Here is a 51,609-nt window from a genome sequence, read left to right as displayed (position 1 = left end):
TTGTGGCGTGCATGGGACACCTCTTGGGTGGACACCAGAGGCGTCCCGTTCCTCACGGGAGTCAGTTGCTACTGAACTCTAGAGGACTTTGCGACACGACCAATAAATTGGGCCTCCCAGATACGATTCTCCCACGCTCTTGCTGTCTCGTCAGTCTCGCTTTCCTGACGGGATTGCTTGTACTCTTGACGGGTCTGGAGTGTCAAATCAACCTCCTGTTTAAAGGTAAGTCCACGAATCACCTCGATACGGGCCATCGTCCGGTCAACAATCAAGTCAAGCTCGCTCTGATTGAGGCCGTCATTTGGCTCGACAGAGAGATCCTGCTCGTAGCCAATTCCATCTATCTCACCGACCCCGGCTTCAAGCTGTTTCGGCTCATCCGTGGGGAGAATAGAGCCAGTACACCCTGCAAGCGTCACAGCGAGAACGATGACTATCAGGGCACGACGCATATCCGGAGTTTGGTGTCGACAACTAAAAGGGCACAACTTTTCTGTGCGTGACACACCAACAGTGACTCACCGATGAACTTCGACCCGGACCGGACGGCAGTCGTCATCGTCGACATGCAAAACGGATTCTGTCACCCTGATGGAAGCCTCTATGCGCCACCAAGCGAGAACGCAATCGAGCCGTGCAAAGAACTCGTCGACAGAGCACGGGATGCCGGAAGCCACGTCGTTTTTACAAGAGATGTCCATCCGCCCGACCAGTTCGAGGACGCTTACTACTACGACGAATTCGACCGCTGGGGGGAACACGTTGTTGAGGAGTCTTGGGAGGCACAGTTAGTCGAAGAACTCTCGCCTGCCAAAGAAGACCTCGTTGTTGTCAAACACACGTACAATGCTTTCTATCAGACGCAACTCGATGGCTGGTTAGATGCTCATGGTATCGACGACCTCGTGTTCGCAGGCACGCTCGCGAACGTCTGTGTTCTTCACACCGCAAGTGCAGCGGGATTCCGTGACTACCGGCCGGTCGTTGTCGATGATGCGCTCGGGTATCTCGAAGCAGATGACCAAAAATACGCCGTCGAACACGCCGACTGGCTCTTTGGCGAGCGCAAAACATTGACCGAGGTTCAGTTCGAGTAGCGTTACCCTTGGCTCGGTGGTCGTGTGTTTGTCTCCTTACAGAAGAATCATTCTGGAGAGGTTTATGGACGCCCCGTGTTACCAGTTAGTTGTATGAGCGAATCCGGAGTAACTGACAACCTGCTTGAAGAGCTTGCGACCCTCCCGACGCTAGCACATCCGACAGCATCTCCTAGCGGCGACGAGGTTGCATTCTACTACGACATTACCGGACGGAACGAACTACACGTCCTCGACGTCGAAAGCGGTGAGATGACACAGTGGAGTGAGGGAGAAGTCCCGCGCAACGCTCGTTGGCCAGTTGACTGGGCGGCTGATGGCGACAGCGTGTTCTTCCACCTCGACGACAATGGTAACGAGCAAAACGACATCTACACAATTTCACGAGACGGAGACGTCGAGCCTATCATCGAAATGGATGGACAAGTCTCTGTCAACGATATCGGCGATGATGGCGAGACAGTGATTATCAGTTCCAGCCGGGATGGCCAGATGAACCTCTATCATCACGACAGACCCTCCGGCGAAACCACGAAAATAACCAACTACGACCGTGCCGCTTCTGGAGCCAAGCTATCGCCCGACTGCGAGCATATCGCTTACTCAACAAACGAGAGCGAGGACTTCGACAACCGCGACGTGTACGTGGCAAATGCTGACGGCACTGACCCTCGAAATCTCGAAGTTGGAGACACCGGTGCAGAGTCAGGTCCCGTCGACTGGGGACCTGATGGCGACCGACTGCTCGTAAGTGATAACTCTACGGACTTGGGTCGGATTGGCGTTTACGACCTCGACTCGGAGGAAGTCTCTTGGCTCGGTAAAGGCGAGTACGAAGAAGCTCCGAAAGGCTTCATGCCTGATGGCGACCGTGTCCTTGGTTATCGTAGCCGTGAAGCTGAGGTATCCCCGCTCGTCTACGACCTCGAAACCGGCGAAGCGACTGAGTTCGACCTCCCCGATGGTGTTGCTGGCTTCGGAAAGGACGCGATTCTTGACGAAAACAGAGTTGCACTGACGTATACGACCCCGACTAAGCGCCCAGAGCTTCTTGTCTACAATGTCTCGACACACGAGTACGAGACGCTTGTCGAAGCTGAATACGGTCCCTTCGACCCTGCTGATTTCGCTGATGCCGAGTACTTTACCGTCGAATCTGATGGCGTGCCTGAAACGCCACAGGCAGCCATCGAGCACGAACCTTACGACGAATTCGAAATCGGGGCATTGCTCTATGACTCCGGTGAGCGTCCTTCGCCGCTTATTGTCAACCCACACGGTGGACCGCGTTCCCGTGACGTCAAAGGGTTCGACCTCTACACACAGGTATTGGTTTCGCTTGGGTTTTCGGTTCTGAAGGTGAACTACCGCGGGTCGACGGGGCGCGGGCGCGAGTTCGTCGAGGAACTGTTCGACGACTGGGGCGGCGCAGAACAGGGCGACGTTGTGATCGCTACCGAGCACGCACTCGACGAGCACGAGTGGTTGGACGACGAGCAGGTTGTGGTCTTCGGTGGCTCCTATGGCGGCTTTTCGGCCTACTGGCAGATGGTTCAGTATCCCGACCTCTACGAGGCTGGTATCGCTTGGATTGGCTTGACTGACCTCGAAGACATGTATGAGAATACGATGCCTCACTTCCGGACAGAGCTAATGGAGAAATATCTCGGTACACCCGAAGAAAGCGCCGAGATTTATGAAGCACGCTCGCCTGTCAACTACGTCGAAAACCTTGACGCACCGATTTTCGTCCTCCACGGCGTCAACGACCGACGTGTTCCAGTCTCACAGGCTCGTATCTTCCAAGATAGACTGGACGAAGCCGGCTATGAAGAGGGTGAAGACGCTGATTACGAGTACAAAGAACTTGGCGAAGAGGGACACGCCTCGTCGGACCAACAACAGAAGCTCCGGACGTTCAAATCGCTGGCTGACTTCCTCGACCGCCGTATTGGTACCAGCCCGAAAGCGATGGTCGCAGACGACTGATACAGACGGCCAGTTGCCTGAGTCGAGACGCTGATCGTCCAAGTAACGTCAACCCGCGCAACGAAATTATTGTATTCCTCTCAGGCGATGAGAAGAAAGTAATAGGTTGTTAAAATCATACGGTCTCACGCTGTTTGCCACATAGCGAAACACTGTCTGTATTATAACACTCGGAGGCGGTATCGTTCGGCAGCTTTTTCATCAGTGATGCGTCCTGCTTCAATTGCGGTATCGAGTACATTCGTGACGAACTCTTTGGGTACCTCGACGCCAATGAAATCGTCGCCATCTCGCCGGGTAGTCAACCGTGCCATTGTTCTATCTGTCCCATCATCGTTGTAGATACTCCCGACACGCTCGTCGTCGCGCAAGAACCGGAGGGTTACGTCGGTTGGTTCGATGGTTTCGAAGGAAACTTCAAAAACCCGGTCATCGGCCTCAATCCGTGCAAGCACAAATGCATCCCGCTCAGTCACCACAGTCTTCATGTCGCTTGCTATGTGCTCAGGCTAGTTAAGCTCAGTATTGGTGACTATTTTCACACTTTCTGTCTGTGCTTTCAACACAGTAGCTCAGTCGAGAGAGACAGTTGAACAAAACCTACTGATAGATTACGGCTTGACTGTCCGTACTCGAACGCCGTCCAGTTTGTGTCATTACGGCCCGATGACGAGACGGTACACTACTGCAAGTGGACGCACAATCCGGAGAACGAAATCGGCAATAACGAGATCGCGACTGTGGTTTCGGTCGTAGAGGTACAGGACAATCGGAAAGAGCAAACAGAGAAAAAAGAAAACGGGCATTATTGGTTCAATCTTTTCTGTCTCGACGAGTGAGAGCCCAAATAGAAGAAACGTCATCACAACGCCGCTGATGCCAAGAGCGAACGCTGCCCGAGTTATTTCAACAACGAGAGTGTACTGGAATGTATCGGCATCTCTATTCTCTGAGACAGTTTTCGGTGTGTTTTCGCTCATGTTGTGATATTCTGGCCAGACGTGTAAATATCGGCTTGCGCATTTCACGCGCTGAAACTAGCCGTACAAAAGAGCCATCCCCAACAGAGTAACACAATGACGGCGACGGACCGCAGGTCATCCGCGTTCCGGCGGACAACCCGCGGTCCAGCCTTCGTATCGTGCTCGGGCTCGATACAGCAATGGACGTCAAGCACGGCCAGCGACTCTGTATCGGTCAGTGTCGTTGCCTTGATTGTTTTGGCGCGCCGGCCACGGCGCCGGAGATAGTACTGTGAGGTCTGGTTATGTTCGAAGAAGGAGCTGTCCAGTGTGACGTGGCCAGACGTACATCACATACCGATCCAACCTCAGCCCATTCAAACTCCCGACAGCGATACTTGGTGGACTTGGTTCAGCCGGTGGATTGGTTGTAGGTGGCGTGACAGAAGTAGACCTGTTAGGGGGAGCAACACTCCTGTTCATCTCTGTTATCTGGTTCAGTTTAGCCGTAATCGAACGAGATAGGGATGAGAGTCTCTATGAATAGATAAAATCATAAAGACAGGACAGGTCTAATACCCGACCCTGGCGTTCCAAATCCCATTCCGAGGAATAAATAATACACTGACACAGTAGCTGCTGAAGAGTGATTACGGGGCCTTGTGTTTATATGGAAATGATTTCTGTGCCACGTCGGGAACAAATTTATTAATTATCCGTCAAGATTAATCACAATGGAAAGGGAAGTGCAATCCTCACTCAATTGGCAAGAGTTAGCCCAAGCGCTTCCAGGGGGTGTCGGGATCCAGCAAGGTGGGGAGATGGAGTACGTGTCGCCGGTATTCGCAGAGACTGTCGGAACCGAACGAGAGGTCCTCCAAGGCTCTCCGTGGGAGCTACTGTTTGAACCGAGAACAATCGAACAGGTACGGACTGCGCTGGGAACCGTTCGGGAAGACGATCACTGGCAGGGAGACGTGTGGATCGGGAGAACTGAACGGGTGTACGTCGAACTCACGCTCTCGTACCGAGAAGACAAAAGTCTCATCGTCTGGTCAATCGCCGAAAAGAGTCCAACTGAAGAGACCGATCCAGCAAATCCGGAGCGACTTTTGATGGGAGAACCCTCTAGGCTAGGGCGAACTGTTCTCAGCACCATCGACGATGTCGTGTATGTCATCGGGGACGATGGCCGTTTCTGGTTCTGGAACGAACAACTGGCTGAAAAGACGGGATACAGCTACGAGGATATCGGGGAGATGAATCCCCGAGATTTCGTTCCGGAGGATCAATACGAATACGTCCCTGGACTGATGCAGGCAATCGAAAGTATTGAAGACCGGCGTGTCAGAGTCGACATCCTCACTGCCGAAGGTGAACGCATTCCACATGAGTTCAGTGGGACGTCGTTTGAGAGTACCGAAACGGGGCGCTCGTTCAGATGTGGGATTGCGCGTGATATCTCTGCTCGTCTTGAACGAGAGCAGAAAATTCGGCGCCAGCGAGACGAACTCGCGACGCTAAACCAGATCAACTCACTGCTGTTCGAGACCACACAGGAAGTGATCCGGACGGGTAACAGGGGGCCGATTATGCAACTCCTCTGCGAGCACGCGGTGGAAACTGACCTCTATCAGTGTGCCTGGGTCGGTCAGCGTGAACGTGGAACGGACCGACTTACAGCTGTCGCCACAGAAGGGTTCGAGAGCGAACCCGGAACGGTACAGGTGGACCCATCAGCCGAGAGTGATGAAAAGGGAATAATAGAGCAAGCAGTAGACACAGACAATCCAGCAGTTTCGATCTGTCAGAACCCCTCAAGGAAACAACAGTGGGAAATCACAGAGAGTAGCGGCGCCGAGGCATTGGTTGCCGTCCCACTGGACCACGGTGATGCGGTCTATGGTTGTCTCGTTCTCGGAACTGAACGGGCGAACGCGTTCAATAGTCGGGAGCTAACGGCACTGGAAGTTCTCGGTCATCTACTCGGAACTGTGTTGCATGCTGCAAGAACGCAGCAATTGGTGTTTGCGAGTACTGTCGTCGAACTCGAATTCGAGGGTGCACCCGGAGATCCGTCGCCAATGTTCCCTGCCACCAGTTTCGAGGGGGTTGTTACCCTCGAAGGGTCCCTCCCGAACAGCGAGGGGTGGCTTCTCCATCTCTCTACCGAGGGGGTCCCACCAAACAAGGCCGCGGATTCGATTCAGGCGTGTACAGAGGTTAGACGTACCCGAGTCATCACCAATGGCTCAGAGTCAGGCCGGTTGGAAGTTATCCTCTCATCATCGCCATTACTCGACGTTCTTACTACCACCGGTGCATCCCTACAGGAAGCGACTGTAAGTACGGACGAGACACGATTTGTCGTGACAGCGCCAACTGACGCCGACGTTTCACATATTGTCGACCGTGTGAGCAAAGAGTGCCCTGAAGTGGACCTATTGGCGACACGTGAGCGAGCACCTGACCAAATGACGAACGCACAACCGGACGGTCTACTCGACGAGCTAACGCCCCGTCAGCGGGAAGTGCTTGAAGTTGCCTACAGGGTCGGTTACTTCTCTTGGCCACGCGAAAGCACCGCTGAAGAGGTAGCGGAGGCACTCGGAATTGCACGCTCGACCGTACACGCCCATCTCCGCAAAAGCGAACTGAACATCCTATCAGAACTCTTTGAGGCCCCGCCAGTGAGGACTTGAGTTGAAATTTTGCGACCGGTCGACTTGATGATCTAGCGCAGTCGGTCGGCAAGACCCTGCTTGTATGCTACGTTGTGGGAGACACGACCAGTGTAGCGTTCCGATTTATAATCAGCATCCCCCAGTATACCATTACTGATGTCAGAAAACAGTCGTAAAACTAGTCGACAGAAGAACAGTTCCGCCTCGCAGCGAACAAACCGACGGCGAGTCTTGAAGACAGTCGGCGCGTCAGTCGTGGTATCCGGTTTGGCTGGCTGCTCGGGCAACGACACCGATACCGGAGACGACGATGGCACCAATGCAGACGGGGAAAGCAATGATGACTCCGCCGAGTCAGAAGATACCAGCGGGGACGATACAAGTAGTGGTGACTCGGGCGGAGGTGGAAGCAACAATGCTGAGGACGAGGACCCCGAGGATACACAGTCCGGAGATCAAGATAGTTCCGAAAACGAGGGCGGAAACGATGAAGAGTTTGTTCAGGAGTCCATGGGTAGTGTGGGCAGAGATGATATCTCGGAACTCGAAATCGTTGCGTGGGAATCTGAGGTCACCGATATCGAGTTCAATGTCCGGGTAGCTATTCGAAACAACGGTGATCAGCAAGCAGATGCACGGGAGTACACCTACCAAATTGTCCCATACGACGAGAGCGGGACGGCGTTAGAGACTACTGGCGATAGCGTCGCGTATCCGACCACAACGGAAATAGGTCCCGACGAAGTCAGTTCTGTGGAGGCTACACCAGCCATGGATGCCGATCCCGAGGAGGTCGCGTCCTATGAGATTCTGTTACATTGTGATGGTCCCTTTGCCGAGGGAGTCTACTGCTCATCCTGAGAGGAACAGGAGTTACCTCACGACGCTGAGAACCAATCGCGGGGAAGAAAACAAGCCGACTGTGATCCCTTCCAAGCGATTTCAGCAGTCTCAGCAGGCCTGCCCGGGTGTGCCGACAGCGCCTATGTCAGAGAGGCGATCAACTGTAAACCGATGTCAGAAAATTCGAGTTGCCCGAGCAACACGAGCGCCAGGAAACCACCCACCGCGAGTGCGGCTAGACCGAATATCAAAGACAGGAGGCCACCGCCAATGTACCGCACGACCGTCCGTGTCTCCGTCGTATCGGAGACGGAGAACGTGTCCGTCTCACCACCGTCACCGATGTAGAACCGTACACTGTCCGGACCGTCTCCCTGAGCGTCACGCTTCTGCCCGAAGACGTGTACGTGATCTCCGGGTGCCAGTCGTCCCTCGTGCCGCTTGCTCGTCGAGGCATCTACTGGTCCGACATCTATCTCGGAGCCTCCTGAGACCTTCTCTACGTCCAGCGAGACGGTCGCCCCGTCCGGATCGACGGCCACACTCCCAGTCTCGTCAGTCACGTAGAACGGTTGGACCTCTGTGCCGCTATCGACGGTCTCCCATTCGGTTCCTTGGTCGCCGGTCCGGTTTTCCTCATGCACCTGGAGCTTGTACTCGTGGACTACCGCCTCCGTGTCGGTGTATTCGGTGGTGAGCAACTCGTCTTCGAGTTGTTCGACTTTCCCCTGGACCTCGACGACACCGTCCTCGTACTCGACGTCCCCTGCATCGATAGGGTCGTTCTGCCAGATGATCCACCCTCTCTGTAGCTTCCCCAGTGCTTGGTAGGTGATGTACGCACCGACGACAACGAGGGCGAGCGCTACGGCGCCGACGACAGGTTGTGGGATTTCAGTCATTGTGCAATGTTTTGTCTGATAGTATCAGAAGGAGGTTGTCTGTGCAGGTTTGTCAAGGACGTACCAATCGCCATCGTTTGTCGCAGGGAGAAGAATCTGTGGCACATCTTCCGAGCCATCATCAGCCTGATATTCAAAAGTCCCTTCGACGAGGTGCGTCCGTTCATCACTATTAACTTCTTCGAGCACCGCTTCGCTGATCGAAAAAACAGTCAGTTCTTCGTCTTCAAGAGTCTGGATGTCGATGTCTTCGGCGATGATTTCGCCTTCGAGAAATTCAACTTCGAAATCATCGACGTATTCGGCGGGATTCGGTTCGAGATCCGACGCCGGATGGACCAACTCACTGGCGGCTTCGGCGCTGTTTGCCGTGTAATACGCCTCCACAACTGCTATCGAACTGCTCTGTTGAGCGCCGCCTTGGGTACTCTCAGTGCTTTCGTCGTTCCCCTCGCTGTTTCCGTCTGTATCGTCAGCATTGTCTTCGTTGCTATCGCTGTCGTTACTCGAGCAACCAGCTACTCCGGTCATCACAACCGACGCACCGACTGCTTTCATCACTCGACGCCTGTTCACTCGTCGCGTTGTCTTCCCGCTCGCGTGCTCGCTCTCCGTACGATCCTTTCCCGACATCTGTCATCGGTACTGTCGAATACCCGGAATATAAATCACGACGCTACAAGAGTCGTGTCCGTACCTCTCTGTGAGGGCAATAAGCAAGCAAGGACAGCCACCGGTCAACCACGGTCGTTCCACTTTCAGCAACTACTAGTGAACCGCCTCGGGATCAAGTCCTAAGGCACTCACCTTGTTCATCTATAGAGGAGGACGTGCAGAAGGGTTCTCATAGCTCAACGATTGGACTGGTGATATCACCTCCCCGCTCATGGTTAGCGATGACGACAGCTATTTTGTAAACGTATCTTCCAACTCGACGGACAATTGAGCCAACAGCTACCGACGCAGTTCTGGAAGACCTTGCTACCGACGTTGAAGCAACGGGAGTGAACATACTTCCCCAAGATAGCTATATTTACAACAGCGCTACGCTCTGGCGCTATACTCCCAGCGAATTAAACGTTTCTCACAGTCTCTGGGTAGACAGCCTCAAGCGCAGGCTTTTATATATGAGGTCCAGAACTGAAGGTGATGAAACATAGCAGAAACCAACGGACTAAGCGGCTGCTACTTTCGTTATGTGTGATATTTTTGCTTTTTTCGTGTGTTTTTGTTAGCGAAGTGGCAGCCGACACTGACTCTGAGATTTCCACAGACAGTAACTACACAGTTGCGGCATCGGTCGTCGAAAGCGACATTCCAGATCCACCAGCGGACACCCTGGGCTGGGAGAACGGTGTATGGGCCAACGCTACTCTATCAATCGACCAGTCGAACGGTATCAACCAAACAGAGCTAAAGGCGGTCGTCGCGCGGACGATGGCAAGAGTTGAGACGGTCCGAGGCATCGAGTTCGATCGCACTCCCCCGGTCCGAGTAATCTACCAGCAACAACAGCGTAACGAGACCGACGAACAAAACTACAGTGAAACATATCGAACGCAGCTAAACACACAGTATGAATCACTGTTCTTGATTAACCAGTCTCAAAACGCTGTTGAATCTCGGCGTGTGTTGTTTGGCAGTGGTGTTAGCGCGTATTACAGCCCCGAGAGCCGTGATGTAACGATGATTTCGCCAAACGCTTCGGTCCTGCAGATACAGGAAGGTGTCCTCTCACAGGAGCTATTCCACGCACAACAGGACAATCAGTTCACTCTGCCGTGGGTTGAGACAATTGAGGAACGGAACACGCGGAACGGCTACGTCGAAGGTGACGCTAACTACGTCCAAAACTTATACGAACAACGCTGTACCGACGAATGGGATGAGACCTGTTACCGGCCCGAGCGGAGCGCGAGCCCGCAGCTGTCAGGTCTGAATGATGGAATGCACCGGTTGTTCCGGCAACCCTATGAGTCTGGGTATGCGTTTGTCCGTGAGCGTCACCAACAGCAGGGCTGGAAGGCGGTAAACACGCTCTATGAAAACCCACCAGCAAGCACTGAGCAGATTATTCATCCTGCGGCGTATCGCGAAGATGAGCCGACAAGTTTGACGATAACGGACACGAGTTCTGAAGCATGGAAACCACTCAAAAATCGCAGAAAAGGAGGTGAGCGCGTCACGAGTTCGGTTGGTGAAGCCGGGTTATATGTCTCGATGGTCTCTCCTGCAATGGAGATGAGCGAACCAGGATATATAATCCCAAGAGAGAACCATCTGATTGGAGGTTTCCGTGATGCAGTGCAGCTTGGGTACAATCATTCAGTCACAGCTGGGTGGGACGGTGACCGATTGCTCCCATACGTCACAAGCGAGGGCGATAAGACAGGGTATATTTATAAGACTCGCTGGGACAGTCACTCTGATGCTAAAGCGTTCCACAGGGCCTACCGGAAGCTACTGGCATACCACGACGCCAACGCAATCGACGGACGGGCCAACACATACCGGATTCCACAACAAGACGGGTTCACAGACGCGTTTTACGTAGAACGGAACGGTAGCCAAGTCCGAGTTGTCAATGCACCGACCGTTGATGCGCTCCAGGCGGTGGCTCGTGGTGCTGCACCGTCTGCAAATGAGTCTCAGACTGTGGAACCGTGGCAACAACCCGAACAGAAATGGCAGACTGCGGTACCCGGTCGCACTTCTGACTTTTCAGCTGCGGCCGATGGAATGCTTCACCTCGCTACTCTCAATGGAACCATCCGTGCGGTGAACGAAACGACAGGCACCGCTGTCTGGACACACCAACTGAACGAGGGCATCATTGCTACGCCAGCGGTGGTAAACGGGACTGCCTACGTCGGGACAACTCAATCGACAGTGATTGCACTCGATGGGCAGACTGGGGCAGTCCAGTGGCAAAAGAATATGAGCGGGAGTTTTATCGGAACACCGAGAGTCGAGAACAACACAGTGTATGTTGGGTCCACTCGCTCGAGAGTTGCCGCTCTCAACGCCACAACGGGCGAGAAACAGTGGATACAGTCGACCGATGGTCCCGTCACCGCTAGCCTGAAAGTTACAAACTCGCATGTCTTGGCAAATAGTCGAGACAGTGTGTCAGCATTCAATCAGTCGACCGGCAAGACCGCCTGGAACATGACTGTCAACGGGTCGGTTCTCACTGCACCGATGGTTGAAGATGAGATGGTCTACGCGGCAAGCTTCAACGGCCAAAATCGGAGTAGCCAAATCCATGCTGTCGACGCGGTTGGCGGTGAGAGACGTTGGAGGCAAAAAGTAAACGGAACCGTGAGTTCACTCACGGAAGTAACTGCTACCAGAGTATATGCCGTTAAGCGAGGTGTTACATCCGGTGCAACAACGTTGCTCTCGTTCAACAGACAACATGGAAGCCAGCACTGGCAGGTCACGCTGAATGAGTCGGTAAGCACAGTATCAGTCTCCCCAACAGGAACTGTCTACGCTGGAACGTCTGGTGGTCAACTCCATGCAATTGATGTAGACTCCGGAGAATATCGGTTTACGAACGACATCGGTGGCAGTGTGACGAGGCAACTGGTGGTATCGAATAACACCCTCTATGTCGGTAGCGACGCTGGGCTACTGATGGCACTCAACGGGTCAACTGGCGACCGGCAATGGACGTTCGTCACTAATGGATTACTGCCAATCACTCCAATAGCGACGGATGAGCAGGTGTACGCACAGACCGGAAAAAGCATATATAGCCTCGAATCGGCCGATAAAGGAGGTGATTCTGAGGTAAATAATCGAGATGAAACGCCGTCAGAAACAACACCGAACTCTGCGGAGCAAACACAGACCCCGAGCAGCACAGATACTGACTCAGAGACCGACTCTCCGGCGTCGACAGATGTTGACAACAGTACGCCAAGTACAGACGATAACGGTCCTGGCTTGGGACTCGTGACGGTGGCGGTCGCTCTTTTGGCTGTAACGCTGGTATCGGTGCTCAAAGGGCGACACTAACGCCAAAGGTGACGGTGCGGTAATGCTCCAGCTGACGGACATGCACGAAAATATGCACGGACTTTCAGAAAGTCAAGCGCCTGTCTGTAACGGCAGGCTCTGGTACTGACAAGGCTTCGTATCGGTCAGTATCGACACAAAAACCGACAGTAGCAGGCTTTAGCCAGACCTACCATAGACGCTATCACTCACACGCGATGTCTCGAGTACCGGATAGAACACAACAATGAGAGAGTCATGTGCTGTACCTCCACGTGTATTATCCGTTGGGAAACATTTCTCAGATTGGAGGTGGTCCCGTGATTTTGATATTGTGCTCATCGGCAAGGGCGTTTACGCGGCCAATTGCTTCTTTGGAGGGTGGCTCAGTTGGGACTGTTTCGTCGTCGGTCGGCTCTCCGACGGCTGTGACAAACGTATCGAATCCAGCTGGTGCCGTTGAAGTCAATACGACAGACTGCTTATCTGCGACGAGGCTGTGTTTTTGTTCTTTTGGGAGAACAACAGTCTCACCTGCTGTGACGGAGTAAGTGCCTTCAGCTGTGTGGGCAGTTACTGCGCCATCCAAAACAATAACTGTCTCATCTGCGTTCTTATGGACATGCATCGGCGGTGCATGTCCTTCTCGAAGATGCATTTCGACAACCGAACTCCGTCCGTTTGTCTCCTCTCCAGAAACCCGGACATACGAGAGCGTATCCAAAAATTTGTACGCAGTTGTCTGGTCATTTCGGCCGACTGCGGGTTCAGTGAATGTAGACACCAGAGCATCTACTTGTTCCAGTATTATTATTTTTGTGTAGCTTTTGGCGCTGGTGTTCAGAAAAGCATTGAACAGTGAGACGTAGCGTTTTCCGAGAGATTCTATCCGAAGAAGGTGTCTCAGCGCACGCGTATGTGAGAAAGATTGAAACCAGCTTGCCAAAAAGTTAAAACATGTCGATAGACGATCTTAGTGCTGAGCAAAAGAAGCAAGCCATACAGCTCGTTTTCTGGAACGTTGTCGCAGTTATCGGTGGGTATGTGATTCTATTTGTCATCTAAGCAAATATTCTCACCTCCTGTTCCAACTCAAACGGTGAGTTGCCGATGTGGGCGTTGTATTTATCACTCGTCTTGTAATGGTTCAAACACGCTCGTCTACTAGCTATGCGTTCTCTGGCTGCTGGCTGAGAGCACTGACGTCTTGGCGGGCAATAGCCCAGAGAAGACCGCCAAGCGCAGCCAGAATGAGTCCAAATAATGCATAGTATCCCCAGAGAGTCGTGTTCAAATCATACCCCGAATCCATTATAATATAGCCAATACTGTATCCAGTCAACAAAAGCCCGCCAAGCAGTATGAGGACAGTTCCAAACAATTTCAATGGGTGTACCTGAGTTTCGATAATTTCCAGTGGATGCATGTCAAAACATTTTCCGAGGAACTGTATATAGGTACCTCCGATATATAGAGGGATGTGTTACAGGAGCCTCTATTGTTTGTTGAGGTAGATGCCTGTTTCTCTCGTTGAAGCGTCGAGATACCATTGCTTTTGTGGGTTCCATCCGGAAGACTGAGCAAAGATGAGTTCAGAGAATGGCCCGACACCCCCGTCGGAACGGATTGTTGCACTCGACGCGCTCCGTGGGTTCGCGCTGCTGGGTATTCTAGTCATCAATATCCGACTGTTCTCGATGCCGGAGATTGTCCTGTCCAACCCGACTGTGTACAGTGATTTTACTGGTTCGAACTACTGGGCATGGTTCGTCGGCCACGTCTTTGCTGAACAGAAGTTCATAACATTATTTACCATTCTATTCGGTGGTGGCGTCTTACTTTTCACAGAAAATGCAAAGAAAAAAGAAAGCTCTGCACTCACGCTGTTCTTTAAGCGCTCAGGCTGGCTTATTATTTTTGGGCTTGCTCATGCCTATTTACTCTGGTATGGTGACATTCTCGTTGCCTACGGTGTCACTGCGCTGCTTGTGGTCTATTTACGCGATCACTCTGCCCAATCACTGTGTGGACTCGGGGTTATTTTGCTCGCTATCCCCTCTCTGATGGAGATTCTCATTGGCCTCTCGGCTCAGACAAGTGAGCTCGCAAGCTCCTTTGAGCCGGCCCAGTCAGCATTGCAGGCCGAGATAGAGACGTATCAGAGCGGTTGGTTTGCCCAGATGGACCACCGTCTTTCCACCTCGATTACACGCCAGACCGAATCGTTCATCGCATACACCTTCTGGCGGGTCGCCGGTGCAATGGTGCTTGGTATGGCGTTGTTCAAATGGGGTATTCTTACAAACAAGCGGTCATCGCAGTTTTATCGGCGACTGCTCGTCGGCGGTGGCTCAATCGGACTGGGGCTTACGCTCGCTGGTGTTGCATTTATTGAAATGAACGATTGGGGTGTGTCGGCTATTATTTTCTGGCAGCAGTTCAACTACTGGGGCAGCTTTTTCCTTGCAGGTGGGTATATCGCTCTTATTATGTTGTTCTGTCGACGGTGGCCTAGTGGATTAGTAACACGCGGACTTGCTGCTGTTGGCCGGACAGCCTTTAGCAACTACATTCTTCAGACCGTTATCGCCACGACAATTTTCTATGGTCACGGTCTGGGCTTGTTCGGGCAGGTGACGCGGGCCGAAGCACTCGGAGTTGTCGTCTGCATCTGGCTCGTCCAGCTACCGCTCTCAGTGCTCTGGCTTCGGTACTTCCGGTTCGGGCCAATGGAATGGCTCTGGCGTCTTCTCACGTACGAGACAATTCCTCCGGTTCGACGGCAGTCAGACTAGTTCTATCTCAACACTGTTTAGAGGCCTGATATCGAATATGAAGCCATGGCTAAAGTCAGCGTAGAGGTTCCCGACGAGTTACTTGATGATTTGGATAAACATGTCGGCGACGAAGGAAAGTTCGTCAACAGGAGTGAAGCAGTCCGTGCGTCAATCCGCAAAACACTCGACACGCTAGACGAAATCGATGCTCGTCAAGGTCGCATCGACGAGGAGTAGTTACTGCCGCTTTTCGATGCTTTTTGCGTGACCATCTAGTCCTTCGGTGCGAGCGAGCGTAGTAATTGCTCCCGAAATGTCAGCTAACGATTCCTTCGAGAGCCGCTGGACAGTCGAAGACCGAAGGAACGTCTCAACTGACAGCCCACCCTCGCGTTTGGCTTCCCCGCCTGTCGGCAGGACGTGATTTGGACCACTCGCATAATCACCGGCAGCAACTGGCGTATGAGGCCCCAAGAAGACCGAGCCGGCGTTATCGATGCGCTCCAGTAACTCTTCGTCGTCCTCGGCAACTATCGAAAGGTGTTCACTCGCGTACTCGTCAGCAAACAGCGTCGCCTCACTCATCGACCGAGCCACGAAGATGCCACTCGCCTCGTTTTCGAGAGCATCGCGGATAACTGCTTCCCGGGGTAGCTCACTGGCCTGATTTTCTACCTCTGCAGCGATTTTCGCTGCGAAAGATTCGTTGGCCGTCACCGCTGCGACCGCCGCGTCAGTATCGTGTTCAGCCTGTGCAACAAGGTCAGCCGCGACGAGTTCCGGGTTGGCCGACTCGTCAGCAACGACAAGCAGTTCGCTTGGCCCAGCGAGGAAATCAATTTTCACGTCACCCTGCACTTCAGCTTTGGCGGCAGTCACCCACCGGTTTCCGGGGCCGACCACAACGTCACAGGAATTGACTGTCTCCGTCCCGTATGCGAGCGCTCCAATAGCCTGTGCACCACCGACTTGGTAGACAGCATCAGCCCCTCCAACGTGAATCGCGGCCAGTGTTGCCTGGGAAATATTTTCTGCCGGTGGCGTGGTCACGGCGACGTGGTCTACACCAGCAACCTTTGCTGGAATAATTCCCATTAGTGCACTCGAAGGGTAGGAAGCAGTCCCACCGGGCGCGTAGACACCGGCTGTGCTGAGCGGGCGAAACCGGCGTCCGAGTTCCCGACCCTCGAACTCTTCGCGCCAGTCCTCGGGACGCTGGCGTTCGTGGAATACACGGATGTTCTCGGCAGCCGTCTCGATGGCTTCGAGTACCTCGTCATCGATAGCATCCGCTGCACGCGCTACCTTATCAGTAATATCGATAGTCCCGACAGTGACGTCATCGAACTCCTTTGCGTACTCCCGAAGTGCCACGTCACCCTCCTCACGAACCCGTTCGATAATATCACACACGTCATCGCGGACCGACTCGACGCCGCTCGACCGTTCAAATATGTCTCGGCGTGTTGCCGGCGAAAGGTCTGGTATCGTGCGTATGTCCATACTCAGTGTTCCGATGCCGACACTAACTGTCTGTCGCTCTCAGGAGATGGGACAGTCGATCAGAGTCAGTTATCGCCGTTGTCCAGCGAAATATACTTCGTTCCCATGATGCGTCCGTCTTCGTCAAGACGGTCGAGGACACTCTCCGGAACTTCGTTGTCGAGATTATAGACAGAGAGCGCTTCCCCGCCGATTGTCTCTCGGCCATTGAACATCCCTGCGATATTGACGTCTGCCTCACCGAGAGTACTGCCAATAAAGCCGATAACGCCCGGTTCATCCGTGTTTCGCGCAACGAGCATGTGGCCGTGAGGGACAGCATCAACGCGGTAGCCGTCGATGCGGACGATACGCGGGTCATCACCGGCAAACAGTGTTCCACAGACACCCACGCTCTCCTCGTTGTTGCCCGCCGTGACCGTGACGAGTGACTGGAAGTCTTCAGCACGTCTTGTCTTTGTCTCAACAACCTCGATACCGCGCTGGTTCGCGATTCGGGGTGCGTTGACAGCGTTGACCTGCCATTCAAGCGGTTCGAAGACACCTTTCAGCGCGCTTGCTGTCACGAGGTCGATATCCTTGTTCGCAATATCGCCGGCGTAGCTCACTTCCACGCTCTCGACTCGTCCGTCGAGCAACTGAACGGCAATCTCTCCTGCGGTGTCTGCCAGTCCCACGTATGGCTCGATAGTAGGGTAAGAGCTCTCGTCGACCGATGGTGCATTGAGTGCATTAACCACCGGCTCACCCTCGAACGCGGCAAGGACCTGTTCGGCCGTCGAGACAGCGACATTCTCTTGTGCTGCCTCGGTTGAAGCACCAAGGTGTGGCGTGACGATGACGTTCTCGACATCAAGCAGCGGATTATCCGACGAGACAGGCTCGTCAGCGAAAACGTCGATTGCCGCACCTTTGAGGATGCCATCTTCGACAGCATTCGCGAGTGCCGGCTCGTCGACGATGCCGCCCCGGGCACAGTTGACGACGTAGCCACCTTCAAGCTGGGCGAGTTCTTCTTTGGCAATCATGTTCTCGGTTTCGTCGGTCAGGGGTGTGTGAATCGTCAGGAAGTCCGCATTCGTGAGACACTCTTCGAGGCTATCGACGAGGTCAGCACCGAACTGTGCGGCCCGGTCCTCACTGATGTACGGGTCGAAAACGACAATATCCATCCCAAGGCTTCCGAGACGTTTGGCTACTTCTTGGCCGACACGGCCAAAGCCAACCACGCCGAGGGTCTTGTCGTTGACCTCGCTACCGAGGAACTCGCCTTTGGCCCATGTCCCTGACGAGAGGCGGCTGTGTGCCTGTGGAATCGAGCGGGCGGCTGCAAAGGTCATCGCGACGGTATGCTCCGCTGCAGCTCGAACGTTTCCTTCCGGTGCGTTCGCAACGATAACACCGTTATCGGTTGCGGCATCGAGGTCGATGTTATCGACACCGATGCCAGCACGTCCAACAATGAGTAAGTCGTCGGCGGCCTCGAAGACGTCCCGCGTCACTTCCGTGCCCGAACGGACAATGAGCGCGTGCGTCTCTTTGACTGCAGCAAGGAGTTCCTCATCTGTGAGTGTGTACGACTTTTCGACCTCATGACCACTATCTTCGAGCAGCTCGATGCCAGCCGCTGCGATAGGGTCTGTCACGAGTACGTTCATACCCGGACATGAGAGTGCGTGAAAATAACCTTTGTTTTCTTGGTATTGCCTGCCGACCCAGAGACTACTTCGGTCCGTCTGTGGCCATATGCTCAGCAACACCAATATAGCCTGCTGGCGTTAGGGCCTGCAACTCTTCGCGAACTGCTTCTGGAATGTCGAGCGTATCGAACAAGTCCTGAAAGTCAGACAGCGATACCTCCTCGCCACGCGTTAGGTCCTTAACCTGCTCGTAGGCGTCTGTGTGGCCCTCGCGTCGGAGAATTGTCTGGACGGCTTCGCCGATAATTTCCGGTGTTTCCGCTAAATCTTTAGCCATAACCTGCGTGTTGGGAACAACTTTCTCCAGCCCAGTCTGTAGTTTGTCGTAGCCAATCAAGCAGTGGGCAAGCGACGCGCCGATATTCCGTTTGACAGTCGAATCTGAAAGGTCACGCTGGAGTCGCGAGTTGGTGATATATCCACCGAGGAAGTGCAGATCCGAATTGGCCTTCGAGAGATTGCCTTCACTGTTCTCGAAATCAATTGGGTTGACTTTATGAGGCATCGTCGAGGAGCCCGTCTCACCCTCGACGGTTTTCTGCCCGAGATAGCGGTCAGAAATATAGAGCCACATATCAAGATCGAGGTCAAGCAAAACATTGTTCGCGCCCCGCAAAGCGTCGAACACCGCCGCAAGGTCGTCACAGGGGTTGACTTGTGTGGTCAGCGGTTCGTGGTCCAGTCCGAGACCGTCGACGAACTTCTCGCTAAAGGTCGGCCAGTCAACATCCGGGTACGCAGTCGAATGTGCGGCGTAGGTCCCGCTCGCGCCCGCGACTTTCCCAGACAATGACGTGGCGACGTTCTCGAGACGACCAATCTGTTGGCCAAGGCGTGACGCGTACACAGCCATCTCTTTCCCAAACGTCGTCGGTGTCGCGGGCTGGCCGTGTGTCTGTGCAAGCATTGGGAGGTCGCTAAACTCCTGTGCCAGTTCAGTCAAGGCATCCCGAACCGTTCTGAGTTCTGGGAGCAGAATATCCAGCACTGCTGGGCCGACGAGCAACCGGTAAGCGAGATTGTTTACGTCCTCACTGGTGAGTGCAAAGTGAATCCACTGGGCACACGAGAGGTCCTCGGGCAGCCCATCGCGGATGAAATATTCGACGGCCTTAACGTCGTGATTGGTCGCTGGATACTCACCGTATCCGGTTGTTTCGAGTTGTTTGACAATCGATGCGTCTTCTTCGTCAAAGGATTGATACAGGTCACGAAGCTCGTCTCGCTGGTCTTTGGTAATCGAGAGCGGCGTAGCGTCAAGGTTCCCAAGCGCGATGAGGTACTCCACTTCGACCTCAACGCGAGCGCGCATGAGCGCACGCTCGCTGACGAATTCGGTCAACGGTTCAGTGTAGCGGGCATATCGCCCGTCAAGGGGTGACACTGCGTCGTGAGTGCTCCGTTTGGTCATACCTGACCATCTTCGAGGGGGCTGAAAAAGCCTGCCGGTCGGGAGCGGCGTTTTGCCGGCTCTTAAATACTGTCGGGACACTACATAATCCGTTAGCTGTAATGGACTTGGCCGAAACACTCCTCAACGAGGCTCGGATGGACAACCAGCGTCGACTCATTGCGTTTTCCGGGTCGCCCAAAAACACACGCGACCGGGCAAAGAACTTTCTCGACGCAGTCGATATCCCCCTGCACAAAACAAGCTACGTCGGGCCAGCCGGCGATTTTCAATGTGAAACGTTCGATTACGCGAATGCGTCCACGTTGCTTGGAACGACGCGGAGCCTCGTTGTGCTGGATTGTCACGGGCGTTGCGAGCCAAACCACATCGGCCAACTTGTCGGGACTGTCGACGGTGGCGGACTGTTTGTCTTGCTCACACCACCGCTTGAGACGTGGAGCGAACGCCGGGATGCAGTCGATGAGACGCTTGCAGTCCCACCGTTTGACCTGTCGGAAGTGACCGGTCAGTTTCGGAGCCATCTTGTCAAAACACTCAGAGAACACAGCGGTATCGCAGTCGTCGACGCTGACACCGGGACCGTCGAACGGGACGGCCATATCGAATACGGTCCCACAGACACAGCCTACAGCGGTACTATTCCAGAGGACCATGCCTTCCCTCGCTTTGCATACGAGCACTGTCTCACTGCTGACCAGAGTGATGTGCTTCAGGCATTCGAAAGCCTCGAAACGCCGGGAACTGCCGTTGTTGTCGAAGCTAACCGTGGCCGTGGTAAGTCTACGGCTGCAGGCATCGCAGCAGGCTGTCTCGCACTGGACGGACAGCGGGTTGTCGTCACCGGGCCACAGTACCGGAACGTCAAGACGCTCATGCAACACGCACGCGAGATTATCGACAGCGGTGAGGGGCCGGCAAGCAGTGACTCTCAGGGGGCAATCCACACTCTCGAAGCCAAGGATGGACACATCGAGTATGTTCCAGCAACCGAGATAGCCAGCCTCGATGACCAGCCCGATTGTGTCTTCGTCGACGAGGCAGCAGCCTTGCCTGTCCGGGTGCTATCTGAGACGATGGCTACTCCCAGTGTCGCTTATCTCACGACAACCCACGGGTACGAGGGCACTGGTCGAGGCTTTGCGGTCCGATTCCGTGACCGATTGCTCGATGGGAGTCACGAGGTGAACGAAAAACGTCTCCACACACCGATTAGGTACGCACCGGGTGACCCCGTCGAGGTATGGTCGTTCAGAGCGCTTGCGCTCGATGCGCGCCCCCCTGTCGCGGGTGTGGTAGCCGATGCGTCCCCCGAGTCAGTCACATACCAGCAACTCTCAAGCGAGCAGCTACTCGCCGACGAGACGCTGCTTCGAGAGGTGTTTGGTCTTCTCGTTCTAGCACATTACCAGACAGAGCCAAACGACCTACTACGGTTGCTCGATGCACCGAACGTATCCGTCCATACACTCTCTTATGACGGCCATCCCGTTTCCGTTGCGTTGCTCGCTCGTGAGGGAGGTCTCTCGGCGGATATTCGGGAAAAGATGTATGGAGGTAACCGAATCCGGGGAAATATGATACCAGACGTGCTGAGCAGTCAGCTTCGTGACGAACACGCCGGGACACCGACTGGCTACCGGGTTATGCGGATTGCCACACACGGCGACGTGCGGTCACGGGGCTTGGGCGCTATGCTGCTTGATGAACTGGCACACCGTTTCCCAACGGCAGACTGGCTTGGCGTAGGCTACGGCGCAACACCGGCCCTCGTCGATTTCTGGCAGCAAAACCAGTACCAGCCAGTTCATCTTTCGACGACCCGGAACCAGCGGAGCGGCGAACACTCGGTTATCATGCTTAGACCGCTCTCAGATGCTGGCGAAACCTTGCTCTCACGGAATGCAACCCGATTCCAGCGACGACTCCCCGGAATGTTGCCCGATGCGCTCAGTGACGTCGACCCGGACGTTATCAGAGCTGTCTGTCGCACAATAGAGACAACACCGACACTCACACTCACCGACTGGGAGTGGCGTCACGTCGCATCAGTTCCAGCTGGACCTGGTCTTTTCGAGATGGTGCCTACGCCTATTCGCCGCCTCGCGTTCCTCGCACTGACCGACAGCAACGGCCCACACCTCTCTGCCCGCGAGGAACGACTTCTTGTCAGGCGCGTATTGCAACTTCAGCCCCGTCAAGAGGTTGCCTCTGAGCTTGCGTTTACTGCTGAATCGACATGTATGCGGACACTCGGTGACGTTGTTGGACGCTTGCTGGATGCCTATGGACCAGATTTTGCCTGTAAAGAGCGGGACCGATTTTCGTGAACACAACCGTGAGAATAAGATGGAGAGAAATAAAACGATAATACAGGTGTCCCTTACATGTCGCCAATCACACTGCTCGCGATAGCCCTCTTAGTGGCTGGTGCAGTTACCTCGATTCTGCCACAGGTCCCCGGTGAGATGCCGCTGTCGATAGCAGGTATCTATCTCTACTGGTGGCACACAGGATACAGTGACCCCTCAACGACCGTACTGTTTGTGCTGACACTACTTTGTCTGCTCGTCATTTGCTCGCAATTTATCGGACCGGTCATCATGGGCAAATTATCGGGCACGCCAGCGGTCACAACATCGATTGGCAGCTTTGTCGGTGGCGTACTGTTTTTGCTCTGGGGAAAAGTTGGTCTTGTAGTCGGAACCCTCGGGACTGTGTTTATCCTCGAATACCGCCGACGAGGTGATGTAGTCGAGAGCGTCGTCGCTGCGTTCACTGTCGTCTTGGCAGGATTTGCTCAGAAGGTTGTCAAGGTGGCAGTCGCACTGTTCGTCCTAGCAGCCATGATCGTAATTATCCTCCTCTAAGGACAGATGCAGTGATATTGTTAACAACGGGCGGCCCCTACTGGTGAGTATGGAATGTACTGAGGAGGATTGTAGCAGCGAAGCCTCCTTCGAGTTGCATATCCCGTGGAAAGAAAACGAGTTTGTCTGTGCAGGGCACGCTCGTGTCCGGTCCCACAAGGAAGGGGTTGTTGCCGACGCGCTGACGAGGGCGGACGAACAGATGCCCGAAGGTGCTGCAAACCGCGACGATAGTTAGAGCTGTTTCATCATCATCACTTCGTCCACGTACTCGCCGTTTAGCTTGTAGTGATCTTCACGAACAGCGTCAACCTCGAAGTCGCGTGATTTGAGAAACTCAATCGCTTGTTCGTTCGTCGCTGGCAGGGCGTTTTCAATTTTCTCGAACTCCTGCTGGGCGGCCCAGTTCAGCCCGCGTTCAAGAAGGTGACTGCCAATACCTTTGCCACGATACTGATCAAGCACACCGACGGTCAACTGTGCTGTATGCCGGAGTTTATCCAAATCAACGTGTTTGAGATGGACCCATCCTACGACATCCGAGTCGACGCAGGCGACAAAGAAGATTCGTGCTTCAATTTTGTTGTGCCTGAGGAGGACACCCTCGTTATCGACAACATCTGCGACAGTCTCCGCTCGGACGTACTTGCCGCCGCCGATTGCCTCTCGGATTGCACCGACCAGTCCAGTCAAGTCTTCTTCGCGTGCCTGTCTGATAGTAAAAGAAACAGCCTCCGTGGAGTATTCTTCCTCTGCGCCTCCTTCGAACGCAACGCGGAGCTTCCCGTTTGATTTTTCGAGGACCTGATCGCGTTTCAAAATCGCCACGTGGTGACCGAACGCTCTGTGCTCCATGTTGACAGCTTCACGCACTGCTTCTGGCTCCATCGCCCCGTGTCGCTCGACGTAGTCGTAAATATCGCTCCTCCCGTCGTGGGAAAACTTGGGTTTCGTTATGCTAGTCATGTAAACTGTTACCACACCACAGTATATAATAGTTTTGTACTTACTAACAAGAAGGCAGCAAAACGGCCAGTAGTCGTCTTGATTAGCCAGTATCAGACGCGTTGCGCTCAGGAATCCCAGTTAGAATCTGGGCAACATCTTTGATATTATGGGTGTCGATAAGCAACTCGGCGGCGACCCGTACCGTAACATTAGGCTCGATATCCACGCCATAGCACGCCCCATACAGTGCAAGCCAATCGTTTATCGACTCCTCGAGTGCCCGATACTCCGCGGGTGGGAGATGAACGTTCAGGCCTCCAGTTTTTGCCTCAACGTACAGCGACACCGCTGGCCCGACCCCCTCACGGAGGAGTTCCATCGCCTGTGATTCATCCGGCGGTTCAGCTGGCGGCTCAAAGCCAGCACAGTCTTCGGTGGCCCGGTCAGCAAGTGCGTGAACTCGCCTGTGGAATCGCCGTTCTTGCGATGACATCCGTGTGTTATCCCTGTTTAAATTCGACGCCTTTCCCCCCACTTGGATGCTCCCAGTGAGTATCGGCGACGACAGCACACGTGCCACACTCGACACACGGCTGAGTGTCAAGGCTTACTTTGCGTTCGGTCTCACCATTTGTTTGTACGGTTTCCTCACGGTAGCACCCGCCCCCAAAGTCAGTGGCACTCACCGGGCAGGCAGTCACGGCTACGCCACTCGCATCGAAGCTCTCGTCGCGAACCTCAATGTGTGGGTCGTCGACGTTGTACGTGAGGTCACCAATGCGGTCATCAAGGCCTGGCGGTTCGACATTATTCTCGCTTGTGACAGGGTCCCCAAGGACCTCACCTATTCGTTCGGGTATGGTCACATAGGTCATCTTCGTGTCAGGAATCATCCCAAGGACGAACGGTGAGTTAAACGACCGCTCTATTAGACCGTCAAAGAGTTTGAGCCCAGCGGCCCCAACACGCGAGTTAATGACTGCGTTGCCGAGTTTGTTGATAGGCCGGCTCTCAGAGATAAAGCGTGTCATCCGGTACCGTCGAGGCCGAAGTCGCTTCATCACACCTTCTGACTCAAGTTTGCGTTCATACAGCGCCCCGGCGGCGCCGGGTTGACCTCGTGTTTTGGCCTCTTGGAAGGCTTCGGCGGCTAGCCCACCCGCGGTGACAGCATGGTTCATTCCTTTGATGATTGGTCCCTGTGCTTGCATTTGCCCGGCCGCATCGCCCACAAGGAGAAGACGTCCACGGTGTGGTGATGGGTGTGCAACCTTTTTTGAGTCGGGGACCAGCTTCGCCGAGTACTCGCGTTCCTCGTACTCGCCGTCGAACCACTGGTCTAGTAACGGGTGAGTGAGCAGGTTGTCGAGCAGTTCGTGGGGTTCGGCGCGTTCCTCGGCAATCGAGTCGAGGTGGAACACAGTGCCGACTGAGAGCGAATCCTCGTTCGTGTAGAGGAACCCCCCTCCGCGGACGCCATCGAAGAGATCACCCGAAAAAAGGTGTGCACTACCGGTAGTGGGGTCGATATCGAACCGCTGGTTAATGCGTTCGGGGTCCATATCGACAACTGCTTTTACACCTTGGAACCAGTCATCAGGTTCCTCCCAATCCATCAGCCCTGCATCGCGGGCCAGTTCAGAGTTTACACCGTCGGCGGCAATGATGACATCGGCTGTTATTGGGTCAAGTTCATCACAGGTGACGCCGACAATCTTTCCGCCTTCACGGAGCAGTCCATTCACCCGGACATCAGTCAACATGCCACCCCCTGTCTCGCGAGTCATCTCGTGGACTCTGTCGGCGAGCCACGAGTCCATCGTTCGGCGAAGGACGGCATCACACCATTCAGTCCCCTGATGGTGAATCTTGTGTAGGTCAAACGTTTTGACGCTCTCGCCGGCGATGTTATGAATGTAGTAGTCGTCGATCGGTCGCTCCGCTGCTTCCTCTCGGAAACCCGGGAAGAGGTCGTCCATTGTGTATGGTGCCCACTCCTCACCGTAGATGAGACCACCCGAGACGTTTTTCGAGCCGGCCGCAGTCCCGCGTTCGAGAACAAGTGTCTCGATGTCCTGTTTTGCCAGTGCTGCTGCCGCGGCAGCGCCGCCGGGTCCGTTCCCGACGACGACTGCTTCGTAATGTTCGTGCGTGTCTCTCATCGAATTACTCCGTGTTCTGTCGGCTGTCGTGTCTGTTTCTCGTTTGTTCTGCTAGTCGAGGGACGTCGCTGTGTCCTCAGCATCAGTCACCACTCGCCTCCGCAAGGACGGGCTGGAACTCGCCCGCGTCGAGTGCGTCAATAAGTGTTGGTAACACCTCAAAGAGGTCACCCTCAATGAAGTAATCTGAGAACTCCCTGATATCCGCCTCAGGGTCGGTGTTGATAGCAATGATTGTCTCGGATTCGTCCATCCCAACTTTGTGCTGGATAGCTCCCGAAATTCCCGCCGCGATGTAGAGGTTGGGCTCGACAGCCTGTCCCGACTCGCCAATCTGTCGCTCCTCCGAGACATACTGCTCGACGTGACCTCCGAAATCGTACGAGGCTGTGATGACACCACGGGAGAGGCCAAAGCCGGCATCCTCGAACTGGTCGGTGAGTTCAACTCCGAGTTCAAGTCCCTCGGTCGGATCGACTCTATCGATACCGCGACCCATCGCAACGACAACCTCGTGACCTGTGAGGTCAACACCAGCCTCAAGCTGGTCGTGGTCGATAACATCTATCTGGAACCAGTCAGCAGGCAGTTCGATATCGTGTTCGACGATACTGCCGTCCCGGTCGTGGTCTGGCTCCGGGAGATCGAACGTGCCGGGAATAACGCTTGCACCCTGCGGGTGGAAATCCCGGAACGGTTTGTCGATACAGAGGATAGTAGAGTACTCGAAGCCTGAGAAATCCGGGCGCGGCATGTGGAGAACGCGCTCGAACTCTTTGCTGTTGCCGGGATTGCCGGTTTTTGCTGGGTTCGAAATCATTGCCTCCTCAATGTAGAGGTCCGAACAGTCCGAAGCAAGCCCCGAGTCGAGTTCTCCCTGTACGAGCGCCGAGAGGTCACGACCGTTATTTGTCGCTGGGAAGATGTTGTACCGAGGTTCGTGGTAGTTACGCCACTCTTGTTCCCAATCCCGACACAGATGGCAGTAAATCTCCGTGTAGGGCTTGTGACGGAACCGCGAAAGTCGGTCGTCGACGTGATAGACGACACGGTCTGCACCGTAGGCAACTGCTTGGTCGGCCAACTCGTCTGCGTTCTCACCGATAATGACGGCAACGACGTCTTCGGGAGTTCCGTCTTCATCACCGCCGTAGGTTTCGTTGTAATCATCCATCAACTCTCGGGCCTTCCCCAGCATCTCTTTTGACACGTCGATGAGTTTGCCCTGCTGTGTCTCGCAGTAGACCCACATGTCTCGGTAGCGTTCATCTGAGAGACCCTCGACATACTGCTTGTCGGCTGTCGGATGGTCGAGGCCGGGATACTGTTGTTCCGGTGGCACGTACTCTAGTTCTTCGCCCTCGACGTCACCGGTTCCTTCGATGGATTCGATACGGCTCTCTAGTTGTGTGAGTGCGCCTTTCCGCTCTTTCCCGTCGTTCTCTCGTTCGACAAGGTCTCGCACAATGTCAGCGTCGTCGATATCGCGGACCATATTGGCAATATCAGCGATGGTCAACTCCGTCAGGTCCACGTTTTCTGGGTCCAGTTCCTCGTCTTCGTCAACGAGTGTCTCAATTCGACTCTCGATGAGTGTTTTGACTGGCGGCCGGTCGTTTCCCTCCTCTTCGAGTGCCAGCATCGCCTCAAGTTCGTCGATATCGTCTACCGAGTTGACTTCCGGTCCAAGGTCTGCGATATCGTGTTCAGTGGGGTCGATTTCTACCATTGTTAATTACTCGCATACTGCTTCATTTCATCGAACACCGTCTCCATCTTTTCTTCGTCGTCTGGTTCGATAACCGTCGCCTCGCGTTCCGACGGCTCCTTGGGAATAGGGTCGACACCGGAGACGATTGTCGGTGACCCATCCAGGCCGATGAAATCTGGGTCGAGGTTCAGGGCTTCTTGATTCCAGACTGTTACATCTTCGTCCAACTCAAGCGTCGCTGCTCGCTCTCTGGTCGCCTCACGAAGGTCCTTGTACCGCAATCGGTGTTCAGCACGCCGATAGGTAGCCTCGAACTCCGGGTCGGTGACGATAAAAGCCGGAAGCTCTGCCTCGATTGTCTCAATCTCTGAGAGGTCACCTTCGACGAGTCGTTTGGCACGGACGGTTCCCTTGTCCTCGTCAACATCAATCGAGATGACGTGGGTTATCAGTGGCCTGTCCGTTAGCTCGTCGTTGATATCGAGACACCAGTTCGTTTGTGGCCCAGTGTGTCCAGTCTCGCCGTCTGCAGTTTTGAAACCGGCAAAGATGATATCCGGTTCTTGCTCTAGTTGCTCGATACCAGTAGCAATTGTCATTGCTGTGGCCCATGTATCTGCTGCGCCCATCTCACGGTCCGACAGCAAGAAGAGGTCGTCAGCATAGACATCTTTCATTCCTTCTTGGAGTACTTCTTTGTACCCCGGCGGACCCATGCTCATTAGCGAGACGTGACCGCCGTGTTTTACTTTTGTCTGGAGTGCTGCGCGTAATGCTATCTTGTCGTTCGGGTTCATCACAGTCGGCGTCTTCCCCCGTTCTAGATGGCCGTCCTCGTCGAACGAGACCTTTCCTTCACGGAAGTCAGGAACGCCTTTGGTAAGAGTAACCATGTGCATTTGTAACACTACCCTAGGAAAGTTGCACAGCGTTAACGGCCTAAGTGTTTCGTCGTTTCTCTGTATTTTAGCCCAGATAGGTGTCTCCACAAGACACGAAAAAAAGCCGCGCGGTCGATTAGCTGGACACAGAACATAAATACCGACCGCCTAAACACTGATTAATGAGCGAGCAGGCCCGACAGTTCGTCGCAGACGAACTATGGCTAGCAATAGCAGTGGTAACCCTTCCACTCCTGATGCTCAGTGGAATGGTCGCTGAACCCCTTTCTGACGCTATTCTCGTAGTCGGATGGTTCCTGCTAACGCCTGTGTTTTTGTTCTGGGGCGACGAGATTGCGGCGCTACTGTTCTCAGCCGAAGATACGACTGCAGACGAAGCCGAGTCAGCTACTGATGCAGTCGAAGAATTGAAACGTCGATACGCCAGGGGAGAGATCGACGAGGCGGAGTTCGAGCGTCGGCTTGACCGTCTGGTTGCTCTGGATGAGGGAGCTGAGATATCGAACGACGCGTACTCACCACCGTCAAAGGTGCGCGAGACCTCTCTCGACCGGTCAGACCCCGATTCTGCCGAGACAGCACAAACAGAAAGAGAGTAATCAGGGTCCACTCCGTCTGTGGCTACGCACAAAACGAGACGTGTCACACGACACAGTGCTGTATGAGGGCAGTCAAGCCAACAAGAGAAAGCAGTTACTGAACAGAGACACAGTTCGGTGACCAGTCTCTCTAAGTGATAGTGCTTCCAGAAAAGAACTTACACAGTCGTGTAACCGGCCTAGTTAGATGCGTCCTGCTCTGCTCGGGTCGACGTCAATCGCATCAACAGGGCAGACATCGACACAGAGCATACAGTCGATACATTGGTCTTCGTAGGTCGGGTCTGCCTTTATCTCGCTTTCTGGGTGCCCGGGTGTGTCAACCCACTCAAACACGTCGACCGGACAGTCTTCGAGACAGGCACCGTCTGCGATACAGATGTCGAAATCAACCGCGACGTGAGTCCCATGGATTCCCTGCATCTCTTCGCTCGGTTCCTCGCCATCAGGTGTCCAGATGCGATGCTCCTCGTGTCGCTCGGTTTCGGTATACGTTTCCTCAAATTCCGGGTCGATTGCCATTGCTAATTATTCACAGTCCGGGCGAATACTTAAACCTTTGACTGACAGCATTCAGTCAAATCGCTACCGATGGGCGAAATAAACCACCGTCTCATCCTCGCTTTGCTTATCGATTCTGGCGAAGCCAACCCGTTCAAACTGTACCATCTCATCAGTGTCGTACGTAGAGAGGCCCGGTTCGGCAACTCCCGAAATATCGCCTTCTGGAGTCCGCATTTTGACTGGTTGGGTATCCGTTGCAGAGACCCAGTGAACAATGTCGACGTTCTCTTCGCGTGTGACATCGAGAGAGGCATCAACGAACTTAAATCCACTCTCGGTATGTTCGACACAGCCATACCCTTTGAGCCAGACACGATTACCCGTCGGTGGGAGGTCAGACTCCTCGAGTAAAACGCCGCCCTTAGCAGGGATGTTCCGCTGCCCGCGATCCTCGTGTTCAGGATGGACACGCGGCTTTCCAGCATCGGGCCCTCCCTCTATGGACTTTTCGACGGCACCACCACCGTGTTCGGGGTCATCACGAACAAAGAAAGCCCGGTCAGTCTCATCGTCAATTCGTTCTCGGTTCTCGGAGTACACTGCAGACATGGCGAGGTCAACATTAGAGCTTGACGTGCCGAGTTCGACCATCGCATCGACAATGGCTTCGCCACGGATTCCGCGACGACGGAGGCTAGCAATTGTCGGTGCGCGTGGGTCATCCCAGCCATCGAGTTTCCCTGTGTCGACGAGTTCTTTGATTGTCGAAGTTGACATCGAGATGTCGTACTCATCGATGTTGACGTGGCCCCAGTGGACAACCTCTGGGTACTCCCAGCCGAAGTAGTCGTACACGAACCGCTGTTTTTTCGCCGAATCCTGAAGGTCGATACCTCGAATGATGTGTGTGACACCGGTTAGATGGTCGTCGATACCGCTCTGGAAGTCAAGCATCGGCCAGCATCGGTACTCCGTGGCTTCCGCACGCGGATGTGGTGTCTCGATAACCCGGAATGCGACGAAATCGCGCAGGGCGGGATTCTTGTGTTCGATATCGGTCTTGACGCGAAGGACCATCTCGCCGTCTCCGTACTCGCCGTCGACTAACCGCTCGAATTCCTCTTTGACCGTCTGGATATCCTTATCCCTGTGAGGACAGGCCTCTCCAGCGTTCTTTTGTTCCGAGAACTCCGCCTGGGGACAGGAACATGTGTATGCCCCACCTTTCTCAATCAGGTCCCGAGCGTGTTCGTAGTAGGTTTCGAGGCGATCACTCGCTTTGAGTATCTTGTCGGGTTCGAAGCCGAGATATTCAACAGCCTCCAGAATCTCATCGTAGGCGTCGAGATCTGGACGCTTTGTCTCCGGGTCTGTATCGTCAAACCGACAGAGCATCCACCCATCGTAGATGTCTTTGTACGTTCCAATAACCGCGGGCATCCGCGCGCTGCCAAGGTGCCACGGCCCGTTCGGGTTCGGTGCCATTCGCATTCGAACCTGGTCGTATTCCTCAGCGTTGGGTAGTTTGGGAAGTGCTTGCTCGTCCTCCTCGTCTTCGGCTTCGAGTGCTTCGAGGCGCTCGGGTGCGAGCTCTGCGAGCCGTTCGCGTCGCTCTTTTTGGCTCATCCCGTTAACTTCCTCAACGACAGGTGCGATAACACCAGCAATCTGGTCCCCATACTCTCGAAACTCTGGGTTTTGCCCCATCAGAGGGCCCATAATTGCACCAACCTGTGCCTCACTGTCGTGTTTCAACGCGTTGAACAGAGCGTTTGTCTCAGCGGCTTCTTTTGCCTGGTTCTCGATATCCTCGTCCATTACTGAGTACGTCCACGCCCGACCACCAAAACTGGGACGGATTTGCCTCAGAACCGCATCTATTTAGACACAGGGCAAGAGAATACCTGCATGGGACTGTTCGACCGACTGCGTGGGGATGATGGCCCGCGTGTCGTTTTCGTTGGTATCGATGGTGTTCCGTACGATCTTGTCGAGGATCACCCGGACGTGTTCGAAAATCTCACCGCGATTGCGTCGGAGGGAACTGGTGGACGACTCCAAAGCATTGTCCCACCAGAATCGAGCGCTTGCTGGCCAGCACTTACCACCGGCCAGAACCCTGGCGAGACAGGTATATACGGGTTCCAAGACCGAGAGCCGGATTCCTATGAAACCTACGTCCCCTTAGGGGCCCACGTTAAGGCTACCCGGCTATGGGATCGAGTGACGGCTGCCGACCGCTCAGCGTCGGTGTTCAACGTCCCAGTCACGTTCCCACCGTCCGATGAAGTGCAACGGCAGGTGTCGGGCTTTCTCTCGCCGTCACTGGAGGATGCAGCGAGTTCGCCAGCGGTAGAGAGTACGCTCGAAGATCTCAACTATCAGGTCGATGTCGACGCAAGCCTCGGCCACAACGATGACAAGACAGCATTCATCGAAAACGCAAACGAGACACTAGAGGCACGATACAATGCATTTAGCCACTACATTGACCAAGACGACTGGGACCTCTTCTTTGGCGTGTTTATGGCAACTGACCGCGTGAATCACTTCTTGTTCCGAGACTACGCACAGGATGGAGCGTATGCTGAGGAGTTCCTCGACTTTTACCGTAACCTCGACGAGTATATTGGGAAGATTCGGGAACAACTTGACGAGACCACGGAGTTGATTGTCGCGTCTGACCATGGATTCACGGAACTCAACTACGAGGTGAACTGTAACCGATGGCTCTCTGAAAACGGCTGGCTTTCATACGCCGCTGACGAGCCCGAAGACCTCGCTGATATCGGCCCTGAGACGAGGGCGTACTCGCTCATTCCTGGTCGGTTCTACCTCAATCTCGAAGGGCGTGAACCAGATGGAACAGTTCCAGAAAGTGAGTACGAAACCACTCGCGATGAGTTGATAGCCGACCTCAAAGCACTCACTGGTCCCGACGACAGGAAAGTTTGTGGCCGTATCGTCAAGGGAGAAGACGCATTCGACGGACAAAACACCGAGATAGCGCCGGATGTCGTGGTTGTTCCCGCAGATGGATTCGACCTGAAAGCGTCGTTCGGTGCAAAAGACGACGTGTTCACCACCGGACCTCGCAACGGGATGCACAAGTTCGACAATGCGTGTCTCTACTCGACGGCTGACCTCTCAGTGGATGATATAGACCTTTACGACATCACGCCGACGATTCTGGACCTAATGGAGATCGAAGCCGACACTCCCAAAATGGATGGGACCAGTCTCGTGAGGTGACGCGACGGGACTGGTTACGCGGCGTGAATGAAAAGCTTCTTTGAAAACTGGAACGCCGTCTGAGACATGACGGCAGATTTCCCGGATTACATCGACGTTGAGTACACCGACGGTGAAGGTGAAGATCCAAGCGAGTATCCTGCCCTTGAGTCAAAAATCGAGAAAGCAATCGACGTGACACGACAGGGTCTCGAAGAGTACGAAAACCCCGCAGTCATGTGGACTGGTGGAAAAGACTCCACACTCACGCTCTATTTCATCAACGAAGTGGCTGACGAGTTCGGCTTCGAGAAACCGACAGCAGTGTTCATCGACCACTACCAGCATTTCGATGAGATTACTGATTTCGTCGAGCACTGGGCCGACGAGTGGGGCATCGACCTTGTGTACGCGCGCAACGAAGACGTCGGGTCCTACGTCGACGAGAACGGACTTGGGCCCGGTGATGACATCCCAGTCGATGCACTTGGCGACCACAACCAACATCACATCCGCAATATTCTCGAGTACGAGGATGAGACGTTCCCCTTCCTGCTCGACACGTACGTCGGCAACCATCTCCTCAAGACGGTTGCGCTGAACGACGCCCTTGAAACACACGAGATAGACGGTGTCATTTCCGGCGTTCGCTGGGATGAGCAGGAAGCTCGGGCCGACGAGACGTTCTTCTCGCCACGCCACGACCCAGACACCTACCCACCACACGACCGAGTCCACCCAATCCTACAGTTCAAGGAAGCAGATGTGTGGGATGCCTTCTGGCATTACGTGGTTCCAGAAGCGGCAGCCGAGTTCCCCGACAGCGGACACGTTCCCCAGTCTGGTGACGACCTTCCCGATGGTGTGGAGTGGGAAGATGTGCCCATCTCGCCGAAGTACGTCGCTGGCTTCCGTTCGCTCGGTTCCGAGGTCTCGACTGAAAAGACAACCGACGAGCCCGCATGGCTGCAGAACCTCGAAGACACCACCGAGCGAGCCGGTCGCGCCCAAGACAAAGAAGACCTGATGGAGCGTCTGCGCGACCTCGGCTACATGTAACTGCGGCTCTTCTCAGCGAACCTACAAAAACGCGATTCAGCAAACATTGATGCCCTCTCCACTCGTCTTCTGGGCATGGACACGTACTACCGGGCTGCTCGGACGAGAAAGAAAACTGCAAAGCGACGGCAATGACGCCCGAACAGTATCTGAGCCGTATCGGGCTCAGCCCATCGGCAGTCGGGGAATCTGACATCGAGTCACTCCAGCGCCTCTTATACGCACACGTCACGGCTGTGCCATTCGAGAATCTCGCAATCGTCGGCGACCCACACGGTGACACGGACGGTTCTGGCGTCGTGCTTTCGACGCCACAGCTATATGAAAAAATCGTCACGCGTGAACGCGGCGGCTACTGCTTCGAGCTTAACGGCCTCTTTCATTGGCTCTTAGACAGCCTCGGCTACGATGTCGACCGCGTGGCCGCGCGGATTACTGGCGACGGTGGGGTCGAGCTCCCAGCCAATCATCACGCAAACGTGGTCCACCTCGATGGCCGCTACGTGGTCGATGTGGGGATGGGAACGCCCAAGATTCGACAGCCAATCCCAGTCAACGGGCCAGCACTGACCGATGATGTTGGCGTTGAGTGGCGTGTTATCGAGGCAGAGCGCCCTGACGTGACCCACCGCGTGGAGTTTCGCTACGAGAGCCACGAGGAATGGACTGACCGATACGTGTTCGACGAGACGCCCAGGTCGCTCTCGTATTTCGAGGCAACAAACGACTACCTGCAGAGCGCTCCCGAGTCGACGTTTACCGGCTCGCCGTCGATTTCAGTTGGGACCGAAAACGGATTGGTCTATCTCGATGCCGAAACGTTTGTCGAGTACGTCGGCTCAGAGAAACACGAGGAACCGGTCCAACCCGAAAGGTGGCACGACGTACTCACGGAACGCTTTGGTATACTATATCCAGCAGACTGACAGCCATCGACTCTCCCGCCAAGAAACTAATATTTGAAGATACCAATCGATCAAACAACACAGCGAAAACTATGTCAGGCGAACAGAAAGACAACACAGATTTGACGCCTGAGGAGCGGACCTACGCACCTCTCCCCAGGCAGACGATGTACAAAATTCAGACAGCACAGGCGGAGGGTGCCGAGCCAGATGATGTTGCCCACCCACCACAGACCATTCGGACCAACGAGTTTCGGTGTCTGTACTTCGAGTTGCACCCCGACGAGCAACTCGACTGGCACACCCACACGCCGGGACTCGACGAGGTAAATCTCTGCCTTGATGGCCGAGCTAAATACACCATGGAACGCGAAGACGGGAGCCATCAGACGCTCGTTATCGAGCCGATGGAGTTCGTCTACGTTCCCGGCGGAGCGCGAAAAAAAATCGAGGTTGTTGGCGACCAGACTCACCGGTCGCTCTCGGTTGCGAAAGCTGCTTCCGTAGCGAGGCTCGAAGCGCTTGAGAAAACCGGCGATACCGCAGAAAACGAGACCCAAGAGACGGCATGGTCTGACGCGCTGTTCGTCGACCGGAAACGTGACGACGTTGTCGTCAAAAACGACGACCTCGTCTCAAAGTAGCTTCTGTAGCAGACCGATTACTAAACCGATGGAAAATCTGGTATACGATGACCCCGTTGAGAAAGAGTCTAATGCGGAAATAGTAGTTCAGCGAAAGACAATACAAAAGAATCTCATATCGGAGTGAACAGTGTGATTGTAGTGGAATAACTGTTGAATTACAGAATGTGATTGCTTGTTATAGAAATCGTATATGGGTTCGGGCGGATTTGAACCGCCGGCCTCCTCCATGTCAAGGAGGTGTCATAACCGGTCTAGACCACGAACCCTCGCAATTCAGTATACTGCCGGGGGATAATTGAAGGTTTCGAATCGAAGACGCTCCTGTCGGTTGGTTTTGCCGCCATCTATCGGTTATACGTGCTGTGTTAGCTGAAAACACTGGTTAGTAACTAAACAATAGCTGGAATGGATGCGTAGCGAAACGTGGGTTGGTGTTGTCGTTGTACTGCTCTACAGAGAAGTGTGGACTGGGCCACGGTGCCACTCAACTCAGTCGATAATGTGACGATTTTTCTCGGCAATTGCGGCTGCTTCCTCAAACTCACTCTCGCCGAGGAGTCCACGGGCTGCACGCTTTCCCCACTCGACGGCTGGTTGTGTGAATGTCTCGACATCGTATAGTTCGCCGGCCAAAATACAGGCAGCTTCCATATCGTAGAGCAATCGGCCGAGGGACTGTTCGTTCAACTGTTCAATCTCGATCCTGACGTTTGGACAACCTGCTGTGGCCAAGCTTGCTTCGGTTGCTTCGAACTCTGCATCGAGCAGCGAGCCAAGTTCGCTGCCACCAAGATACGAGAGTTCGTCGATATCAGTCTCGGGAATCGTCACATTGGCTGTCTCCTGTGGGCGAACGAATGTGACAAGCTTGTTTCGCGGGCCCGCACGGTATAGCTGGAGTTGTGAATGCTGATCTGTGGCCCCAAGTGCTCGGACCGGCGTCTGTCCCCCACCGTCTTTCCCGAGACTCTCAGCCCAGAGCTGTGCAAACCACTCCGAGAACGGCTCTAATCGTTCAGCATAAGGCATCATAACATTCATGTCTGCTCCGCGCTGGCCGAGCGCGTAGGAGACAGCACCGTACGCATAAGCCGGACAGTCAGACAGCGACGGCGAGAGACTTTCAGCACCCTCTTTCCCGCCATCGAGGAAAGCATCGATATCGCAATCTTGGATTGCTGCGGGAACGAGTGCGACTGTCGACAGTGCAGAGAACCGCCCGGGGACGTTATCGGGAACATCGAGAGCGGGCAGAGCATGTGTTTCGGCAAGCGTACGGAGTGGACCGTCATCACCGGTAGTTACAATCGTCTGTTCAGTCCAGTCGACGCCGGCATCGTCCATCGCTTCACGTACAACTAAGAACGTAGCAAGTGTCTCAGCGGTCGTACCAGAGCGGGAAACAACATGGACAGCAGTCTTACCGAGGTCAAGAGAGTTGAGGACAGATTGCGTGTGTTCCGGGTCAACGTTGTCTAGTACGTAGTGTTCGACCTCGTCGTTACCGACCGCCGTTGTTATGGTCGCTGCACCAAGCGCACTCCCACCAATGCCGACAGTTAAGACGGCATCGCTGTCGGCGAAGTGGTCGGTCTTCCGGCGAATCTCGTCTGAATCGACCGTTTCTGGTAGGTTCAATGCGGCATAGCCAAACTCGTTGTTCTCCCGACCCTCGGCGATGCGTTCATGCCCAACGCGAACCCTCTCAGCCAACTCTTCGAACTCATGTTTATCAAGCGACGGCTGACTCTTATCGGTCAGTATGTTCCCGATATCTACGTTCATACGTCGCTTCTCGGCTGGATGTTGTTAGAACTCACGACTTTCTCCGCCAGTCGAAACCACAAAAAGTGCTCGTACCGTATCTGGTCGCATGACAGGGACAGACGAGACAGAGAATGACGACGAACAGGTCGACGAGGTTGTTTCGATGTATCAGCAGGACGACGCTGTCGGCCCGGGAGATGCCCCAGCGCCCGAGAGTACAGACGGAGAGGGAGCAAGTGGTGACCAAGATACGCAAAACGACGCACAACCGGATGACCAAGAGCAGTTAGAAACCAAGGCGCCGATAGTTGAAGCCGGCGGCGGTGAGTTAGAGGAAGTGACTGGTACGTTTTATGTCAAGTATGCACAAGATGTCTCAGTCACGCTTCATGAGATAAATACAGCCCAAATTTGTACGCTCGTAGAGAATCCTGGCTTCGAGCGCCACGAGATCATCGAGGCAACACTGGAAGAACAGCCGCCAATGGGTGTTTCCTACCTAGTCGAAGAGCTAGAAGAGCAGTACTCAATTCCGGTCGAACAGAGCGACGAAGCATTGACAACGCACGTTCGTGAGATTGCTACGGAAGAACTCAGTATCGGAGACGCTGTGGCTATCGAACGAGAAGGCAAAGGCGAGATACATATCATCCGTGTCGAGCCAGCACAAGTAGCAGACACTGTCGAAGAGTTGCACGACGACGAGACGACGTATAAAAATGCCGCCCGATATGACCACGTTTCCCGCGTCGAAGTCAGGACAGATACTGAAGCGGGTGTCGTGAGTATCCGATATATGCCCTAAACACCGCGTAGGGAGTTCTTTCACGCGATTTCTTCAGACACCAGACCCCCCTCGTATGCCAGAGCAACCTAAAGAGTCACGAGTAGCGACAGCGCTACGCAGTTGTTGTGAGTTCTTTGTGAGTTGGATGTGAGTTACTGGGGAGTGGTTTTATATAATAGAAGAACAAAAACTCACATATGTCGAGAGAGATTCGGATTACAATCAGCGACGACGAGGTGTTTGAGCGGATGAAGCGAGTCAAAAAGCACCTCGATTTATCTTGGAAAGAAGTCTTGCACCGTGGGCTCCAGATTGACGATTTCTCTCAACCAACGGACCGAGATGCCACAGTACACGACGGACCGGAACAGACGCCTTCGCCGGGCGATACTGATTTTGGTGACCGTATCGAACGCCAGCTCAAACAACGAATCGAGGCCTCACTCGAAAATGCGCTCGGCGTTGAGACGTTCGAAGCTGAGTCGTCCGGTAGTCCACCGTACGATTATGAGGACGAGGTTGAGTCGCTTGCGAACGCAGAAGATGCAACTCTCATCTTTCCGTTTTTAGATGAGACCCCCGCTAACCGGGTACCACTCCGGGTCGAAATCGAAATGCGAGCGGGTGGCGTCGAAATTGATGTTGTGGCCGTCAGACAAAGTAAATCGGTCACCGAGATGAACTGTTTCAAAAGGGCAACACGCCAGCGAATCGCGGAAGGCTTGGCAACTGGCTCGTCGGTTCGACTTGAGCTCGGTGACGGAGCCGAGGAGTACGAGGTAACGCCTGTCCTTACTTGGGGTCGTGATAGTCAAGGAGAGCTCGTTGTCGAGCAGGTGAAAATTGAAGACGTACTGTTTGGCGAACAGGCACAGCAATAACAGAGGGTGAGTATAGCAATGAACGCAAAACACGACTCGACAAACTCGAACGCTGATAACCCCACGCTGCAGGCGGCAATTGGGTCGTTGCTCGCTGATGAGACCCGGATTGCAATTCTCACCGAACTGTATGCGGTCTCCGATACTGAGGGTTTATCATTCTCAACGCTTAGACGGCAGGTTGGTGTCTCAGACTCCGGACGGTTTAATTATCATCTTGACCAACTGTCAGGAGAACTCGTCAGAAAACGCGACGAGAAGTATACACTCACTTCCGTCGGTAAGCAACTCGTGATGGCTTTCGAAGACACCAGACAGTGAACTACCCTATCGTTGGCGGGTCTGTCCGCTGATTGTCGAGTAGATATGAGTACTCTACTATTTTGTCGCCCAGTTTCTCTGCTCGTTCTAGCGCCGTGTTGTCAACCAACTGTCCGTCTTCGATAACACTGCTAATGTTCGGTATGCCCACCTGGTGTGAGAGCGGGACTGCTCGAAGCCAGACACAAATAGTGCGTAAATGGAGTAGTGAGGGTGTCGGAAACCGTCCACCAGCAACGGTCACGAGACCAACCGGCTTGTCTTCAAACTCATCAAAGCCACAGTAGTCCAGTGCTGTTTTCAGCGGCGACGCGATTGAGCCGTGGTAAATTGGCGTCCCTAAAACAATGCTATCAGCCACTTTGATGTTCTCGCGGAGCTTCTGTGCGTCTCCGGCATCTTTCTTGTCGCCGTTATATAACGGAAGGTCGTACTCCCGGAGGTCGATAACTGAGGTCTGTGCTCCAGACGCTTTAGCAGCTGCCATAACATGTGCCAAAACGACACGCGTTGAACTATCATCCCGTAAGCTTCCACAGACTGCGACAACTTTCGGACTCTCTGTCATTGAATTGCCTTGGTAGAGTGAGGGTATATTAGTTCGCTGAAATTGGTTTATATTATACGAACTATCATTTTTCTGTTCTAGCTCGTTCATTGTGGGTTGAGGTTTCTAAAACGGATACGACCCTGTACAGCGGTCTCGTCACCTCATCCAATTAAACTGGCATTATTTCGTGTGTGTAGACCTCGATAACGTGTCTTACTTCGCTTCTTGGGAGGTCGCCTCATCGTCAGAGGCCGCCGATTCGTCAGATTCAGCCGTCGAAAGCGGTTCTTCCGGTCTGTCTGTTTGTGGTTCGGGTGGTGTTGAATAAACGTACGCTGTCCCGTCATCAATAACAAGACACTCCTGACGTTCAGCGTCGTGGATGACACGCCGGTCAGAATCTACCGCAACGTCAACGAGGTCTTTGACCGAGGCAACCTCAACCGTAGAGGACGGTATACTGTCGTCTGTCACCCGTCCCTCACTAATCCACTCGGAATACTCATCGTAGGTGTTGGAATACTCAGCCCAAGCCAAGGCCTGCTCACTGACTTCAAACGTCTCACGGTAGTGACTGATACTGACTACAACCAGTCCGCTGATTCCGATGAGAGCTAAAAGCGGCCCCCCGGTTGTTCGCAGTGGACTGTACTCACTCTCGCCGACACGTTGTCCGAGTTGCTGGCCAGATTCCTCAAACGGGCCGACGTCAGTGTACTGATACACAGACGACCCGATGTCGAGACGTGTCTCGTAACTGTACGTTTCGCTTGTTTCTTTTCCGTTCCGCTCCCCAGCTACTGACAACTCTGAAACCAACGCAACCTCAGTGGTTCCTGGAGACCCCCCAAGCTGATTGTCTATCTGTTCTGCGTTGTCGACGAGAGCGGAAATGTTCATTCCGAACGGAACCGTAATCGTTTCGCTGGGCTCGACTGACTGGTGGCTCACCGATTTGAGTTGTTCCTGTGTTTCCCAGTACGTAACCGCTTCACCGTCTTCTTCGGCAGTCGACCGAAGAACAAGTGTTACTGTGGTCTCGATATCAACGTTTCCACCCCCAGTTGCGAGGTAGCTATACTCGAGTGACCCATTTGTTATCGGCATTACCTGCGTAAAATAGGAACGTTGATTTCGTAACACCGAGCCTTGCTCATACAAATCGGTTCCCTTCATCACGGTTGCCTGATGCGAGAGCGACGTAGTTGATGACCAACTTGCCTCCTCAAACTGTTCGATCTCAGTTGGGCTAGATGTGTATGTCGTGACGGTAAAATACCCACCGACTAATGCAATACCGACACACAAGAGAACAACTATCCAGAAGTACTTCCCTACTCTGTGCTTTACTAGCAGTCTGTCGTTATCCATTGTTTATTGTAATATTTTCGTTATGTTTGTCTTTTTTGAAAAACTATCTCTGTCACCTGAGTCGACCGACAAGGCGATCAAACCGAGACGGGCCGGTTCGTTGTTCAAATCTGGTCGATCCTGTACCCATAATAGTCCTGCCAAGTAGATAGAACGGAATACCAATTTCTGCGTTGATAACGAGGATGGGGAGCCATGGGTGGATATCATAAAGTGATAGAATCATCGACTTTGGCAGGGTATGAATGTATCTGTGTTCTTTGAGATATGACTGGTAGAACCCCGTGTTGGGTGGTGCAGTAATAGCGACGCTCACGTTTTCGGTTCCTCGTCCAGAGATTGTCATCGATTTAGAATCTGTCTTGATATTGTCACCTGCAGGTTCCAAGGCGACAACCGTTGAGAGAATTCCAGTGTTGACAAATTCATAATCGTACGATTCTGTTGTTCCCTGTTGAATCAGGTCAGGCGACTCACTGTTAAATTCGGCGCTAACGATACCGAACTCATGGGTCTCGGCAGGCCCCACCATGGCAGCAGTGCCACCAGCCATCACGAGTAGGGTGAATAGGATGACAAGCAGATGAGTGCTCATGCCTGTATTTCTCGATAACTTTCGGCTGTAGCGTTCTCTGTCTGCTAGTTTAATATCCAGCAAATAGAGGATAATTGATAGAAGCAAAACGAGATACCCCATTCCCTGCATTCCGAGAAGGGCATCTAACCCGAGCGACTGAGCCAACAGACTCTGAATGGATGCCAGCAGAGATTGAACGCCCGAGACGGCGTCACCGAGTCGCGGAATCGTTGCCACGTCTTCCCCTGGTTGCCACGCAACAGCCTCGATTTGGGGCTCTTTTACGTATGGCTCGCCCCCGTCTTGGTCAGTAAACGGGTTCGCGTCACCCCTCGTTTCGAATCCTTTCTCAGTCTCGCCAACGATACGATGTGTCGTCAGCTGCCCGTTCTCTATTTCCTGTGCATTGAACACGACAACATCGCCCACCTCAGGCTCTCCTGCTAACTCAGTGGGAACCGCGATGAACCCATCGCCGGTATCTATCGTTGGCTCCATACTACCAGTCGTGACATAACTCAACAGAATGGGCTGTCCAAGTACCTGGCCGATAACTAACACGACCAGACATAGTGCGACCAACAACTGAAGACTCAACCAAGCTACTCGTTTAATCTTCATGCCTGACCTGTCTGTGCTGACGTTAACCCACAGCTCTGGTATCTTTTTTCATACATTCATTCGGATGATATGCTAATAATTCGACCACCTATGCTTACACACAGAGTGCATCGTGTTCGATACTGCGACGTGACGGGTGAGTTGGGACACTCACGATTGTTCGGCGGTCTCGACATCCAAAATCTCGAACCGAGCACCTCCTTCTTTGCTCTCTGTCAGCACAACATCCCAACCATGGTCCTTTGCGACTTCCTGTACAATTGTCAAACCAAAACCAGTCCCGGTGGTGGTTCTCGAGTACCCGTACTCAAAGACCGTGTCACGCTTTTCAGGCGGGATCCCCGGCCCGTCGTCTTCGACGTAGAACCCGTTTTCTATTGTCCCAATACGAATAATCCCACTGTCTGCACCGTGTTTGATTGCGTTCGAGATGAGATTTTCGAGCAGTTGTAATGCCCGTCCTGGGTCTGCCATTATTTTTAGTTCTGTTGTACATATAACGGTAGCAGGCCCAACTTCGATATTTTCTCGGCACTCGTCTACCAGCGTCTCCAGCCCGATTAGCTGAGTGTTAAGATCTCCATCTTGCTTCCCGATTGTTAGAAGGTCATCAATAAGCGCCTCAATTCGATCGAGTGAGCGGCGACAACGGCCGATGTTCTCTTCATCAGCACCGTTTTGCTCGACCGCTGCAAGCGAGAGAGACAATGACTGAACTGGGTTACGCAGGTCATGACTCACAACTGAGACTAATCGGTTTAGCTTCTGGTTTTTCAACTTCAGCTCTTCATATTCCGACAGCGCGTGAAACTGGGAGTAAATGGCAACAATTTCGCCGCTTTCGTCGGTACACGCCCGACTCCGCCATTGACAAGAAATACGCTTCCCATTGTTGGTAACAATCTCTGTTTTGTGGGTTTGCGTTCCCTTCTCTGCGAGCAGATTACCAACTATTTTCTGAACCGTATCGCGCTCCGACTCTGGAACAATCTGTTTCAGGCTACATCCTTCGAATTCAGTACTCGAGTAGCCTAATATCTCGCGTGCAGTCTCGTTGAGTTGGACGGCATCAAGCTGGCTGTCCCACTCAATAGCGGCAAACGGTGCGTTATCGAAGAACGTTCGTCTGCTCGCCGTTCCTTGCTTTTCGCGACGTTTTTTTACGAGAGAGGTTACCCTGTTAGCGAGCTTTTCATAGTAATCGTTTCCAAATCCTTTCTGATAGTAATCGGAGACACCCGCTGAAATGGCTTGACTAGCCAAATCTTCGGAACCTTTCGCTGTCAGCAGAATAAACGGGAGGTCACCGTAATCTTCCCTGACTTTCCGGAGAAGTTCGATCCCGGTCAGTGGCGTCATATCGTACACCGAGATAATACAGTCGACCTCTGTTTCCTCTAAGCGTGTAATCGCAGTTCGAGAGTCTTCGACCGTAGAGACGGTCACATCCTTTTGTTGTCTCTGAATATGTGTTGCGGTAATGTCAACATAATCTTGCTCATCGTCGACAACAAGAATCGAGATTGTTTCGGTCTGTGCAGGTTGTCGCTCTAAATCTGATTGCAGTCTAGCGTTCATGCATATTCACAGTTGTTTCAGGCTGAATTCTCCACTTGACGACTCCAAGGTGGTGACCGTGAAAAGCCATCACAGGATCTCAAATTAAGATTCTAATGCATGTAATATAGGATTACTCCCACTGAATCAAAAATCGAATTCAATAATCGACTACGACAGGTGCTCAGTTAGTGCCTGAGAGTCCAGTCAGGACTGCTATACCATACGTAGAACAGAAATTCAGCTATAGATAAACAAAAACTCTTCTTGAGTTTTAATCATACGACAATGTAGTAGCATTAGATGCGTATGAGTTAGATAGTATATAGAATATCTTATACAAATGCTAGTTGCTTTACCAGATCGAGCACCAGTACAATCGAGAGACTGGCGGTATCATAGCCTGTTACGATCGTATACTAGCATATATAAGCTAAAATTTGGAGTATAGTGTGGCTGTTGACTCCCTGCGTACTCGTCCAAGAACGCCAGCGAGGCGTAATCTAGTCGAAGCTATTGGCGTTGATCGTGACTTGATTATCTATCTCAGCGAGTACCTGATCTCCCTCAGAAAGGCTATGAGCTCTAATCGTAACGCTGATCATAGCACAGGACCCCTCAATGAGAGTGACTGCGTTTTGCTCGCCGAGAATCGATTGTTGTCTGTGCTCTTCGAGATGAAAATCAAGGCGCCGCTTACCCTCTTCCGGATACCCCTCCCCCAAGGGGACTGTCGGCCAGTCTTCGTCGTCTTGGACGTACACCGACGCTTCTTTAGTTCCCTGGTTGCAGACGGTGAAGACGTTCTGGAACCAAGAAGTAGCATCCGAATTGACGCCCAAGCCCATCGGCGAACTGGCTGCTGATGGGTTTTCATCAGACATCGCGATTCTAAGTCTGCCGTTGTCGTCGACATATCCGTATTCACCGTTCGGCGTGTCAGCAACGTCAAGTCCAAGATATGCCTTTGGATCTTTGGCAAGACCAATTGTCAGATTACGCTCGCTCTCAACCTGTGAGAACGCTCCCGTTCCAATAAGACCAACTCCTGCAGTCGCACTCAGACCCGTACCAACCAAGAATTTTCGTCGCTTCATTTTTGTTGTGGTGCCCGGGTGGAAAACGGAATGTAGTCCTATGGACTACCAGCGTCAGGTGCGTCTGCGACAATTGTGATAGAACCATCAATCAGCGGGTCATTCGTCGTCGCGTCGAGACCATGCGTCATCGTACGAACCCCAATCTTATCGGAATTTCCTGCATCAAGCGAGACAGCGTCGTTCGGTGTGATCATTTGACGGTTATCGTTACTGTCGAGATAATAGAAGCAAATAGCCCAGTTACTATCGGTGGGCGTTTTCCAATTATTCGTAAGGTCGGGGTGTCCATTGCTTCCTGAATTGTACGTGGGGAAACTGTAGGAGATATTAGCTTCGGCTACCCCGTTGTTGCTGAGTTGGAACATATCGTCGAAGTATGTTGTTGAATCAGGGTTGACACCAGAGCCTCCATTACCTGAGTCGCCGATATTGACCGAGAGTTTTCCGTCACTGACTTCGGCGAACTGCTGACTGTTCGACGAATTAGATAACTTACTCAATCCCAGATATGCATTTGAGTCCGTTTCGACATCAATACTCACTGTACGTTCCGCTTCAACTCTGCTGAATGCGCCGGTTCCGAGAGCAGTCGCGCCACCGGCAGCCAGTGCGCCTGCGCCGATCAAGAATTTTCGTCGTTTCATTGGCATGTTTGCTTGTTGTTGTTGTTGCGTCCAGGTAGACCGCAACACTTCGTGTGAAAGACCTCATCTGCGGTGCCGGACGTAACTATCAATAGAAAACACACATCTATTGTATTATACTTCCTGAGCCGAAAGCTGTGTTCATATCACTAGCCCTGAAAGCGCTCACGTGAGTCGTTGAAGCAGACGAAAAAATCACTAGCTTGGCGTTTCGGACCAGTTACAACTCAGGGCAGCCATAACATCAAAACGACTTGAAAATCGGACCACATCATAAGGCTGGTAGAACTAATTTCAAACTGAAATTCAAGGATGTTGTTGTTTCAGGGACCTCCTGTCACACCAATAATAGATAGGTGTATGCATTTTGTAAAAGAGACAGAAGAGTGTGTTACAGACACGTTACATGGCGTTTTGCTTGTGAGAAACTCGTTTAGAACGTGAAAGGTAATGAGGTTTTATACGCACGGAATGCGTTCTGGACAAGTACGAACGTGAGTTACACAGAGTTCGCCCTTTACACTATGACACCATGAAACGGAGACGATTTTTGTTTGGCTCATCAGCCGCACTGACTGGAACCGGGTTGTTAGTCGGAAGTCGTGGGACGACGACTGCCGAGACACAGCGGAAAATGCAAATTCAAGTCGAAGGCGACGAAGATGCGTATCTCGGCATGGAGATTCCCGAGACGTTTGAGTTTGGCTGCAAGGAAACATTCAACATTCCGTTACGTAACCAAACAAATGACCCACTTTCGCGTGTCGATGGCTCAGCCAATCTGTCAGGAGGTGGCATTCAGCTGCTAGATTATCAATTCCCAGATTCGTTGGGTCTTGGAGAACAAAAGCCTCTCACGGTTACATTTAGCTGTGGAGATAACACGCAAGCGGTTGGAGAGTTTGGCTTCGACATTCGCGCTGAAAGTGAGGGTGGTCACACACTAATCAATGCCCAACGGAACTCCGAAGTCAATCTCGAATGTTCCTGTATCGACAGGCAAAGAATCGTTCTGGTTGGATTCGCACCCAAATCTGACACAAACCCTTCGGAGTTGAACCCGTCAGTAGAGCCCAACTGGCACGATGACGATGGTGAAGTTGTTGGTATTAAATGGAAAACCGATGTCGCAGTTGAAGAGGTCGTTCTTCACGGTGGGGCTGAGTGGTATCGTTACAGGACTGGTTCGAGCACATCTGGAACAGCTACCATGGATCAAAAGTCAGCTGATGGGTACGCTAACGAACGCGATTTCGAAGGGATACGTGGACAAAAGGTTCAGTTCGCCGGTGATAGGAACTGGCGATGCAAGACATCACCGTGTGATGGGAAAGCGGGCTGGGTTATTCGGAATAGTCGTGGCTCGTTCGGAGGGGGAAAGAAAACGCCCGCACAGTGTGGAAACGTCAGCACTGACACTACTTCAGAGTGAAAATCGACCGACGGTGTCTCACTGGAGATAAGCAGAGTTCAAGATAGGAGAAGTCGTTTTTCGGTGCCAGTGTGAGAGCTCCACGATAGGTTTGGAGAAGCCTACACCAATTGAAGTGGGACAGCTGAGTGCTGGGGGAAAATCCAACTCTGGATAAGAGAATCTTTTAGCAAAGATAACTGTTGTTCAGATAATACCTGAGACGTGTCTGTGCAGCAGTCTTGAATGTCAGGCACACGAATACAATACTTGTAGGAGACATATGTTTTTCTACAGACACCTCTCATACGGGTGATTGGCATTATGAAACGACGCACAATACTCGTTGCAATCGGTGGCTCTGCCGCAGTTGGTAGTGGGCTAGCTGGGACAAGCGCCTTCAGTACAGTAGAGGCACAACGCGATGTCACAATCAACGTCGCCGGAGATTCATCAGCATATTTAAAATTTGAGACTGTTTCGCGGTCACGAAACAGCAAGCATTTCGCCAGTATGGACGGTGATGAAACGATAGGTATTGATATTTCAGAACACGATGCGTTCGACTCAAAAAATGGCGTTGAACCTGGAGAGGGAACAAATACGTCCGCATTAACGTGGTTCGACGATCTCGTCCAAGTCTGTAACCAAGGTTTAGAGGATGTTGCCTTCTTTATTAAAAAGCCAACTGATGATGACTTTCCTGATGGTATCGATGCACAATATCAGGGTACTTCCAGACTAATGTGTTACGTAGGGGAAGCTACCGACGAGACAGTGGGAACTAACGTTCTTGATATAGATCCAATCATGGGAAAAGACAGTGCGGTCGAGCTTGAAGTTGGAAAATGCATCACGTTTGGGCTGCGAGTATACACTGATGGAATCGACGCCACCGAGTACGATCAAGTATTCAATGAGAAAGTGACTCTCGTCGGTGATGTAGACGAAGACCCTTCATTCCGACCGGACAACTGACTGTTGTGTTACGCGAATCAGTGACTCTGTTACTCGAATTAAAAGGGCTAGATGCTAATCAGAGAGCTTCCGATATAAGCAAACGTATTCCAGAGATATGCAAATTATAGACGTGAATTTGTCGGTAATTATATATACTGTTATCGGCTCTGATGTAGGTAACTGCTTGAAAACCACCTGCTCGCCCAAAATCGAACACTTACAGCTAAGATATCGCCGAGAAGTACTTCGGTGCCCCGTATTGTTGCCCCATTAACCCGTTATACAGGAGGAATGACTTCGCCGCAGTTGTTGCAAAATGCGAGCGTTTTTACTGTTCCGTCTTTTGGTTTGAACTTCAAAACCAGCTGTTCCGAGGTAATCTTTGACTCACACTCCGGACAACGACCGAGGGGATATGGAGTGTGTGGCTTTTCCATGTTATATATTCACAAGAGACTGGACGTAGTTTTGACCTGCCTGAATACGGATATGCTGTGCTTGAAAACGCTTGTTGCCCAACAGTTTCTGTATTCAGATAACCCTTACTGACAGCATAGTTCAATAAAATTGTTTAGGTGTCTCAATTATCTGGCTACAACAGGCACACAGTAGGTCAGTCAATTCAAGCGAGAGTTCAAAAAGCATCCTATCGAAACAATTATTGTTAGGACGAGTGTAATAAATATGACAGCACTATACCCCAGTCCAAAAGATGGAAAGACGGGAGTTGCACTCAGTCCCGAGAAGAGAAGTCCGGTAAGACCGAGTAAAGAGATGATAAACAACGACGTTGTCTGCTCATCGTTTAATTCTGTAGATGGATCATACTCAAGATACTCATGGACACGGTCAAACGAGTTTCCTCTGCTAACGATCCCACGGTTTTTGTTGAAATTGATTACATCGGCTTCATCCAGCGCTGGAAGGTGTGCCTGCCGCAATGAAGTATAGACTCGATGGCGTTCATCATTACCTAGCTGGACGACTGGTTTATCGTTTTCCCAACTAGCTATTTTCTCGACAACACCACCCAGCTGTTGTTCCGAACTATCCTGTTCGGCTAAATATCTAAGAACAGCGACGCGCCGTTCGTTACTCAATAGATAAAATATCTCATTGCGCGAGATTGACTCAACCTTCTCCTCAGCGATATTGGTTGTTTCGATTCCAATACCGCGACTTTGTTTTTCCCCTCCTGTATCCTCACTGCTCTGTATTTGTGATGTTACGTCAGACATTCTTTCACCGAGAGTTTTGGTTTCCTTTCAGAACACTTGTAGGTATGACACTGAATGCCATCCAATCACAACCTATCTCTCCTACATTGTTGTATAATGTAGCCTGAAAAGTACAGTAAGGTAGTATATATGAGTTGCCACATCGACGCTAATAGAGAGGGTAAGCATTAAAATGTCATTATGACCACCATTTTAACAAAAATATCTTTAGAGGTTTTAGGAGAAGCGTTATACTACCCTCAACGCCGTCATCAGATTTCCTTGTTGCTTGTCGTTGCCGGGCCTCAGATTCGAGTCTCTTGGAGTAACGAGATATTGCAATAGCAAGGAAACATCTGCAGATGTAACGTCACCATCCTGGTCAATATCACCGTAGGTCTCGACAGTTTCTGTTGAAACCGGAATATCCAAGCCGGCAAGGTAGCGCTGCACAATGATGGCATCGCCCGAGTGGATCCTTCCATTATTCAGAACATCACCAAGTTGTCGCTCACGAATCGTAATCTGGCCACGGTTGCGAACAGCATCAATCTTACTCCCCATTTTACCGTTCAGCTTTGACTCACCGCCAAGAAATAACGTTACATTATCTGTCGCAGTTGTGTTTACCGTCACCGATAGTTCTGCAAGAATCGGATCTGTCCGTCCTTCCGGGGCCGTTCCAGCGATGTTGAGCCAACCCTCTTGATTATTAAGCTCGTAGACCGTCTCAAAAGTCATTGGAGACACAGTATCAATCTGCAGTCTATCGGGATCAAACTCAATGAAGCTTTGGTAACCCGCGATTTCGTCTCCGCGAGCGGACAGCCTCACTGTCGTGTTTGGAACTCTGTTTGAGACACTGCCGTCTGCTATCCCGAGCGAGTATTTACTGGTAGGTTCCGAGTCTAGGAAGTACGTTACTGCGTTCGTAACAACACTCAACGCGTCACGGGTGTGCTCGCCTGGCAGAACCCAGCCAAATCCGACCGACGTAAGCATGATATCGTTTCTGGAGGAGTCAATGGCGACAGCACCCTTTCCGTTGGCTGCCTCTGCAATAATGGTGCCCTCTGTTCCCGAAAACGAAGCTCCGTCTGCGAAGACATCCTCTTTGTGGACCGTAATAGTGTCTCCCCGCGTTGCGACGCCGTCGAAGAGAGGATGTTCTTCCACTACTCTCCAAGTCCGCAACCCCGGTGTGGCACGGACGGTGTCGGGGTCCCCGATTGCAGTCGAACGCTGGTTGAGCGCATCCGGTCCAGCATGCTGGCTCGTATAGACGACCCCAATATCGCTCGTCGCTTCCATCCACTCGTCTACAATCGTATCGTCGATAGAATGGACGAAATACGAATCGTATCTGTGGGGCGTTTCAATTACGTTCTGTGCACTTACTGAGTCGACACTATACTTGGCTGGAAGTCTCCCCTCAAGTTTGTTTGCCCACGTTTGTCCCCAGTTGGAGCTGTTGTCTTCGACAACTCCAACGCTGTATTGCTCATTGAGTACAGTAACACGCCTCCCGTCGACAGCGTTCACCATCCCACCGCTCTCAACAGTATAGGACAATCCAAGAGTTCCTTTTGCTTTATCTCCTACTTGAATGCCAATATTGACATCATTTACACCCGGAGAAAGCGGTATCGGTGTTCCAAATGACACCTCATCTCCATCGACAGTGACAGTAAGACTCCCATTAATTGTTCCACGGTTATCGATTGTAAGCTTTGTTGCGTTGGCCACTGTTAGCTCACTGGCCGCAGAAATTCCAGATCCGAGACGTTTGGGAAGCCCATCAACGATATTGAGATCAGGTGCTGAATTGAGCGAAAACTGAGTAGTTATCTGGTTGTTGTCACTGACTGTCACGGGTTTGGTTTGCGATTCGTAACCGAACGCTGTTGCCGTGATGGTGTACTGCCCTGGCGCGAGTGGTACCGAATAGGTGCCGTCAGATTCTGTACGGACTGTTGCACCAGTTTCCTCGACGGTGATTTGAGCTTTGCCCAGTGGCTGACCACCTGTGTTCTGGACCGTTCCACTGACTCCGTCGTCTCCAAGAATAGCGCCGATAGCCGCCGTCGCGTCGATAATACCGCTTCCTTCCCGGTTCTTTGGGATTGCTTCCCGGTCATCTGCTGTTTTCTTGATAATGTGCTGGAAGCGTTCTCGGTCAGTTGTTCCCAGTGCTGAGACTAGGAGTGCGAAGATACCGGCAGTGTGCGGTTGAGCCATCGAAGTACCTGAAAGTGTCTCGTACCCAGTGCCAGTAGAGGTACTCGTGATATCGATACCTGGCGCAACAACATCGGGCTTGATATAAGAAGTCTCCCAACTATCCGGTACTTCATCAGTAAAGTTGGCAGTATCGACCCTGTTACCACTGGAGAAATCAGCAACGTTCCCCACGCTGTCGACTGCGCCAGTAGTA

General features: G+C 52.8%; 47 protein-coding genes, 1 tRNA gene and 1 pseudogene (1 of these 49 running past the window's edge). 20 read left to right on the top strand and 29 right to left on the bottom strand.

The features are described 5' to 3' along the window. Positions 1 to 68: 68 nt before the first annotated feature. The gene (locus tag N5098_RS04550) at positions 69 to 455 is read right to left on the bottom strand and encodes a hypothetical protein (protein ID WP_267636516.1); all 387 of its coding nucleotides are present in this window, start codon (positions 453 to 455) and stop codon (positions 69 to 71) included. Positions 456 to 527: 72 nt separating this feature from the next. On the opposite strand from N5098_RS04550, the gene N5098_RS04545 reads away from it, so the two are divergent. Then, positions 528 to 1,100: a cysteine hydrolase family protein gene (locus N5098_RS04545; RefSeq protein ID WP_267636515.1), complete on the top strand. Its 573-nt coding sequence runs from the start codon at positions 528 to 530 to the stop codon at positions 1,098 to 1,100. Between the two features lie 93 nt (positions 1,101 to 1,193). After that, positions 1,194 to 3,089, top strand: coding sequence for a S9 family peptidase (locus N5098_RS04540; protein ID WP_267636514.1), 1,896 nt, complete (start codon positions 1,194 to 1,196; stop codon positions 3,087 to 3,089). Between the two features lie 161 nt (positions 3,090 to 3,250). Here N5098_RS04540 and N5098_RS04535 read toward each other — a convergent pair whose 3' ends face one another. The 3 genes and pseudogenes from N5098_RS04535 to N5098_RS04525 form a co-directional block, all read right to left on the bottom strand. After that, the gene (locus tag N5098_RS04535; protein WP_267636513.1) at positions 3,251 to 3,577 is read right to left on the bottom strand and encodes a hypothetical protein; all 327 of its coding nucleotides are present in this window, start codon (positions 3,575 to 3,577) and stop codon (positions 3,251 to 3,253) included. Positions 3,578 to 3,745: 168 nt separating this feature from the next. Next, positions 3,746 to 4,069: a hypothetical protein gene (locus N5098_RS04530; RefSeq protein WP_267636512.1), complete on the bottom strand. Its 324-nt coding sequence runs from the start codon at positions 4,067 to 4,069 to the stop codon at positions 3,746 to 3,748. A gap of 101 nt (positions 4,070 to 4,170) precedes the next feature. Next, positions 4,171 to 4,395: pseudogene (locus N5098_RS04525) on the bottom strand (IS5/IS1182 family transposase); the annotation flags it as partial. A gap of 390 nt (positions 4,396 to 4,785) precedes the next feature. Between N5098_RS04525 and N5098_RS04520 the strand changes: the two are divergent. Together N5098_RS04520 and N5098_RS04515 are read left to right on the top strand one after the other, a co-directional pair. Further along, the gene (locus N5098_RS04520; RefSeq protein ID WP_267636511.1) at positions 4,786 to 6,753 is read left to right on the top strand and encodes a bacterio-opsin activator domain-containing protein; all 1,968 of its coding nucleotides are present in this window, start codon (positions 4,786 to 4,788) and stop codon (positions 6,751 to 6,753) included. Between the two features lie 249 nt (positions 6,754 to 7,002). Continuing rightward, a complete protein-coding gene (locus tag N5098_RS04515) occupies positions 7,003 to 7,596 on the top strand; it encodes a hypothetical protein (protein WP_267636510.1) in 594 nt (197 codons plus the stop codon). A gap of 122 nt (positions 7,597 to 7,718) precedes the next feature. On the opposite strand, the gene N5098_RS04510 is transcribed toward N5098_RS04515, so the two are convergent. Together N5098_RS04510 and N5098_RS04505 are read right to left on the bottom strand one after the other, a co-directional pair. Next, positions 7,719 to 8,480: a GIDE domain-containing protein gene (locus N5098_RS04510; RefSeq protein ID WP_267636509.1), complete on the bottom strand. Its 762-nt coding sequence runs from the start codon at positions 8,478 to 8,480 to the stop codon at positions 7,719 to 7,721. A gap of 24 nt (positions 8,481 to 8,504) precedes the next feature. Then, entirely contained in the window at positions 8,505 to 9,113 is a 609-nt protein-coding gene (locus N5098_RS04505) for a hypothetical protein (RefSeq protein ID WP_267636508.1), read from the bottom strand. Positions 9,114 to 9,719: 606 nt separating this feature from the next. On the opposite strand from N5098_RS04505, the gene N5098_RS04500 reads away from it, so the two are divergent. Next, positions 9,720 to 12,503: an Hvo_1808 family surface protein gene (locus tag N5098_RS04500; RefSeq protein WP_267636507.1), complete on the top strand. Its 2,784-nt coding sequence runs from the start codon at positions 9,720 to 9,722 to the stop codon at positions 12,501 to 12,503. Positions 12,504 to 12,783: 280 nt separating this feature from the next. On the opposite strand, the gene N5098_RS04495 is transcribed toward N5098_RS04500, so the two are convergent. Together N5098_RS04495 and N5098_RS04490 are read right to left on the bottom strand one after the other, a co-directional pair. Next, positions 12,784 to 13,266 (bottom strand): cupin domain-containing protein, encoded by a 483-nt coding sequence (locus N5098_RS04495; protein ID WP_267636506.1) that lies wholly within the window; start codon positions 13,264 to 13,266, stop codon positions 12,784 to 12,786. Between the two features lie 384 nt (positions 13,267 to 13,650). Beyond that, positions 13,651 to 13,908 (bottom strand): hypothetical protein, encoded by a 258-nt coding sequence (locus tag N5098_RS04490; protein ID WP_267636505.1) that lies wholly within the window; start codon positions 13,906 to 13,908, stop codon positions 13,651 to 13,653. Positions 13,909 to 14,068: 160 nt separating this feature from the next. On the opposite strand from N5098_RS04490, the gene N5098_RS04485 reads away from it, so the two are divergent. Further along, on the top strand, positions 14,069 to 15,277 hold the full coding sequence (locus N5098_RS04485) for a DUF418 domain-containing protein (protein WP_267636504.1): 1,209 nt from the start codon (positions 14,069 to 14,071) through the stop codon (positions 15,275 to 15,277). A gap of 45 nt (positions 15,278 to 15,322) precedes the next feature. Then, positions 15,323 to 15,496, top strand: a complete 174-nt coding sequence (locus N5098_RS04480; protein WP_267636503.1) for a ribbon-helix-helix domain-containing protein — start codon at positions 15,323 to 15,325, stop codon at positions 15,494 to 15,496. Here the strand turns inward: N5098_RS04480 and hisD are convergent, their stop codons facing one another. The 3 genes from hisD to purB all read right to left on the bottom strand — a co-directional run bounded on the left by hisD (position 15,497) and on the right by purB (position 19,873). Beyond that, a complete protein-coding gene (gene hisD / locus N5098_RS04475) occupies positions 15,497 to 16,762 on the bottom strand; it encodes a histidinol dehydrogenase (protein ID WP_267636502.1) in 1,266 nt (421 codons plus the stop codon). Positions 16,763 to 16,827: 65 nt separating this feature from the next. Beyond that, positions 16,828 to 18,420 (bottom strand): phosphoglycerate dehydrogenase, encoded by a 1,593-nt coding sequence (gene serA, locus N5098_RS04470; protein ID WP_267636501.1) that lies wholly within the window; start codon positions 18,418 to 18,420, stop codon positions 16,828 to 16,830. A gap of 64 nt (positions 18,421 to 18,484) precedes the next feature. Then, on the bottom strand, positions 18,485 to 19,873 hold the full coding sequence (gene purB / locus N5098_RS04465) for an adenylosuccinate lyase (protein WP_267636500.1): 1,389 nt from the start codon (positions 19,871 to 19,873) through the stop codon (positions 18,485 to 18,487). 101 nt (positions 19,874 to 19,974) lie between these two features. Between purB and tmcA the strand changes: the two genes are divergently transcribed. Genes tmcA through N5098_RS04450 form a run of 3 tightly spaced genes read left to right on the top strand, consistent with a single transcriptional unit; the run spans position 19,975 to position 22,981 of the window. Beyond that, on the top strand, positions 19,975 to 22,203 hold the full coding sequence (gene tmcA, locus N5098_RS04460; protein WP_267636499.1) for a tRNA(Met) cytidine acetyltransferase TmcA: 2,229 nt from the start codon (positions 19,975 to 19,977) through the stop codon (positions 22,201 to 22,203). 57 nt (positions 22,204 to 22,260) lie between these two features. Continuing rightward, a complete protein-coding gene (locus N5098_RS04455) occupies positions 22,261 to 22,743 on the top strand; it encodes a DUF456 family protein (protein WP_267636498.1) in 483 nt (160 codons plus the stop codon). Between the two features lie 49 nt (positions 22,744 to 22,792). Then, on the top strand, positions 22,793 to 22,981 hold the full coding sequence (locus N5098_RS04450) for a DUF8014 family protein (protein ID WP_267636497.1): 189 nt from the start codon (positions 22,793 to 22,795) through the stop codon (positions 22,979 to 22,981). On the opposite strand, the gene N5098_RS04445 is transcribed toward N5098_RS04450, so the two are convergent. From N5098_RS04445 to N5098_RS04425, 5 genes are all read right to left on the bottom strand, one after another. Next, a complete protein-coding gene (locus tag N5098_RS04445) occupies positions 22,978 to 23,709 on the bottom strand; it encodes a GNAT family N-acetyltransferase (protein WP_267636496.1) in 732 nt (243 codons plus the stop codon). The two genes, N5098_RS04450 and N5098_RS04445, sit on opposite strands and share 4 nt — an antisense overlap. Positions 23,710 to 23,791: 82 nt before the next feature. Next, a complete protein-coding gene (locus N5098_RS04440; RefSeq protein ID WP_267636495.1) occupies positions 23,792 to 24,184 on the bottom strand; it encodes a DUF8055 family protein in 393 nt (130 codons plus the stop codon). A gap of 7 nt (positions 24,185 to 24,191) precedes the next feature. Beyond that, on the bottom strand, positions 24,192 to 25,853 hold the full coding sequence (locus N5098_RS04435; RefSeq protein ID WP_267636494.1) for an FAD-dependent monooxygenase: 1,662 nt from the start codon (positions 25,851 to 25,853) through the stop codon (positions 24,192 to 24,194). A gap of 82 nt (positions 25,854 to 25,935) precedes the next feature. Continuing rightward, complete coding sequence (locus N5098_RS04430; protein WP_267636493.1) at positions 25,936 to 27,582, bottom strand: electron transfer flavoprotein subunit alpha/FixB family protein; 1,647 nt, start codon at positions 27,580 to 27,582, stop codon at positions 25,936 to 25,938. A 2-nt stretch (positions 27,583 to 27,584) separates the two neighbouring features. Further along, a complete protein-coding gene (locus N5098_RS04425) occupies positions 27,585 to 28,463 on the bottom strand; it encodes an electron transfer flavoprotein subunit beta/FixA family protein (protein WP_267636492.1) in 879 nt (292 codons plus the stop codon). A 164-nt stretch (positions 28,464 to 28,627) separates the two neighbouring features. Here N5098_RS04425 and N5098_RS04420 point away from each other — a divergent pair, with 164 nt between their 5' ends. Next, positions 28,628 to 29,065, top strand: a complete 438-nt coding sequence (locus N5098_RS04420; protein ID WP_267636491.1) for an SHOCT domain-containing protein — start codon at positions 28,628 to 28,630, stop codon at positions 29,063 to 29,065. Positions 29,066 to 29,248: 183 nt separating this feature from the next. Here the strand turns inward: N5098_RS04420 and N5098_RS04415 are convergent, their stop codons facing one another. Next, positions 29,249 to 29,587, bottom strand: a complete 339-nt coding sequence (locus N5098_RS04415) for a 4Fe-4S dicluster domain-containing protein (RefSeq protein ID WP_267636490.1) — start codon at positions 29,585 to 29,587, stop codon at positions 29,249 to 29,251. Positions 29,588 to 29,650: 63 nt separating this feature from the next. Beyond that, a complete protein-coding gene (locus N5098_RS04410; RefSeq protein ID WP_267636489.1) occupies positions 29,651 to 31,387 on the bottom strand; it encodes a glutamate--tRNA ligase in 1,737 nt (578 codons plus the stop codon). A gap of 90 nt (positions 31,388 to 31,477) precedes the next feature. On the opposite strand from N5098_RS04410, the gene N5098_RS04405 reads away from it, so the two are divergent. From N5098_RS04405 to N5098_RS04390, 4 genes are all read left to right on the top strand, one after another. After that, the gene (locus tag N5098_RS04405) at positions 31,478 to 32,821 is read left to right on the top strand and encodes an alkaline phosphatase family protein (RefSeq protein ID WP_267636488.1); all 1,344 of its coding nucleotides are present in this window, start codon (positions 31,478 to 31,480) and stop codon (positions 32,819 to 32,821) included. A gap of 66 nt (positions 32,822 to 32,887) precedes the next feature. Further along, entirely contained in the window at positions 32,888 to 33,859 is a 972-nt protein-coding gene (locus tag N5098_RS04400) for a phosphoadenosine phosphosulfate reductase family protein (protein WP_267636486.1), read from the top strand. 131 nt (positions 33,860 to 33,990) lie between these two features. After that, positions 33,991 to 34,785, top strand: a complete 795-nt coding sequence (locus N5098_RS04395; RefSeq protein ID WP_267636485.1) for an arylamine N-acetyltransferase family protein — start codon at positions 33,991 to 33,993, stop codon at positions 34,783 to 34,785. Positions 34,786 to 34,856: 71 nt separating this feature from the next. Beyond that, a complete protein-coding gene (locus tag N5098_RS04390; protein ID WP_267636484.1) occupies positions 34,857 to 35,408 on the top strand; it encodes a cupin domain-containing protein in 552 nt (183 codons plus the stop codon). 194 nt (positions 35,409 to 35,602) lie between these two features. Here the strand turns inward: N5098_RS04390 and N5098_RS04385 are convergent. Next, positions 35,603 to 35,677: transfer RNA gene (locus N5098_RS04385), tRNA-Val, on the bottom strand. Between the two features lie 223 nt (positions 35,678 to 35,900). Continuing rightward, positions 35,901 to 37,196 carry a phosphoglucose isomerase-related protein gene (locus N5098_RS04380; protein ID WP_267636483.1) on the bottom strand — a complete coding sequence of 432 codons (1,296 nt, stop codon included), beginning with the start codon at positions 37,194 to 37,196 and terminating at the stop codon, positions 35,901 to 35,903. 88 nt (positions 37,197 to 37,284) lie between these two features. On the opposite strand from N5098_RS04380, the gene N5098_RS04375 reads away from it, so the two are divergent. The 3 genes from N5098_RS04375 (at position 37,285) to N5098_RS04365 (ending at position 39,167) form a co-directional block, all read left to right on the top strand. Then, positions 37,285 to 37,983, top strand: a complete 699-nt coding sequence (locus tag N5098_RS04375; RefSeq protein ID WP_267636481.1) for a DUF5812 family protein — start codon at positions 37,285 to 37,287, stop codon at positions 37,981 to 37,983. Between the two features lie 179 nt (positions 37,984 to 38,162). Continuing rightward, positions 38,163 to 38,846, top strand: coding sequence for a hypothetical protein (locus N5098_RS04370; RefSeq protein ID WP_267636480.1), 684 nt, complete (start codon positions 38,163 to 38,165; stop codon positions 38,844 to 38,846). A gap of 18 nt (positions 38,847 to 38,864) precedes the next feature. Then, a complete protein-coding gene (locus N5098_RS04365; protein ID WP_267636479.1) occupies positions 38,865 to 39,167 on the top strand; it encodes a winged helix-turn-helix domain-containing protein in 303 nt (100 codons plus the stop codon). A 1-nt stretch (position 39,168) separates the two neighbouring features. Here the strand turns inward: N5098_RS04365 and N5098_RS04360 are convergent, their stop codons facing one another. The 6 genes from N5098_RS04360 to N5098_RS04335 all read right to left on the bottom strand — a co-directional run bounded on the left by N5098_RS04360 (position 39,169) and on the right by N5098_RS04335 (position 45,587). Further along, on the bottom strand, positions 39,169 to 39,735 hold the full coding sequence (locus N5098_RS04360) for an NADPH-dependent FMN reductase (RefSeq protein ID WP_267636478.1): 567 nt from the start codon (positions 39,733 to 39,735) through the stop codon (positions 39,169 to 39,171). Positions 39,736 to 39,930: 195 nt separating this feature from the next. After that, the gene (locus tag N5098_RS04355; RefSeq protein WP_267636477.1) at positions 39,931 to 41,088 is read right to left on the bottom strand and encodes a DUF5305 domain-containing protein; all 1,158 of its coding nucleotides are present in this window, start codon (positions 41,086 to 41,088) and stop codon (positions 39,931 to 39,933) included. 52 nt (positions 41,089 to 41,140) lie between these two features. Beyond that, positions 41,141 to 42,286 (bottom strand): signal peptidase I, encoded by a 1,146-nt coding sequence (locus N5098_RS04350; protein WP_267636476.1) that lies wholly within the window; start codon positions 42,284 to 42,286, stop codon positions 41,141 to 41,143. Positions 42,287 to 42,436: 150 nt separating this feature from the next. Then, positions 42,437 to 43,864: a hybrid sensor histidine kinase/response regulator gene (locus tag N5098_RS04345; protein ID WP_267636475.1), complete on the bottom strand. Its 1,428-nt coding sequence runs from the start codon at positions 43,862 to 43,864 to the stop codon at positions 42,437 to 42,439. A gap of 482 nt (positions 43,865 to 44,346) precedes the next feature. After that, entirely contained in the window at positions 44,347 to 44,940 is a 594-nt protein-coding gene (locus tag N5098_RS04340; protein WP_267636474.1) for a DUF1102 domain-containing protein, read from the bottom strand. A 38-nt stretch (positions 44,941 to 44,978) separates the two neighbouring features. Beyond that, entirely contained in the window at positions 44,979 to 45,587 is a 609-nt protein-coding gene (locus tag N5098_RS04335; RefSeq protein WP_267636473.1) for a hypothetical protein, read from the bottom strand. Between the two features lie 532 nt (positions 45,588 to 46,119). Here N5098_RS04335 and N5098_RS04330 point away from each other — a divergent pair. Together N5098_RS04330 and N5098_RS04325 are read left to right on the top strand one after the other, a co-directional pair. Then, a complete protein-coding gene (locus N5098_RS04330) occupies positions 46,120 to 47,019 on the top strand; it encodes a hypothetical protein (RefSeq protein ID WP_267636472.1) in 900 nt (299 codons plus the stop codon). A 303-nt stretch (positions 47,020 to 47,322) separates the two neighbouring features. Next, complete coding sequence (locus tag N5098_RS04325; protein WP_267636471.1) at positions 47,323 to 47,976, top strand: hypothetical protein; 654 nt, start codon at positions 47,323 to 47,325, stop codon at positions 47,974 to 47,976. 260 nt (positions 47,977 to 48,236) lie between these two features. Here the strand turns inward: N5098_RS04325 and N5098_RS17670 are convergent, their stop codons facing one another. From N5098_RS17670 to N5098_RS04315, 3 genes are all read right to left on the bottom strand, one after another. Then, entirely contained in the window at positions 48,237 to 48,395 is a 159-nt protein-coding gene (locus N5098_RS17670; protein ID WP_438267319.1) for a DUF7837 family putative zinc-binding protein, read from the bottom strand. Between the two features lie 180 nt (positions 48,396 to 48,575). Beyond that, positions 48,576 to 49,196 (bottom strand): DUF7344 domain-containing protein, encoded by a 621-nt coding sequence (locus N5098_RS04320; RefSeq protein WP_267636470.1) that lies wholly within the window; start codon positions 49,194 to 49,196, stop codon positions 48,576 to 48,578. Between the two features lie 228 nt (positions 49,197 to 49,424). Next, positions 49,425 to 51,609 carry the 3' portion of a S8 family serine peptidase gene (locus tag N5098_RS04315; protein ID WP_267636469.1) on the bottom strand. Its footprint extends 1,004 nt past the window's final position, so the window shows 2,185 of its 3,189 coding nt (coding positions 1,005–3,189); the start codon falls outside the window, past its right edge — the gene reads right to left on this strand; the stop codon is at positions 49,425 to 49,427.

The organism is Halovenus rubra, assembly GCF_026586665.1.
GTDB classification, from domain to species: Archaea; Halobacteriota; Halobacteria; order Halobacteriales; family Haloarculaceae; genus Halovenus; species Halovenus rubra.
Note: the sequence above shows the minus strand (reverse complement) of the source record. Positions and strands in the feature narration are given on the sequence as shown.

Bases quoted from the DNA above. Each gene is read 5' to 3' on its own strand.
- N5098_RS04375 (WP_267636481.1), top strand. From the start codon at position 37,285: ATGACAGGGACAGACGAGACAGAGAATGACGACGAACAGGTCGACGAG.
- N5098_RS04480 (WP_267636503.1), top strand. From the start codon at position 15,323: ATGGCTAAAGTCAGCGTAGAGGTTCCCGACGAGTTACTTGATGATTTG.
- N5098_RS04325 (WP_267636471.1), top strand. From the start codon at position 47,323: ATGAAACGACGCACAATACTCGTTGCAATCGGTGGCTCTGCCGCAGTT.
- N5098_RS04545 (WP_267636515.1), top strand. From the start codon at position 528: ATGAACTTCGACCCGGACCGGACGGCAGTCGTCATCGTCGACATGCAA.
- N5098_RS04490 (WP_267636505.1), bottom strand. From the start codon at position 13,908: ATGCATCCACTGGAAATTATCGAAACTCAGGTACACCCATTGAAATTG.
- N5098_RS04425 (WP_267636492.1), bottom strand. From the start codon at position 28,463: ATGCACATGGTTACTCTTACCAAAGGCGTTCCTGACTTCCGTGAAGGA.
- N5098_RS04550 (WP_267636516.1), bottom strand. From the start codon at position 455: ATGCGTCGTGCCCTGATAGTCATCGTTCTCGCTGTGACGCTTGCAGGG.
- N5098_RS04510 (WP_267636509.1), bottom strand. From the start codon at position 8,480: ATGACTGAAATCCCACAACCTGTCGTCGGCGCCGTAGCGCTCGCCCTC.
- N5098_RS04355 (WP_267636477.1), bottom strand. From the start codon at position 41,088: ATGGATAACGACAGACTGCTAGTAAAGCACAGAGTAGGGAAGTACTTC.
- tmcA (WP_267636499.1), top strand. From the start codon at position 19,975: ATGGACTTGGCCGAAACACTCCTCAACGAGGCTCGGATGGACAACCAG.
- N5098_RS04320 (WP_267636470.1), bottom strand. From the start codon at position 49,196: ATGTCTGACGTAACATCACAAATACAGAGCAGTGAGGATACAGGAGGG.
- N5098_RS04485 (WP_267636504.1), top strand. From the start codon at position 14,069: ATGAGTTCAGAGAATGGCCCGACACCCCCGTCGGAACGGATTGTTGCA.
- N5098_RS04535 (WP_267636513.1), bottom strand. From the start codon at position 3,577: ATGAAGACTGTGGTGACTGAGCGGGATGCATTTGTGCTTGCACGGATT.
- serA (WP_267636501.1), bottom strand. From the start codon at position 18,420: ATGAACGTACTCGTGACAGACCCTATCGCAGCGGCTGGCATCGAGCTG.
- N5098_RS04390 (WP_267636484.1), top strand. From the start codon at position 34,857: ATGTCAGGCGAACAGAAAGACAACACAGATTTGACGCCTGAGGAGCGG.
- N5098_RS04540 (WP_267636514.1), top strand. From the start codon at position 1,194: ATGAGCGAATCCGGAGTAACTGACAACCTGCTTGAAGAGCTTGCGACC.
- N5098_RS04400 (WP_267636486.1), top strand. From the start codon at position 32,888: ATGACGGCAGATTTCCCGGATTACATCGACGTTGAGTACACCGACGGT.
- N5098_RS04380 (WP_267636483.1), bottom strand. From the start codon at position 37,196: ATGAACGTAGATATCGGGAACATACTGACCGATAAGAGTCAGCCGTCG.
- N5098_RS04395 (WP_267636485.1), top strand. From the start codon at position 33,991: ATGACGCCCGAACAGTATCTGAGCCGTATCGGGCTCAGCCCATCGGCA.
- N5098_RS04350 (WP_267636476.1), bottom strand. From the start codon at position 42,286: ATGAAGATTAAACGAGTAGCTTGGTTGAGTCTTCAGTTGTTGGTCGCA.
- N5098_RS04530 (WP_267636512.1), bottom strand. From the start codon at position 4,069: ATGAGCGAAAACACACCGAAAACTGTCTCAGAGAATAGAGATGCCGAT.
- N5098_RS04440 (WP_267636495.1), bottom strand. From the start codon at position 24,184: ATGTCATCGCAAGAACGGCGATTCCACAGGCGAGTTCACGCACTTGCT.
- N5098_RS04430 (WP_267636493.1), bottom strand. From the start codon at position 27,582: ATGGTAGAAATCGACCCCACTGAACACGATATCGCAGACCTTGGACCG.
- N5098_RS04370 (WP_267636480.1), top strand. From the start codon at position 38,163: ATGTCGAGAGAGATTCGGATTACAATCAGCGACGACGAGGTGTTTGAG.
- N5098_RS04455 (WP_267636498.1), top strand. From the start codon at position 22,261: ATGTCGCCAATCACACTGCTCGCGATAGCCCTCTTAGTGGCTGGTGCA.
- N5098_RS17670 (WP_438267319.1), bottom strand. From the start codon at position 48,395: ATGGAAAAGCCACACACTCCATATCCCCTCGGTCGTTGTCCGGAGTGT.
- N5098_RS04335 (WP_267636473.1), bottom strand. From the start codon at position 45,587: ATGAAACGACGAAAATTCTTGATCGGCGCAGGCGCACTGGCTGCCGGT.
- N5098_RS04450 (WP_267636497.1), top strand. From the start codon at position 22,793: ATGGAATGTACTGAGGAGGATTGTAGCAGCGAAGCCTCCTTCGAGTTG.
- N5098_RS04415 (WP_267636490.1), bottom strand. From the start codon at position 29,587: ATGGCAATCGACCCGGAATTTGAGGAAACGTATACCGAAACCGAGCGA.
- N5098_RS04410 (WP_267636489.1), bottom strand. From the start codon at position 31,387: ATGGACGAGGATATCGAGAACCAGGCAAAAGAAGCCGCTGAGACAAAC.
- N5098_RS04365 (WP_267636479.1), top strand. From the start codon at position 38,865: ATGAACGCAAAACACGACTCGACAAACTCGAACGCTGATAACCCCACG.
- N5098_RS04420 (WP_267636491.1), top strand. From the start codon at position 28,628: ATGAGCGAGCAGGCCCGACAGTTCGTCGCAGACGAACTATGGCTAGCA.
- purB (WP_267636500.1), bottom strand. From the start codon at position 19,873: ATGACCAAACGGAGCACTCACGACGCAGTGTCACCCCTTGACGGGCGA.
- N5098_RS04340 (WP_267636474.1), bottom strand. From the start codon at position 44,940: ATGAAGCGACGAAAATTCTTGGTTGGTACGGGTCTGAGTGCGACTGCA.
- N5098_RS04505 (WP_267636508.1), bottom strand. From the start codon at position 9,113: ATGTCGGGAAAGGATCGTACGGAGAGCGAGCACGCGAGCGGGAAGACA.
- N5098_RS04360 (WP_267636478.1), bottom strand. From the start codon at position 39,735: ATGACAGAGAGTCCGAAAGTTGTCGCAGTCTGTGGAAGCTTACGGGAT.
- N5098_RS04345 (WP_267636475.1), bottom strand. From the start codon at position 43,864: ATGAACGCTAGACTGCAATCAGATTTAGAGCGACAACCTGCACAGACC.
- N5098_RS04520 (WP_267636511.1), top strand. From the start codon at position 4,786: ATGGAAAGGGAAGTGCAATCCTCACTCAATTGGCAAGAGTTAGCCCAA.
- N5098_RS04330 (WP_267636472.1), top strand. From the start codon at position 46,120: ATGAAACGGAGACGATTTTTGTTTGGCTCATCAGCCGCACTGACTGGA.
- N5098_RS04405 (WP_267636488.1), top strand. From the start codon at position 31,478: ATGGGACTGTTCGACCGACTGCGTGGGGATGATGGCCCGCGTGTCGTT.
- hisD (WP_267636502.1), bottom strand. From the start codon at position 16,762: ATGGACATACGCACGATACCAGACCTTTCGCCGGCAACACGCCGAGAC.
- N5098_RS04445 (WP_267636496.1), bottom strand. From the start codon at position 23,709: ATGACTAGCATAACGAAACCCAAGTTTTCCCACGACGGGAGGAGCGAT.
- N5098_RS04435 (WP_267636494.1), bottom strand. From the start codon at position 25,853: ATGAGAGACACGCACGAACATTACGAAGCAGTCGTCGTCGGGAACGGA.